The following is a 53,292-nucleotide window of genomic DNA, read 5'->3' as shown; positions in this document are numbered from 1 at the left end:
CCTGAGCGAGCAGCAGGACGGCGGCGACGGTGCCGACGATCCACCACAGCTCTCGACGCCGCGCCGCGGCGGACCTCTGCGTGCTCATGCCGCGACCGTACCGGTGATGCGGGGCCGCCGGAAGGGCTCTGCCTGGGGCGACGCGTCGCCGACTACCGGCCGCCGGCCTGCGCCACCGCCGCCGGCAGCGCGCTCGGGTCCTGCCAGTTGCCGTCCCAGCGGGTGCCGTCGATCGTCAGCGTGGGGGTGCCGAACCGGTTCGTCTGCGGGTTGGCCAGGGCCGAGCTGCCGGCGGCGGCCTGCGTCGCGGAGGTGACCCACTGCCCGAACGTGTCCACCGCGGTGCCGTCGGCGATGCCGTCCGCGACGTCCTGCGGCACGCCGGCGTTGGTCGCGATGTCGGCGAGGCGCTTGTCCGTCAGGCCCCTCGTGCCCTCCAGCGGCTGGTCGACGTAGAGCGCGTCGTGGAAGTCGACGAACGCCTCGGGCGCTCGGTCCGCGACCCAGGCGGCCGCCGCCGCGGCGCGCGTCGAGTAGTGGGTGCCCGAGGACGAGCGGTCGAGGATCGCCACCGGGTAGAAGACCACGGTGGCGTCGCCGTCGGCGATCATCGTGTCGACGGTCGCGCCGTTGGACTTCTCGAACTGCCCGCAGACGGGGCAGATGTAGTCGTAGTAGATGCCCAGCTCGGGCGCGCCCTGGGTGGTGGTGCCCGCGGCGCCGTCGGTGCCGACGGGGATGCCCCCGTCGGGCCGCGCGGTCGACGGCACGTCGGCGACGTCCGCCAGCGGCTGGTCGGCGAACTCGAAGCGGTCGGAGCTCGCGGTGCCCTGCCTGAGGACGACGACGAAGACGACGAGGAGCGCGACCACCGCCGCCCCGAGCAGGCCGAACGTGACGATGCGGTTGCGACGGTCGCGGGCGGCCTGCTTCTGCTTGAGGGCCAGCGCGTCGGCGCGAGCCGCGCGGCGCCGCTCCGCCTTCCCGCGGTCGTCCGTCGCCATCGTGATGCCCCCGTCGTGCGGTCCGCGCGCGGCCGGGTCCGCGCGCGGTCTGGCCATCGTCGGACGAACGGGGGAGGTGCACAAGCACCGGCGTCGGGGTGGGTCGGGAGGCTACGTCAGGCGCAGCGCCGCGACCCAGCTGCCGGCGAGCGTCTCCGCAGCCCCCACCGGCCGGTCGTCGAAGGCCGCCAGGAACCCGGCGTGGAGCGCGGCCCCGGCGAGGAGGTCACCGACGGCGCGGGCGTCGACCTCGGGCGGTACTCTGCCCAGGTCCTGCTCGGCCATGAGGTACGTCGTGATCGCGCGGCCCGGAGCGGACGGGCCGCCGCCGCGCGCCTCGACCTCCTCGCGCCAGACGGCGAGCACGTCGCGCTCACCGAACAGCGCAGCGGCGAGCGGGAAGCCCTCGCGGAAGAAGGTGACGAGCGCGGCGACAGTCCGGACGAGGTTCTCCTCGACGGTGCCCTCGCCCGGCCGTGCCGCGTCGAACGGCCGTGGCAGCCGCTCCTGCAGGACCGCGACGAAGATCTCCTGCTTGCCGGCGAAGTGCTTGTAGATGAGGGCCTCCGAGCAGCCCGCATGGCGCGCGATCTCCTTCGTCGTGGCCTTGACGATCCCCCGCTCGCGCATGATCTCCACGGCGGCGTCGAGGATGCGGTCTCGTGCGGCCAACCGAACCTCCCGCTTGACGAGTAAGTGTTCACTCACCCTAACATCGACCACGGTTAGTAAATGCTCACTTACCCCAGGAGGAACCATGTCTGCGCTCGAGATCGCCCGCATCGCTCTGCTCGTCGTCCACCTCGTGGGGTCGGCGGCGATCGTCGGGTCGTTCATCCTCCAGATGCCGTGGCGCGAGCGCTTCGACTTCTCGCCTCTCTTGGTGGGCTCGATCGTCCAGGTCGCCTCCGGCTGCGCCCTCGTGGCCGTGCGCCGGATCGGGGATATGCCGGTCCTCGAGGCGAAGATGGTGGTCAAGCTAGGCCTGGCACTGGTCGTGCTCGCTCTGGTGGTCGTGGCGCTCGTCCAGCAGCGACGCCTGCGTGCGGCGGGCGCGTCCGACTCCCGGCTGCGTCCCCTGCTCTACGTCGCCGGCTTCACGGCGATCGCCGACATCGCGGTCGCGGCAGCCTGGACCTGACCGCCACCGGCACGTCCGGCGACGCCGCCTCGCGGCGGCTCAGTCCGCGAGCCGCCGGGAGAGCACGAGGCGGGAGCGGGTCACCAGCCACGCGGCCGTGACGGCGAGCACGGGGAGCACCACCACCGTGGCACCGAGCCACGGCCACGGCACGGCGACGCTCCACGTCAGGTCGACGAGGTCGTAGCGGTGGCGCTCGTACAGCACGAACGCTGCCCCCAGGGCGATGCCCGAGACCGTCCCGATCACCGCCCCGACGACGGCGACGGTCCCGGCCTGGGCGGCCACGACCCGCTTGCGGGTGCCGGGCGCGGCGCCGACGGCGGCCAGCGTCGCCAGGTCGGGACGGGACTCGGTGGCTGCCAGCGCGGTGGCGATCCACGCGGCGGCCAGGGCGAGGAGCCCGGCCCCGCCGACGATCAGGAGCAGGGCGAACCACTCGTCGCCCCGTCCCGGCGCCTCGGCGACGCCGGCGCAGACCCGGCACGATCCCCAGTCGTCGGTGCCGAAGCGCTCGTCCAGCGCCGCCTGCAGCGTCTCGACCTGGGCCGTGCTGAGCGAGGTGGTGGGGGAGGCCAGCAGGCCGCCGACGGCGGTGGGGGCGTCGGCCGTGGCGACGAGCTCCTGCGGCACCAGGGGGAGCGCGAGGGCGGTGGGGCCGGCCGGGTCGCCCACCGCGACGGCGGGAAGGTCGAAGGTGCGCGCGGTGCCCACCTCGGCGCTCGCCTCTCGGTCCCACCGGCTCACGGTGAGATGGGCGCTGCCGTCGGGCCACAGGTCCGCGGGCGCGACGACGGCACGGCCGGCGTGCAGCGCGGCGCGGGCGGCGTCGGCGTCGGGGATGCCGAGCACGTCGACGAGCGAGCCGTCGTCCACGACGGGGCCGAAGACGGCGCCCGGCCCGCTCGAGAAGCCGGTGCTGACGCCTGCGGCCGGCTCGGTGAACACAGTGGTGGTGACGGGCCCCTCGGCCGGCGCGCGGAGCACGGTGATGGTGCGCAGGTCGCCGGCCGCCGGCGCGACCTCGGCCACGAGCGCACGGACCGCGTCGACCTGCGCTTGCTCGAGCGACGTCGGCGCGTCCGGGGCGCCGACGTCCGCGGGGGCGACGAGCAGGGTCCCCGGGGCGGCCATGACCGACTGCGAGCGGTAGTCGTGCAGCGCCTGCGACGCCGAGTACACCAGCCCGCCGCTGGCCCCCGCGCAGGCCACCAGCACGGCCGCGACCGCCGGCGCCGTGCGCGACCGGTGGCGGGCGGCGTCCCGCAGCGCGAACCGCCAGGCCAGCGGGAGCCGGCCGGCCACCCGCCCGAGCAGCGCGACGATGCCGCCGCCGGCGAGCACCAGGCCGAGCTCGCCCACGACCACGCCTCCGGCCAGGAGCAGCGGCCGCCCCGCCAGCCCCGCCGCGACGGCGCCGGCGAACCCGGCGACGGCGACGGCGGCTCCGGCGACCGCGGGCCACCGCCGGTGCGCCGTCTCGCCGCGGCGCCCCGCCAGCACGGCGACGACGTCGGCACGGGACGCGCCGCGGGCCGGGAGCCACGCGGCCGCCGTGGCCAGCAGCACGCCGACCACGAGGATGCCCAGCACCTGGAGCCACGGGACGGTGAGGAACCGCAGCCCGCGGAGGCTCTGGTCGAGCACCACGAGCAGCGCCCCCGCGCCCGCGACGCCGAGCAGCACGCCCAGCACCGAGGCGCCGACGCCGATCACCACACCGGTGCCCAGGACCATCGCGCGCAGCGACCGCGCGGTCCCGCCGTTGGCCGCCACGAGGGCGAGCGACCGGGCGGAGCGGCGCGCGCCGACGGCGAACGCCGGCCCGATCAGCAGCACCGCCTCCAGCAGGGCGACTGCCACCACGGCGCCGACCGGCCCCCAGGTGCGCACCAGCTCAGCGGGGTCGGTCTGCGGGGCGCCCCCGAAGAGCGGCACGGCCTCGTCCGGTGGCGGGTCGAGCAGCACGGCGCGGCTCACCACGGTCGCGCCGGCCTCGTTGAGGCGCAGCACGTCGTCCCAGGTGACCGGCGCATCGCCGGACACGAACCAGCCGACCGCCACCGCGGTCGGCGAGAACTCGGCGTCACCCACCGCCGCGGGCGGGCGCAGCGGCCCGTCCGCCGGGTACAGCAGGCCGGCGGCGCCCGGCTGGCTCCGGGCCAGGAGACCCGAGATCGTGACCTCGCCGAGGTCGCCCGCCTGGGTGTCGTCGCGGACGTCGCCGTCCGGCTCGACGGCGACGACGTCCCCAACCGCGACGCCGAGCTCGTCGGCGACCGCGGCGGACAGCGCCGCCTCGCCGGCCCGCGGCGTCCGCCCGGTGACGAGCGCGAACGCGGCCGCGACGTCGGGGTCGCCGAGGTCGGTCTGCAGCGCCGTCGTCGAGCGCTCCAGGCCGGGCCCGTGCACGACGACGGATCGCCGCAGCTCCCGGACGAGCGAGTCGCCCGCCGGCAGCGCGGCCCCGACGGCGGCCTCGGCGTCGGCGAACGGCACGGAGACCGGCTCGCCCGTCATCGTGCCCTGGTGGTCGGGACTCTGCTGGACGCCCGGCTGGGCATAGTCCGTCGCGGCCTGCAGCCGCGGCCCCAGCTCGGTCTCGACCCGCCGCTCGGGCGACTCCTGCACCGACCACAGGGCCGTCGTCGCGAACGTGCCCACGAGCACCGGCAGCGCCACCATCGTCGCCACCAGCGTGGTGCGGCCCTTGTGCCGGCGGGCGTCGCGGGCGCCGTGGCGCAGCGCCACCCGCCACCGCCCGCGCCAGCGGGCCAGCCGCCCGCTCACGCGCGCACCGCGCCGGACAGCAGGTGGTCCGGCCCGGGGTCGGCGCCCGTGGAGTCGACCACCAGGCCGTCGCGCAGGAACACGATCCGGTCGGCCCACGCGGCGTGCCGCGCGTCGTGCGTGACCAGCAGGCCCGCGGCACCGGCGTCGACCCGGGCGCGCAGCACCCGCATGACCGCCTCGCCGGTGACGGAGTCCAGCGCGCCGGTCGGCTCGTCCGCCAGCACGAGCCGGCGCGGCCCGACGAGCGCGCGGGCGATGGCCACCCGCTGCGCCTGGCCGCCGGACATGTCGTCGGGGAACCTGTCGGCGAGGTCGTCGGTGCCGACCTCGGCGAGCGCCGCCGTCGCCTGCGACCGGGCCCGCCGCGCGGACAGCCCGTCGAGCTCGAGCGGGAGCATGACGTTCTCCAGCGCCGTGAGCGCCGGGACCAGGTTGAGGTCCTGGAAGACGTAGCCCACGTGCCGGCGCCGCAGCCGCGCGCGGCCCTTGGCGTCGAGCGCGCCGACGTCGTCGCGCCCCACGTGCACCGTGCCCGCCGTCGGGGTGTCGAGCCCGCCGGCCAGGTGCAGCAGCGTCGACTTGCCGGAGCCGGACGGGCCCATGACGGCGACGAGCTCGCCCATCGCCACGTCCAGGTCGACGCCGCGCAGCGCGTGCACCTCGGCGGCGCCGTAGCCGTGCACCCGCGTCACCCGGCGCAGCCGGAGCATCGCCGGGCCGCTCACCGCGCGCCGCCCTCGCCGGTGCCCGCGGCACCGTGCCCGACTGCGGTCGGGTCGCCGGACGCCTGCGCCGCGCCGGCGGCCGGCCGGCGGGTGGTCGCCCGCGCCACCGCCGCGCGGGCGACGGCGGACTCCACGTGGTCGAGCCAGCGCACCTCGGCCTCGGCGGCGAAGATCAGCGAGTCCAGGACCAGGGACCAGGCCAGCTCGGGGCCCTCCGGGGCGGCGTCCCGCTTCAGCCGTGTGTAGTCGCGCAGCGCGCGCAGCGTCTCGGTGCGCTGCCGCTGCACCACGGCGACGACGTCGACGCCCGGGACCGTGACCGCGAGCGCCAGCTTGATGGCCAGCTCGTCGCGGGCGGGGGCGGTGCGCTCGACCGGCCGCGTCCACCACGCCGAGGCCTCCGCCGCCCCCGCCGCGGTGAGGCGGAAGCGCTCGGGGGCGTTGGCGTCGTCGTCGGGCACGGGCTCCACGAGCCCGTCGCGCTGCAGGCGCTGGAGCGTCGTGTACGCCTGGCCGATGTTGAGCGGCCACGTGCCGCCGGTGCGGGCCTCGAACTCCTGGCGGAGCTGGTAGCCGTGCATGGGGCGCTCGGTCAGGAGCGCGAGGATGCCCTGCCGGATCGACATCAGGTCCTCCGTAGTTACCGGGTAAGCGGCGGTGCCGTGCGCCGATAGTTACGGAGTAAGTGGGTCGCTGTCAACGCTCTCGCGGGTGCGTCATCATCGCGCCATGACGTCGCTGCTCCCGCCCGCCGAGGTCGCCGCCCTGGAGGCGGCGCCGTTCACGTACCCGGAGGTGGGGGCGACGGCGGACGGCGCGCCGCCCGGGTACCGCGCGCACGGCCGCAGTCGTCGGCTGCACGGTGTCGACCTGCGGGCGGCGGCCGACCGGCTGCTGACCTGGGGCGTCCACGAGGCCGCGGGCCTGACTGTCGCCGCGTCGGCGCGGCGGCTGGGCGCGGGCACCGTCGTCCGGCTGTCGCTGGGGGTCGGTCGCCTGCGCCTGCAGGCCCCGTGCCGGGTGGTGTACGTCGTCGACGAGCCCGGGCGGGCCGGCTTCGCGTACGGGACGCTGCCCGGCCACCCGGAGTCGGGCGAGCAGCGGTTCCTCCTGGAGCAGGCGGCCGACGGGACCCTGACGTTCAGCGTCACGTCGTTCTCCCGGCCGGCCGGCGCCCTGGCGCGCGCCGGCGGACCGGTCGCGCGCCGGGTGCAGGACGTCATGGCGTCCCGGTACGTCGCCGCGCTGGACGCCTGACGACCGGCCGGCTGGGGTCGACGCGGCCGCTACCTGGAGCTGATGCGCGCGGCGGCGCCCGCCTCCCGCTCGACGTCGGCGACCGCTGCCGGCCACGCCGCCGCGTCGAGGCCGAGCTGCGTGCGCAGGAAGGCGGTGGTGACCCGCTGGATGATCCGGACGCGGGCCGGGTCCGGGTCCGTGGTCTCGGCGACCTCGTGGCCGACGATGCCGCCGAGCGAGTGCTCGCCGCCGGGGAGGGTCAGCATGGCGGTGGCGCCGGGGCTCAGCGTGTAGGCGTCGGTGAACCAGTCCGGCCCCCGGGTGGACAGGGCGGACCGGTCGCTGCCTCCCGCGACGACCAGCGTCGGCGTCGTCAGGTGCGGGTAGGAGGGCCGCATGAAGGGCTGGTGCTCGGCCGCGAACGGGGTCAGGCTCTCGCCGGTGCCCGTGGCGGCGAGCAGCACGCCGGCGCGCACGCGGGGGTCGCGCAGGTCCTCGCCCGGGGTCCCGGCCTCGTCCAGGACGCGGGCGCCGAGCAGCATGCCCGCGGTCTGGGCGCCCCAGGAGTGCCCCGCGACCGCGACCGCGGCGGTGTCGACCCTTCCGGCCAGGCCGGGGACCGCGGCCACGAGGTCCTCGAGCCGGTCGATGATCGTGGTGAGGTCGGTGACCCGCTGACGCCAGACGGACGCGAAGCGCAGGTCGTCCGGCGCGAGGCCGACGGACCGGGAGTCGAGGTGGGTGGGCTGGACGACGACGAGGCCCTCGCCCGCCCAGTGGTCGGCGAGCGGCGCATAACCGTCCATGGACCACCCGTTCCCGTGGGAAAAGACCACGACCGGCAGGCGCTCGCCGGTGGTCGGCGCGGAGACCCGGACGTGCAGGCCGGGGTCCCGGCCCGCTGCGTCGAGGACGACGGGCTTGACGGAGACGATCGGGGTGCGTGGCACGGTGCTGGTGGTCATGGCAGGTCCCTCCTGAGGGCGCGCGCGGTTGGTGGCGCGGCCCGGCACCTGGCAGACTCGCTTACCGGAACCGCGTTCCGTCAGTTAAGCGGAACGGTGTTCCGCTTGCAAGTCGATCCTTGAGGAGGCGCCGTGCCCGCCGCGGACACACCCCCACCGGCTTATCGGCGGCGTGCGGACGCCGAGCGCAACGTCGCCGCGCTGCTCGAGGCCGCCGCCGCGTCCTTCGTCGAGCGCGGGGTGGACGCGCCCGTGCGGGACATCGCCGCTCGTGCGGGGGTCGGGGTCGGCACGATCTACCGCCACTTCCCGACCCGGGCGGACCTCGTCGTGGCGGTGTACCGGCACCAGGTCGACGAGCTCGCCGCACCGGCCGCGACCGACGCCGGGTCGCCGTCCGCCGCGCTGCGTGCGTGGGTGGACCGGTTCGTCGACTTCCTGGTGACCAAGCACGGCCTCGCGGCCGCCCTGCGCTCGGACGACCCCGCGTTCCTGGCGCTGCACGCCTCCTTCCTCGACCGGCTCGTGCCCGTGTGCGACGGGCTGCTCGAGGCCGCCGTCGCCGCGGGGGAGTGCCGGCCGCAGGTGACGGGCTACGAGCTCATGCGCGGCATCGGCAACCTGTGCATCGGCGCCGAGAGCGATCCCCGCTACGACGCGCGCCGCATGGTGGAGGTGCTGCTCGACGGGCTGCGCCCGTCGTCCTGACCCTCGGCGGCTCGCGGTCACGCGACGCAGCACACCGACCCGAGGACCATCGCGAGGAAGACCCCGAACGACACGAGCGGGGCGAGGGTGGCGATGACGATGGCTGTGACGCCGGCGCCGACCTGGCGCCGGGTGGCGGCCACGATGCCCAGCACGAGGCCGGCGAGGCCTGCGAGCGCGGCGATCCCCTGCAGCGCCAGCAGCACCGACACCGCGCCGGAGTACCAGGCCGGGGTGTCGGCCAGGACCGTGCCGTGCGCGCCCTCCACGGGGCCGACGGTCGCGCCGACGGAGGCGGACGCCGGGATCGAGACCACCGTGGCGCCCACAGCGAGGAGCACCGCGGTGAGGCCGAGCCGGTGGTCCGGCCGACCGTCGGTCGTGCGGGCGCGAGCGGGAGGTCCACCCGGCCCCGCGGGGGCGAGACCGGACTGGCGCTACATATGAACAGTAAGCACTGAATGGGAGGTGGCAGGTGCGCATCGTCGTGTCCAACCGCGCGGACGCCCCGCTGTACAGCCAGGTCGCCGAGCAGATCAAGGCGGCGGTCCTGGCCGGTGAGCTGCACGACGGGGACCCGCTGCCGTCGGTCCGGGCGCTGGCGCGCGACCTGCGGATCTCGGTCATCACGACCACCCGCGCCTACGCCGAGCTGGAGGCCGAGGGGTTCATCACGACCGTGCCGGGCAAGGGCGCGTTCGTGCTGCCCGTCGACTCCGAGCTCGTCCGTGAGCAGCTCCTCCGCAGGGTGGAGGCCGGGCTCGGGGCGGCGATCGACGCGGCCCGGGTCGCGCGGCTCGGGCGGGAGGACCTGGTCGGGATGCTCGACGTCCTCCTCGCCGAGGCCGCCGACGTCCCGGCGGCCCCGGGCGCCGCGGGGCACGCGGCGGGGCACGACGCGGGGCAGGAGTCGTGATGGAGGACCTCGCTCTCGCCCTGCGCGGCGTGACCGTCCGGCGCGGTGACTTCACCCTGGCCGACGTCTCGTTCAGCCTGCCGACCGGGTTCGTGCTCGGCCTGGTCGGGCCGAACGGCGCGGGCAAGACCACAGTCATCCGCACCCTGCTCGGGGCGCTGCGGCCCGAGTCCGGCCAGGTCGAGGTGCTCGGGCGGTCGCTGCCCGCACCCGACGACCTGCGGCAGGACGTCGGCGTCGTGCTGGACCGTCCCCACCTGGTGGAGGACTGGCGGCTCGACCAGGTCGAGCAGGCGCTGCGGCCGTTCTACCGGCGGTGGGACGGCGCCCGCTACGCCGACCTGCTGGCGACGTTCGGGCTGGACCGTCGCGCCACCGTCAAGACGTTGTCGCGCGGGATGGCGATGAAGCTGCAGATCGCGATCGCGCTGTCCCACGAGGCGCGGCTGCTGCTCCTGGACGAGCCGACCAGCGGTCTGGACCCCGTCGCCCGGGACGAGCTGATCGGCATCCTGGGCGACTACCTGGTCGACGAGCGTCGCAGCGTGCTGTTCTCGACGCACATCACGACCGACCTGGAGCGGATCGCCGACCACCTCACCCTGCTGCGCGACGGGCGCGTGGTGAGCACCGGGCCCAAGGACGACCTGCTGTCCGCGTACTGCCTGGTCAGGGGGAGTGCCGAGGAGCTGCCCGCGGACGGTCTGGTGCCGCTGCTGGGCGCGCGTCGGACGCCGGTGGGGGTCGAGGCCCTGGTCGCGGCGGACGACGTCCCGCTGCTCGGTCCGGGCGTGCTGGTCGAGCCGCCCACCCTGGACCAGGTGGTCGTCCACCTCGCCGCACCGACGGCGGCCCGGACGGCGGTGCACGCATGAGCGGGTTCGCCGCGGCGGTGCGGCTCGACGTGCTGACGGTCCGCCCCTACGGACGGCAGGTGCTGCTGCTGGGCCTCGCGGTCGCCTGCATCTCCGTCGTCGGCGGCCCGCCCGTCGCGGTGGTCGCCGCCGGCTCGGTCTTCGCCGCGCTGGTCGCCGCCTACCCGTTCGCGATCGGCGACAAGAACGAGCTGGACAGCCTGCGCTCCGTGCTGCCGGCCGCGCGCCGCACGTTCGTGCGGGCCCGCTACGCGGCGACCGTCGGTATGTACGCCGTCTGCCTCGCCGTGTGCACGGGCCTCGCCCTGGCGCCGGCGGCGGCCCGGGGCGAACCGGTCGACGCCGCCGAGCTCGGCATGGTGGCGGCGCTCGGCTATGCGCTGTTCGCGGTCCTGGCGGGGCTCCAGCTGCCGGTGTACTACGCCCTGGGCTACCCGCGTGGCCGCGTCGTCGCGTACGTCCCGCTCATCGTCCTGTCGGCGGCCGTCGCGGCCAGCACGTCTATGCTGGGCGACCTCGCGCCCGACCTGACCGCCTGGGTGACGGCGCGGCCGGGTGCGTCGGTGGCGCTCCTGCTGGTCGCCGGGACCGGCCTGCTGGTCGCCTCGTGCGTGACCGCCCGCCGGCTCGACGCCCGGCGGGCGGCCCGGGGCGGCTGACCGGCGCACACCGCCGCCGCACGCACCCTCGCCGCCCGCCAGATCCCACCGACAGAATCGGACCCCTTGGTGACGCCCTTCATCCGACCCGCGACCGCGGACGACCTCCCGGCCGCCGCACGCACCCTCGCCGCCGCCTTCGTCGACTACCCGTGGACACGATGGGCGGTGCCCGCCGACGAGCACGTCTCACGCCTCGAGCAGCTGCAGGCGCTGTACCTCGGCCACGCCTTGCGGCACGGCGTCGTGCTCGTCGACGCCGACGTGCGTGCGGTGGCAGCGTTCCTGCCGCCCGACGCGCCCGAGCCGGAGCCGGCGACGCAGGAACGGGTGGCGGAGCTCCACGGGGACCGGCTCCGCGCGCTGGCGGCGCTCGAGCTGCCCGCGCCCCCGGAGCGCTCCTGGAGCCTCGCGACGCTCGGCGTCCACCCGGACCACCGCGGCCGCGGCCTCGGTACGGCGGTCGCCGCGGCGGGGCTGGACATGATCGACAGCACCACCGGTGGAGCAGCCGTCTCGCTCGAGACGTCCGACGAGCGCAACGTGCGGCTCTACGAGCGCCTCGGGTTCACGGTGACGGGCCGTACCGCGATCGACGGCGGCCCGGACGTCTGCTCGATGACGCGCGTCGGCGGCACGCGCGGCTGAGGCCCGCGGCTACGCTCTCGCCGTGGCGCGCCGGGGCATCTACGTCGAGACGGTCGTCGACGTCGACGTCGACCGGCTGTGGGACGCCACCCAGGACCCGCGCCAGCACGTGCGGTGGGACGTCCGGTTCTCCGAGATCGTCCCCGAACCCGCCGGCGCGGACGGGGCGGCGCGGTTCACGTACGTGCGGCGATCGCCCCTGCACGACGTCCGCGGGACCGGGGTGAGCATCGGCGAGCGGCGGCGCGCGGACGGGACCCGGACGTCGGCGCTGCGCTTCGGGACGGACGACCGGCTCTCGCCGATCCGCTCCGGGCGCGGCTACTGGCGCTACGTGCCGGACGGGCCTGGCCGGACCCGCTTCATCACGGGCTACGACTACGACGTCGGGTGGGGGCCGCTCGACCTGGTGGTCCGCCCGCTGCTCGGGTGGGCCACCGCGTGGAGCTTCGACCGGCTGCGGACCTGGCTCGAGGGCGGTGGCGAGCCCGAGGCCTGGCCGCTGGTCAGCGTGCTGTGGGTGTGGCGTCGCGACCGGCCGCGGGCCTCCCGGACGCTCCGCGCGCCGGCCGGCGGCAGCCGCCGCCGCGACCACCTGCTCGACGCGCCGGCCACCCTGGCCGGCCTGCCCGACCCGGGAGACGGACGATGACCTCGCTGTTCGAGCAGGTGCTCGGCGCCGACTTCCAGCGGCTGCACCCGATGATGCGCCGCCGGTTCGGCGTCGGCCTCGACGCCGCCGAGGCGTGCGTGGGCCGCGGCGTGATGACCTCGATCCGGCGCGGTCCGTGGTGGACGGTCCCGTTCCTCCAGCTCGGGCGGCTGCGCAACATCCTCGTGCCCGACGTCGGCGAGGACGTCCCGTTCACGATCGAGAACTACCCGTACCGCGACGGCCTCGGGCGCGAGACCGTGACCTTCGTCCGGACGTACGCGACGCGGCCCGGGCGGACCGCCCGGTTCGACGCCACGATGGTGGTCGCAGGCGGGCGCGTGCTCGACTACCTGGGCACGCACCAGCACCTCGCCGTGGACCTCGACCTCGAGGTCGACGAGCGCGGCGGCCTGGTCGTGCGGTCCGGCGCGCAGCGGTTCTACGAGGGGCCGGTCGGGTTCCGGTTCCCGATGCTGTTCAGCGGGCGGGCCACGCTGCGCGAGCACTGGTCCGACGAGGACGAGTCGTTCCACGTCGACCTCGAGGTGCGCAACCGGGTGTTCGGGTTCCTGTTCGGCTACCGCGGGTCCTTCACCTGCGAGTGGGTGCCGGCGACCGACGCGCCGGACCGTCTCAAGCCGCGGCGCACCGAGGCCCGCACGTAGCCGCCCCCCGGGCGCGGCCCCGAGGGTGAAAATCCGCCGGCTCGCCTCGTCGCCGCTCGGGCCGCCACGGGGGCTCACCAGGCACGACGTCCGCACCTTCCCCGCAGCGCCCTGATTCCACCCAGGGCGCGTGAGCGTCCGCCGGATCGGCACTGTTGAAGGAACAATCATCTGGGTAGGGTCGGGCGCCGGGCGGGCCAGGGGGGCCGGCCCGGGCGGATCCCGGCGAGGGCAGCGAGGCGGCGACGCCACGCCCTCGCCCGGGGCGCCGTGGCGGTCGTCGGTCGGGAGGCGTGGCGTGGCCAGGGGGCGGTTCGATGCCGAGGAGCGGTGGCCGGAGCTGTTCGAGCAGCTGGACGTGCACCAGCGCTACGCGGTCGTGCAGTCGCTCGCTGCCGTGCGGCACGACGGCGGGGTGCCCAGCCGGGAGGACGTCGCGAACCTGATCGACCGCGCGCGGGGAGCGGCCGGCCGCAGCGCGAGCGACGCTCGAGGCGACGGCTAGACCGTCTCCGGCCGCTTCTCCCGGGCGAACCGCGCCGGCAGGTCCGGCCCGTCCCACACCTGGATCGCCCGCCAGATCGACGCCGCGATCGGCACGGCCAGGACGGCGCCGGTGAGGCCCGCCAGCACGGTGCCGGCGGTGAGGGCGACGAGGATCATCAGCGGGTGCAGGCGCAGGGCGCGCCCCATGACGATCGGCTGCAGGAAGTCGCCCTCCACCTGGTTCACGACGACGACGATCGCGACCACGATCAACGCCTCGACCGGGCCGACCGCCACGAGGGCGACCAGGGCGGCGAGGACGCCGGCGAGGGTGGCGCCGACCAGCGGGATGAACGCGAGCAGGAACACGAGCACCGACAGCGGGATCACCAGCGGCACCCCGACGATCGCGAGCCCGATGCCGATGCCGATCGCGTCCACCGCCGCGACGATCGCCGTGCCGCGCACGTACCCGCCGAGCGTGCGGACCGTCGCGTCGCCGATGCGCTTGCCGCGCTCGTAGCGGTGGCCCTCGAACGGGCGCAGGAGGAACTCCCACAGCTTCGGGCCGTCCTTGAGGAAGAAGAACAGCACCACGATCATGATGAAGAACCCGGCGACGAAGTCCGCCGTCGCCGACACCCCGGCGATGGCGCCCGAGCCCACGGCGCTGGACTGCAGCAGCCCGGTGACCGACTCCTGGAGCGACCGGACCTGCTCCTCGGTGACCTCGAACGGCAGCCCCTGCACGTACGACTGGAGCGCGTCGAAGCCGTCGACGGCCTGGGCGCTCAGCTCGTCCCACTGGTTCACGACGGCCCGGATCACCAGCCAGACGATCCCCGCCAGGACCGCGACCAGCGCCAGCAGCGCGATCCAGGTCGCGAGCAGGGCGGGCAGGCCCCGGCGCCGCAGCAGCGACACGAGCGGCGAGATCGCCGCCGCCAGGACCAGCGCGATGAGCACGGGGATGACGACGAGCGTCAGCCGCGTCACGGCGAGCACGAAGACGGCGAGCACCGCGAGCACGGCCAGCACCTGCACCGCGCGGGTCCCCACCCGCCCGAAGCCGTCGGCCCACAGCGCCGAGGCCGTGCGCCGGGGGCGCGGGGCGTCCGGGGCGCCCACCACGTCGGCGCTCATCACGTCGGCGCCCACGACGTCGGCGCCCGCTTCGTCGGCCCGCGCCGGCGGCTCGTCCTGCGGCCTGCGTCTCGGTCCCATCGCCTGTCCTCCCGTGCGGGGTCGGGGTCAGCCCCGACGGTACGGGGAGCCGGCGGCCCGCGCGCGGCATCCCCGCGCGGCGTTCGCCGAGGTGAGGCGCGCGCCGCACACCCCGGGAACCGACGGCACGTCGTCGGCGTTGGATGCAGGAGCCGGGCGATCCGGCGAAGATCGAAGCACGGAGCCGACGACGAGGGGCCCACGCGGGCCCCTCGACCTGTGGAAGGACCATGGACACCAGCAGTAGTACCAGGCCCAGGACGGGCGATCATCCTCGGAGCACGCGTGGCGGACGGGGGTGGACCTCGTGACCTGGGTGCTGTCGCTGCTCGTCGGCCTCGTGGTGATCCTCGCGATCACCGCCGCGACGGGGTACTTCGTCGCGCAGGAGTTCGCGTACATGGCCGTGGACCGCTCGCGCCTCGCGGCGCGGGCCGAGGCGGGGGACGCCTCCGCGCGCCGGGCGCTCGCGGTCACCAAGCGCACGTCGTTCATGCTCTCCGGCGCCCAGCTGGGCATCACGATCACCGGCCTGCTCGTCGGCTACGTCGCCGAGCCGCTGGTGGGCGAGGCGCTCGGCACCGCGCTGGGCGGCGTCGGCGTGCCGACCGGGGTCGGCGTCGCCGTCGGCACCGTCGCGGCGCTGCTGCTGTCCACCGTGGTGCAGATGCTGTTCGGCGAGCTGTTCCCGAAGAACCTCGCGATCGCCCGCCCGGAGCCGGTGGCGACCTGGCTGGCCCGGTCCACGCAGGTCTACCTCGGCGCGCTCGGCTGGCTCATCGCGGTGTTCGACGCCGCGTCCAACGCCCTGCTGCGCCTGCTGCGCATCGAGCCGGTGCACGACGTCGAGCACTCCGCCACCGCGCGCGACCTCGAGCACATCGTGGCCGACTCGCGCGCCAGCGGTGACCTGCCCGACGACCTGTCCGACCTGCTGGACCGGATCCTCGACTTCCCGCGCCAGGACGTGGAGCACGCGATGATCCCGCGCGCCCAGGTCGACACCGTGCGCGCTGACGACACCGTGGCGCAGGTGCGCGAGCTCATGGCCGCCGGCCACTCGCGCTACCCAGTGCTCGGCGCCGACGACGACGTCGTCGGCGTGGTGCACCTGGTCGACGTGCTGCGCCGCCCGGCCGCCGACCCCGAGCCGGTCGCCGCCGTCGCGCGCCCGGCGCTCGTGCTGCCCACCACCATGGCGCTGCCCGACGCGCTTGCCGAGCTGTCCGCCACGCGCAACCAGATGGCCTGCGTGCTCGACGAGTACGGCGGCTTCGTGGGCGTGCTCACCGCCGAGGACCTGGCCGAGGAGCTGGTCGGCGAGATCACCGACGAGCACGACGAGCCCGAGCCCGGCCCGCTCGCCCCGAGCGAGGACGGCGTGTGGGTGATGGACGGCGACGTGCACGTCGACGAGGTGGAGCGCGCCGTCGGGCGCGAGCTGCCCGAGGGCGACTACGAGACGATCGCCGGCCTGGCGATCGCCGCGCACGGCGCGTTCCTGGAGCCCGGCGACGCCGTCGAGGTGGCCCTGCCGGCCGACCCGGCCGACCTGGCGCTGCCCGAGCCGCCGCCCGCCCGGGCGCTGCGCGTCGAGGTGCTCGAGGTCGAGCGGCACGTGCCCGCGCAGGTGCGCGTGACGCTCCTCGAGCACGGCGCCGAGCAGGACGTCGAGCAGGGCGTGGAGCAGGGCGCCGACGCCGAGAACGGTGAGCAGGACGCGGAGGAGGCCCGATGAGCAACCCGTGGGTGGTCGCCGGTGCGACCGTCGTCATCATCGCGCTGAGCGCGTTCTTCGTCGCCGTCGAGTTCGCGCTGCTCGCGGCCAAGCGGCACCGCCTGGAGGACGCCGCGGCGTCCAGCCGCGCGGCCCGCGCCGCCCTGCGCAGCTCCGCCGAGCTGACCGTGCTCCTGGCCGGGTCGCAGCTCGGCATCACCGCCTGCACCCTGGCGCTCGGCGCGATCACCAAGCCGGCCGTGCACCACTGGCTGACCCCGGTGTTCGAGTCCTGGGGCGCCGCTGTGTGGCTCGCGGACGTCGCCGGGTTCGTCCTGGCGCTGATCATCGTGACGTTCCTGCACCTGGTGGTCGGCGAGATGGCGCCGAAGTCCTGGGCGATCGCGCACCCGGAGACGTCGGCGACCCTGCTGGCGCTGCCGATGCGGGCGTTCATGGCCGTCACCCGGCCGGTCCTGGTGGCGCTCAACGAGGCGGCGAACTGGTGCCTGCGCCGCGTCGGCGTCGAGCCGACCGGGCAGGTGGCCTCGGGCCGCAGCCCGGAGGACCTGCGCCACCTCGTGGAGCACTCGGCCAACGTGGGTGCGCTCGACCCCGCCTACTCCGAGCAGCTCTCGGGCGCGCTCGACCTGCGCCGGCTCACCGTCGCGGACCTGCTGCGCGAGGGGGCGGACCCGGTGTCCGTGGGCGGCGACGCGACGGCGGCCGACGTGCGCGCGGCTGCTGACCGCTCCGGGCACCTGCGCATCCTCGTGCGGCCCGCCGGCGCCCCGGCGCCGACCGGCGTCGTGCACGTGCGCGACACGCTGCTGCTCGACGACGCCGCCCCGGTCGCCGGCCTGGTCCGGGACGCGTTCGTGCTCACGGCGGACACGCCGCTGCACACCGCCCTGACGCGGATGCGCGAGACGAGCAACCACCTCGCGCTCGTGCACCAGCCGTCCGGCGCCGTCGGCGTCGTGACGCTGGCCGACGTCCTGGCGCGGATCTTCCCGCGCACGGTGGCGGAGCCGGTCGCCGCCGGCTGACGCGGCCCGGCCGCGCGAGCCGGACCCGGCCTCCTACGCCACGGAGGCCGGGTCCAGCGGTCCTCGTCAGGCGCCGACGCCGTCCGGTGCCGGCGTGCCCAGGCTGATCGCCGTGTCGACGACGTCGGTGAGGTCGTGCCGCCGCGCGAACGCCTCGCGCTGGCGCTGGGCGCCCGGGCCGTCCTGCAGGATCTCCGCGACGACGGCCTGCACCTGCGCGTCCTCGCCGTACTCGTCCAGCACGGGACGCAGCAGGTCGAGCAGCTCGGCCACCACGTGACCGGCCGGGGTGGGGCGGCCCGTCGACGGGCTGACCAGCTTCTCCTCCACGCCGAACCGGCTGGCCCGCCACGACCAGGCCCGCAGCTCGGTGACGCCCGCCGGGTGCGGCGGCACGCCGTCGCGGTGCTGCCGGCACGCCGTCTCCACCAGCGCGCGGATCATCGCCGCGATCACCCCGGCCTGCACCGGGTCGAGGACGACGTCGGCCACGCGCACCTCGATGGTGGGCCAGGGGACCGACAGGCGGGCGTCGTAGTAGAGCATGCCGTCGTCCAGCGCGACGCCGGAGCGCAGCACGGCCGCCATGCACCGGTCGTACGCCTCGGCGGAGCCGAAGATCTCGTAGGCGCCGGCGGTGGGCCACCGCGTCCAGGCCTGGTAGCGGTAGCTCGCGAACCCCGACTCGACCCCGTACCAGAACGGGGAGTTGGCGCTGAGGGCCAGGAGCACCGGCAGCCAGACCCGGATGCGGTCGAGCGCCGCGACGCCCTGCTCGCGGTCGTCGACCGCCACGTGCACGTGGAACCCGCAGGTCAGCTGCTCGGCGGCGAGGATCCCGACGTGCCGCTGGATGCGCCGGTAGCGCGCCTCCGGCACCAGGTGCGGCAGCCCTGCGGAGACGGACGTGCCGATGGCGACGGCGCGGCCGCCCACCGCGCGTGCGGCGGCGTCCGCGAGCGTCCGGCCGGTGCGGATGGCGGCGATCTGGTCGGCCAGCGAGGTCTGCGGGGGGCCGACCACCTCGATCTGCTCCTGCTGGAGCTCGAGGGTCAGCGCGTGCCCACCCGGCGCCGTCGCCACCTTCGGCCCGGGTCCGCCCGGCTGCGCCTCGCCCGCGCCGTCCGCGTCCAGCGGCGCGGCGGCGGGCGCCGGCTCCCCGGCGTCGGGCCGCTGCGCGCGCTGCACGGCGTCCTCGCTGGCCGCGAGCGGCTGCCGGCTGCGCGCGTCGACGAGCAGCAGCTCTTCCTCCACGCCGAACGTCCGGACCATCGCGGCTCCCTGCTCCCCGGGCTCCCTACCATCTTCGGCGACGCGCGGCCCGGCCGCAGGTGCGGGTGCCCTGGGCGACGAGCGCCTGCCCGCTCCGCCTGCGGGCGCGGGCCGCCGCCTCCTACGGTGGGCCGCATGGCGGGCGCGACGACGGTCTGGACGGTGGGGCACTCCACGCACCCCCTCGACGAGTTCGTCGCGCTGCTGCAGGCGCACGGGGTGCAGCGGGTGGTGGACGTGCGCACCGTGCCGAGGTCGCGGCGCAACCCGCAGTTCGCCGAGGACGTGCTCGGCCCCGCGCTGCGCGAGCGCGGCCTGGGCTACGAGCGGGTGCCGGCGCTGGGCGGCCTGCGGCACGCGCGCAAGGAGAGCGCCGAGGGGATCAACGGGGCGTGGCGCAACGCCTCGTTCCGCGGCTACGCCGACTACATGCAGACCCCGCAGTTCGCCGACGCGGTCGAGGCGCTCGCGGCCGAGGCTCGCGACGAGCGGCTAGCCGTGATGTGCGCCGAGGCGGTGCCGTGGCGCTGTCACCGCTCGCTGATCGGCGACGCGCTGCTGGTCCGCGGCGTCGAGGTCCTCGACATCATGTCGCCGACGTCGGCGAAACCGCACACGCTCACGTCGTTCGCCGCGGTGGACGGCACACGGGTCTGGTACCCCCCGGAGGACTGACCTCGGCAGACCCCTGGCGCCACAGGGCGGCGGCCTGCCAGGCTGCCCCCGGACCGGCATCGTCGACGGAGGGGGACCATCGTGCAGGTCACGCAGATCGGGACGGCGTTCGCGGTGAGCGACCCGACCGCCGCGGGGGACTGGTTCGCCCAGCGGCTCGGCTTCACCGTGCTCGTCGACCTCGGCTGGTACGTCAGTACGCAGCACCCCGACCGCGAGGAGTTGCGGGTCGACTTCGTGCGGCACGACCACGAGTCGTGGCCGGAGCCGCGGGTGCCGGTGCGCGGTGCGATGGTGGCGCTGGTGGTCGCCGACGTCGACGCCGAGCACGCGCGCCTGGCGGCCGGCGGCGTCGAGGTGCTCAAGCCGCTGGTGACGGAGCCGTGGGGGCAGCGCCGGTTCCAGGCCGCCGGGCCGGACGGGCTGGTCGTCGAGCTGGTGCAGCCCGTGGCGCCGGACCCGGAGTGGCTGGCCGCGCAGGGCCTGGGCGTCTGACCCTCAGCGCCAGGCGTCGTGCCGGGTGTCGCCCCCGGCGATCTGCGCGAGCGGCGTGCCGCACGCGTCGCCGCGCCACGCCTCGACGCCCTCCTTGACCGCCCAGGCGGCGATCACCAGCGCGGCCAGCGGGTCGGCCCACCACCAGCCGAGCGTGCTGTTCAGGACCAGGCCCACCAGCAGCACGCCGGACAGCCAGGCGCACAGCAGGGTCTGGTGCGAGTCGGCGACGGCGGACGCCGAGCCGAGCTCGCGGCCCGTGCGGCGCTCGAACCACGACAGGCCCGGCATGACGGCGAGGCTGACCGCGGCGAGCACGATGCCGACGGTCGAGCCGTCGGGCTCGGCGGCGCCCAGGAGGGTGCGGGCGGCCTCGACCGTCACGAAGGCGGCCAGCGCGAGGAAGGCGACGGCGATCAGCCGCATCGCCGTCCGCTCGCGGGCCTCGGGGTCGCGGCCGGCGAACTGCCACGCGACCGCCGCCGCCGAGAGCACCTCCACCACCGAGTCGAGGCCGAAGCCCACGAGCGCGGTCGACGACGCGGCCCGGCCCGCGCCGAGGGCGACGACGGCCTCGACGACGTTGTAGGCGATGGTCGCCCCGACCACCGCCCGCACGCGCCGCTGCAGCGTGCGGCGGCGCTCCGGCGTCGGCATGCCGGTCATGCGCAGGTGCAGTCGGGGCCGCAGCACGCCGGGTCGACGGCGAGCACGAGCCGCAGCAGGTCGCCCAGCGCGGGCGCCAGGTGCGTGTCGGCGAGCCGGTACCAGGTGCGCCGCCCGTCGCGGACGCCCTCGACGAGCCCGCAGCCGCGCAGGCACGCCAGCTGGTTCGACATGACCTGGCGGGAGACACCGAGCGCGTCGGCCAGGTCGGACGGGTACGCGGGCGCCTCGCGCAGCACCAGGAGGATGCGCGTGCGGGTCTCGTCGGACAGGGCGTGGCCCAGCCGGGCCAGGGCCGCGGTGTGCGTGAGGGTCACCGTCGGCGCGGGCGCCTCCGGCTGGACGACGGGCTGGGGTGCCATGGGGCCGACGGTACAGCGAATCGTGTATTCACGGAACCCTGTACCCCCTGCCCTGTCGGACGCCGGAGCGCCCGCCTAGCGTGGGTGCATGACCGCGTCCCCCGGTGCGTTCGACGTCCGGCCGGCGACCGCCGACCGGTTCGACGACATCGCGACGATGCTCGGTCCCCGGCGGCCGGGGGCGGTCGCCTGCTGGTGCCTGAGCCACCGGATCGACCCGAGGCTCAACCAGCAGCTCGGCCCCGAGGCGCGCCGCGACCACGTCCGGGAGCTCGCGGCGCGTCCGGTCGCGCCGGGCGTCCTCGCCTACCGCGGGGACGTCGTCGTCGGCTGGTCGGGCGTCGCGCCGCGCGCCGAGGTGCACTCGATCGCGCGCAGCAGCCGCATCCCGGCCCTCGACGACCTGCCGGCCTGGTCGATCTGGTGCGTCCGGACGCGCGCCGGGCACCGCGGCCAGGGCGTGGGCCGGGCGCTCGTCGCCGGCGCCGTCGACTTCGCCCGGCAGCACGGGGCGCCCGTCGTCGAGGCGTATCCGGTCGACAACGCCGGCCGGCGGGTCGACACGACGCTCGCGTTCGTGGGCACCCGGCGCCTGTTCGAGTCCGTGGGCTTCGCCAAGGTCGCCGACACCGCTGCCACCGCCGCGGGCATGCCGCGCATCGTCGTGCGCCGGGACCTGCGCTGACGCCGTCGCGCCCGCTGACGCGTCACCCCGGCACCGACACCCCGCTGGCGCCGTCGCCCCAGCCGTCGCCCCCGTCCGCCGTCCCGCCGTCCCGCCCCCGGCACCGGTCTGTTCGGTGATTCGTTGGCTGATCGGCGATCCGGATCGCCGATCAGCCAACGAATCACCGAACGGACGAGGAGTCGGCCCGCACCCCGCCGTCGCGCACCACCGCCGGCACCACCCGCACGAGCACGACCATCGCGACGAGCTCGACGAGCGTCTGCGTCACCACCGCGAGCGGCGCGAGGTCGAGCGCGGCCGGCAGGGCGAGGGCCAGGGGCAGCACCACCAGCGAGTTGCGGGTCGCGGCGGAGAACAGGACGGCGCGCCGGCCGGGCACGTCCAGTCGTGCCGCGCGTCCGACCAGCGCGCCGACGCCGACGGCGAGCACGGCGAACGCGACGTAGACGGGCACGACGCGCACCAGCTCGACGACGCGGGAGCCCACCGCCGCGACCTGCGAGCCGACCACCACCGCGAGCGTCGCCATCATCAGCGGCACCATGGCCCCCGCCGCCGCGCCCTCGACCGCACGGCCGGCCCGGTGCCGGCGCGCCAGCCCCTGCACCGCCGCGGCGCCGGCGAGCGGCAGGACGATCAGCAGCGCGAACGCCTCGACGAAGGGCCCGACGTCCACCACCGCGACCACGTCGGCCCCGGCGAACAGCCACAGGTAGACCGGCAGCAGGAGCACCTGCACCACCATCAGCAGGGGCGCGGCCGCGAGCAGCCGGGCGCGCGCCCCGCCGGCCAGGCCGGTGAACACGATGACGTAGTCGACGCACGGCGTCAGCAGCACCAGCAGCACGCCCAGCAGCAGGCCCGGGTCGTCGGCGACGAGCCGCGACAGCCCCAGCACGACCGCCGGCACCGCGACGAAGTTCGCCGCCAGCACCGCGGCCAGGAACCGGACGTCGCGGGACGCGCGCCCCACCTCGACCAGCGGCACCCCGAGGAACGTGGCGAACAGCAGCAGCGCGAGCACCGGGGTGATGGCGTGCTCGAGCGCCGGCGCGGCGCGCGGCGCCGCCAGCCCCGCCAGGGCGCCGAGGCCGATGGCGGCGAGGTACAGGGCGACCTGGTGGTCGTCCCACCAGCCGACGAGGCGCCTCATCGCGTCCCGTCGCCGCGGCCGGGTCCGACGATCGCCGGAGCCCGCGGCGCCGGAACCCGCGGCGCCGGTGCGTCCGTCGGGGCGTCCGTCGGTGCGACGCGCTGGAAGATGCGCACCACCGCACGGTAGACGGTGCGTCGCGCCCGGGGGACCCGCCTCGGGGGCCCGGGGAACGCTGTTACCCTCGCACAGACGTCCGCCCGCTCCTCAGCGGGCTCGCCGCCGGCCCGCCGGCGGCACCGGCCCACCCCGACAGCCGAGGGATCCGATGCGCACCGCACCCACCGATGACGGCCAGTCGGCCGTGGGCGGCATCGACTTCGGCGACGGCGCGTGGGCGATGTGGGGCGAGATCGACTGGTCGGTCCTGGTGCGCGTGGAGCGCGAGGCGCGCGAGCACCTGGCCGGCGTGGGCGAGGGGCTCACGATCGACGTCGCACGCGTGACCTTCCTGGACTCCGCGGGGCTGCGCCTGCTGGCGCGCGCCGCCGCGACCACCAGGGTGCGGCTGGCGGGGCTGACCGACGCCGTCCTGGAGCCGCTGGAGCTGGCGGGCCTCGACACGCTGTTCGAGGTCGACGCGCCCGCGTCCTGACCCGCCGCAGCGCGGCGCCCCGCCGCCCGCCGACGTCAGTCGATCGGGAACGTGACCCAGATGTGCTTGTGCTCCTCGGTGACGTACCACCCGACGTCGAGGGCCAGCGTGCGCGCCAGGTGCAGGCCGAGCCCGCCGGCGCCCGGGATGCGCTCGCCGGCGTACACGGGCACGGAGCCCCGGTCATGGTCGGCGACGTCCAGGAGCCAGGAGGTGTCGTCGGCCAGCAGCGTGACGATGGTCGGCGGCAGGCCGTGCTCGAGCGCGTTGGTCGCGAGCTCCGAGGCGACCAGGACCACCTTCTCCGGCGTCTGCGCCAGCCCGACGCCCTCGCCGTCGTTCGGGCGCAGGATCGGCGCGAGACCCGCGCGCATGCGCGTGAGCTCAGCGAAGGAGTCGAGGTTCCAGCGCTCGACGAGCCGGTAGCGCCCGGGCGGGCGGGTCCGCGGAAGACCGGCGTCGGTCTCCGGGGTCTCCAGGGGATCTGTCTGCGGTGTCACAGCGTGATCGTTCTCATGACGGTCGGAGGGTTGCCGTGCGTCAGAACGAGAGGAGCCGCCGACGCGCTGTGGCAAGGTCGTGTGGACGATCCCACGATAGCGGCGCCGCCGCATCCGGAGCGGCGCCGCGCCCGCGCGGCTCCTGCCAGGTCGCGGGCGCCGCGCCGGCCGAGCTCCGGCGGAGCGTGGCGGCCGAGTTTGGTGGCCCAGCGCGGCGGCCGAGCGTGGGGGCCGAGCCGGCGGGCGACCGCCGGCTCCGGGCGACCGGCCCAGCCGGACCGTGCATGATGTGCGACGAGACGGGCGCGGCCCCGTCAGCCTGAGGAGGGCACAGATGGTGAAGGACGGCACGCAGCTGCCGACGCGCGTGCCCCGGGACGTAGGCGCGCTGTCGACCCAGACCGCGCTGCAGGCCGCGCGCATCGGCACGTTCGAGTGGGACCTGCGCACCGGGATCCTGCACTGGGACCGGCGGCTGCTCGAGATGTTCGGGTACGACGACGGCACGTTCGACTACACCATCGAGGGCTTCAACCGGCGGCTGCACCCGGACGACCTGCCCCGGGTCACGGAGGCGCTGCAGCACGCGCGCGACACCTGCGGCGAGTACTTCGCGGAGTTCCGGGTGCAGCTGCCCGACGGCACCGCGCGCTGGGTCGCCGCGCGGGGCCACGCCGTCGCCGGCGCCGACGGCACCGCCACCCGGCTCATCGGGGCGGCCTACGACACGACCGCCACGCAGGACGGCGAGGCACGGGTCGAGCGGGTGCTCGAGGCCATGCCGTCCGCGTTCTTCTTCCTCGACCGGCAGTGGCGGTTCACCTACGTCAACGCCGAGGCCGAGCGCGTGCTGTCCAACCCCCGCTCGCGCCTGCTCGGCGGGGTGGTCTGGGACCTGTTCCCCGCCGCGATCGGGCTCGACTTCGAGCGCTACTACCGCCACTCGATGGACACCGGCGAGCCGGTGCGGTTCGAGGAGTACTACCCCGCCCCGCTGGACCGCTGGTACGAGGTCCGGGCGTGGCCCAGCCCGGACGGCCTCTCGGTGTACTTCCTGGAGATCACGGCCCGCAAGGAGGCCCAGGACCGGCTGGCCCGGGCCGCGGCACAGGCGCAGCTGGCTGCACGCGTGAGCGCCGAGCTCTCCGAGACCCTCGACGTCGAGCAGGTCGTGGCCCGCCTGACCCAGCTCGTGGTGCCCGCCCTGGCCGACTGGTGCGTCGTCAGCCTCGTGGAGGACGACGACGGCGCTGTGGGCGGCCGCCGCCAGCACGACGCGGCGTCGTGGCCCGTCGACGGGCGCCGCGTCCGCGACGCCGGCGCCTGGCACGTCGACCCGCAGGCCCGCCCGCTGGCCGAGCGGTACGCGCAGGTGCGCCTGTCCCAGCTCAAGGACGACTCGTTCCTGCGGCGCGCCCTGACCGGGCGCCGGGCCGTCGAGATCGAGGGGCCGGCCACGCCGGCCGTCCAGGCCGTGCTGCAGCCGGGCGAGGCGCGCGACCTGATCGCCCGCCTCGCCCCGGCGTCGGGCGCCGCGCTGCCGCTGCGGGCGCGCGGCCGCACCGTCGGCGCGCTGAGCCTGTTCCGCGGCGCCGGCCGCGCGCCCCTGACGGCGGAGGAGGTGGCCACCGCGGAGGACGTCGCCGGGCGCGCCGCCCTGGCCCTGGACAACGCCCACCTCTACCGCGACCAGCGGCACGTGGCCGAGGGCTTCCAGCGCTCCCTGCTGACCCCGCCCGTGCAGCCCGACCACGTCCAGATCGCGGTGCGCTACCACCCCGCCGCGCACGCCGCGCAGGTGGGCGGCGACTGGTACGACGCCTTCATGCAGCCCGACGGCGGCACCGTCGTCGTCATCGGCGACGTCGTCGGCCACGACCTGGCCGCCGCCGTCACCATGAGCCACGTGCGCTCGGCGCTGCGCAGCATCGCCGTGACCACCGGCGCCGGCCCGGCCGAGGTGCTGCAGCGGGTCGACCAGGCGCTGCGCACGCTCCAGGCCGACGCCGTCGCCACCGCCGTCGTCGCCCGCATCGAGCAGACCGAGGACGAGGAGCGTCGCGGCGTCACCCGGGTGCGCTGGTCGAGCGCGGGCCACCCGCCGCCCATGCTCGTCACCGCGGACGGCGAGGTGTCGCCGCTGACGGACGGGCGGCCCGACCCGCTGCTCGGCATCATGCCCGACGCCCCCCGCACCGAGGCCGTGGTCGAGATCGCCCGCGGGGCCACCGTCGTGTTCTACACGGACGGCCTCGTCGAGCGGCGCGACCAGCACCTGCGCGACGGCATCGAGCGGCTGCGGACCACGCTGGACGACCTCGCCGGGCTGGGGCTGGACGACCTGTGCGACGAGGTCGTGGCCCGGCTGCTGCCCGAGCGGCCCAGCGACGACGTCGCGCTCGTCGCCATCCGCCTGCACCCGCAGGACCGCCCGCGCCCGGCCGAGGCCGGTCCCGGCAGCGTGCCTGATGCCGTGGCACGTCTCGAGGTGACGGAGCGGCGCGCATGACCGTGGATGCCGGACGCCCGTCGCCGTCCGAGAGGCCGACGAGCCCCAGGGCGACTACCGTCTCTCGCGTGCCAGCCCGCGAGCCCGTCGACGTGACGCGCTCGCTGCCTGCTACCCGCTCGCTGCCCGCGACGCCCGCCTCCATCGCCGAGGCGCGCCACTGGGTCACCGAGCAGGCGCGCGCGGCCGGTGCGCCGGCGCGGACGGTCGACGCCGTGGTGCTCGCCACCAGCGAGATGGTGACCAACGCCGTGCGCCACGCGGCCGGGACCCGCACCGTCGTCGTGACGGTCCGCAGCCACGCCGGCGACCTGCGCCTGGAGGTGCACGACGCCAGCGCGTCGGTGCCGCAGCCGCGGTCGGGCCGCGCCGGGCTGCCCGGGGGACACGGCCTGCACATCATCGACGCCGTGTCCGGCACCTGGGGGTGGCGGCCGCAGCCCGACGGCGGCAAGGTCGTCTGGGCCACGTTCACCTGGTGACGGTGCGGCCCGGCTCCTCGGCGGCCTAGACCCTCGGCGACCTGGGCCCTCGGCGACCTGGGCCCTCGGCGTCCTAGGCCGGGGAGCCTCCGCCGAGCACGTGGTGCAGCGCCGCGAAGCCCGCCGTGCCGACGGCGGTGGCCACCGCCCCCCAGCCGAGCACGGCGGTCAGCCGGCGGCCGGGCCGGCCCAGCGCGACCGCGAGCACCGCGGCGACGACGGCGAACACGACGGCGTCGTCGACGTACCCGAGCACCGCCAGGTAGGTGACGAGCGCCTCGGCCAGCCAGCAGCCCACGAGCAGCCCCGCACCGAGCCCGCGCAGGCGGCCGGTCCCGGCCCGCCACTGCCGGCCGGCCCAGCCGAACACCGGCCCGCCGACCGCGCCGGCCACCCCCCAGAGCGTGATCGCGCCGACGCCGACGGGGAACCCGCGCAGGTCCGCCGTCACGTAGTAGCCGGCCACCTCCGCCGCGCACGCGAGCAGGCCCGCCAGCGCCGCGACCCCGCCGCGCCGCGCGAGCGCGCCCACCAGGAACGGCGCCACCAGCCACGGGCTGACCGCGTTGGTCAGGCCGGCGAACGCCGTGCCGCCCAGCAGCGTCTGGCCGAGCGAGGTGAGGGCACCCACGCCCAGGCCCGCGGCGACGGCGACGGCGAGGACGGCCGGTGCGGGGCGACCTCCGCGGTCGGATCCCGTCGGGGTTCGTCGCGCGACGGTCCGCAGACCGCGACGAACCCCGACGGGATCCGGAGCTGCGGGGGGAGGGGTGTGCGGCCCCGGTGCGGCGGGCCGGGCAGCTGGGTGGGGTGCTGGGTGGGGCGCGGAGGAGGTCACGGTGCCCATCCGACCGCAGCGGCGCGGCGGCGTCGTCAGGCCGTGGGGGGAGCGGCCCGCGGCCGGGCGTCCACCCGCGGGCGGACGGGCCGATCCGGGGGCGCCAAGAAACTATCCACTGTGTAGTTTTGGCGCTAGGCTGGCAGCGCTTTCATCGGATCCCGCCGGACTTCTGTGTCGAAACCGGCGGAAGTGAAGGACGTCAGACCAAAGGAGCTCGCCATGCCCGTCACCTCCGTGCAGCTGTACTCGCTGCGCGACGCCATCGCCGAGGACCTCGACGCCGCCGTCGCGCGCGTCCGGGAGATCGGCTACCAGCACGTGGAGCCGTACGCGTTCGTCGAGCGCGTGGCCGACTTCGAGCGCGCGCTGGCCGCGACCGGGCTCCAGGCCCCGTCCGGCCACGCCGCCGTCATCGACGCCCCCGACCCCGACGTCGTCTTCGACGCCGCGGCGCGCCTGGGGATCGGGATCGTCATCGACCCGTTCGTCCCCACGGACCGCTGGCAGACCGCCGACGACGCCAAGAAGATCGCCGACCGCGTCAACGAGCTCACCGCCCGGGCTGCCACGCACGGCCTGCGCTTCGGCTACCACAACCACCAGTGGGAGTTCACGAACAAGGTCGACGGCCGCTCGGTCTTCGAGCTCTTCGCCGAGCACCTCGCCCCCGAGGCGGTCCTGGAGGTCGACACGTTCTGGGCGACCGTCGGCGGCGCCGACGCTCCGGCCGTGCTGCGCTCCCTCGGCGACCGCGTCGTGGCGATCCACGTCAAGGACGGCGAGGTCTCGGGCGACATCGCCACCGTGCTGCCGTCGAGCGAGAGCGCGCTGGTGGTGCCGGACGCCCTGCGCGCCGCGTTCGAGAACCAGACCCCCGCGGGGCAGGGCGACGTCGACGTGCCGTCGATCCTCGCCGCCGCCCCGGACGCGATCCGCGTCGTGGAGTTCGACGCCTACAAGGGCGACGTCTTCGAGGGCATCGCGCAGTCCCTCGCCTGGCTGCAGGAGAACGACAAGTGAGCCGGCTGGGCACCCCGGTCGGGGTCGGCATCATCGGTGCCGGCAACATCTCGACCCAGTACCTCGAGAACCTGACCAAGTTCGCCGACGTCGAGGTCCGCATGGTCGCCGACCTGCTGCTCGACCGGGCCAGGGCGCAGGCCGAGGCCTACGGCGTGCCGGCGCACGGGACCGCCGAGCAGCTGCTCGCGCGCGACGACATCCAGATCGTCGTCAACCTGACCGTCCCGGCCGTGCACACCGAGATCGGTCAGCGCGCCGTCGCGGCCGGCAAGCACGTGTGGAGCGAGAAGCCGCTCGCCACCGACCGCGCGTCGGCCGTCGAGCTCCTCGAGGCCGCGGCGGCGCAGGGCGTGCGCGTGGCCTGCGCCCCGGACACCGTCCTCGGCGCGGGCATCCAGACGGCGCTGCGCGCCATCGCCCGCGGCGACATCGGCGAGCCGCTCACCGCGACGACGATGTTCCACGTGCCGGGCCCCGAGGCGTGGCACCCGGACCCCGACTTCCTGTACGCCACGGGTGCCGGCCCGCTGTTCGACATGGGCCCGTACTACGTCACGACCCTCGTGCACGCCCTCGGCGCCGCCGCCCGGGTGCAGGCCGTGTCGTCGAAGTCGCAGGACCGCCGCACGATCGGCTCCGGCCCGCGGGCGGGCGAGACGTTCCCGGTCGAGGTGCCGACGCACCACGCGGCGCTCATCGAGTTCCGCGGCGGGCAGTCGGCGCAGTCGACGTTCTCCTTCCAGCACGCGCTGCCGCGCGCCGGCTTCGTCGAGATCAACGGCACGCTCGGCACGATCTCGCTGCCGGACCCGAACACCTTCGAGGGCGACTCGACGCTCTGGCGCTACGGCCAGGGCGGGCCGACGACGATCCCGGCGACGGGCTCGACCTGGGGCCGCGGGACGGGCGTCGTCGAGCTGGCGCGCGCGATCCGCGAGGGGCGGCCGGAGCGGGCCTCCGGCGCCGTCGCGCTGCACGTCCTCGACGTGCTGCTCGCGATCCGGGACGCCGCGCAGTCCGGGAGCGCCGTCGAGGTGCCCTCGAGCATCGACGCGATCCCGCCGCTGCCGGAGGACTTCGACCCGGCCGCCGCGACGTCCGCCTGACGGACGACGGCGACCAGGGGCGGGACCGGTCACGGTCCCGCCCCTGGTCGCGTCAGTCGTCCGACGACGGCGCGGGCGCCGCGGGAGGCGCCGCGGGCGCCGACGCGGGCACGAGGCGCTCGAGCAGGCTCAGGACCCGTGCGCCGTCGACAGCCCCGGGGTCCAGCAGCCACTGCACCTGCAGGCCGTCCGACGCGGCGATGGCCAGCGAGGCCAGGTCGCGCGCGTCGATCTCGGGGTCGATCCGCCCGGCCTCCTGGTCCTCGCGCACGAGGTCGGCGAGCTTGGCGCGCACGCGGGCGAACCTGGCGCGCACGAACTCCCGCGTGACCGGGTGCCCCTCCTGGGCGGCGTCCGCCATGAGCACCGTGTAGAGCTGGACCAGCCCGGGCACCGACCGGTTGCGCTCGGCGCTGTCGCGCATGTCGCCCACGGCCGAGCCGGGCCGCCCGCCCGCGCCGCGCTGGCGCCCCTCGTGCTCGTCGTACACCGCGACCAGCAGCTCGTCCCGGGACGGGAAGTAGTGCCGCAGCGCGGCGTGCGAGATCCCCAGCGAGTCCGCCACCGACCGGAGCGACGACGCGTCGACGCCCTTCTCGGCGACCATGCGGATCACCTCGTCCAGGATCTGCGCCCTGCGAGCCGCGCCCTTCGCGTAGCCGCGCGCGCGCGGGCGGGGATCCTCCGCTGCCGTCACGGTGCCAACCTACCCAGCCGGGGCCCGGCCCCGGGCTCCGTCGGCCCTCACCGGGCGGCGCCGAGCCGGCCGCCGGCGGCCGCCGCGGCGAAGAGGCGGTAGGCCGACGACCCGACGGGCACGGTGACGGCGGTCGTCGCCGCGCCGGCCGTGATCTCGACGGACGCCGCGCCGTCGTAGGCGGGGTGCGGGGCGAGGCGGAGCCGCTCCGGCGTGCTCAGCGGGACCACGAGCCGCGACGCCGAGTGCACGGGCCTGGTGCCGCGGACGAGCCAGTCGTGCCGGCCGAAGACCTCCATCGTGTCGGCGTCGCCGGCCACGACCGCGCCGTGCAATGTCATGGGCGACAGGGCGTGCGACAGGCGCCGGGCGCCGAGCACGCCCGGACGCGACGGCGCGACGCGCTGCCGGCCGTGCCACGCCCACAGGCCCAGGTCCGGGCGCGGGCGCGACGCCTCGCGGAAGTCGCCGGCCAGCGCCGTGTCGTCGCGGCCGAGGGCGAGCGGCGCCGGCGGGTGGGCGCGGGCGGCGGCCAGCAGGGCCCAGCCGGTGGTGGTGGGCCCGGCCACGGCGGTCGCGACGCGCAGGTGGTCCACGAGCCGGTCGACGGTGGCCCGGGCGGAGGCGTTGTAGCGCACCGTGAGCGCCGCGCCGTCCGTCGTGCGCACGGTGAGCCTGCCGTCCAGGAGGTCGACCGTGTGGCGGACGGTCGCGACCTGGTGGAACGCCACGCCGCGGACGCCGTAGCCCGCGGCGCCCGCCGCGTGCCGTGCTCCTGGTCCGTCGCCGCCGCGGCTGAGGACCACCAGCCGAGCCGGCTCCACCACGAGCAGGTGGTCGTACAGGTCCATCTCCGGCGTCGCGTCCCGGCGCGCGATGTTCCGCGGCACCTTCAGCACCAGCTGCGCCGACGCGAAGTCGATCGGGTGGTCGCGGTACAGCCGCGGCACGTCGTCGCCGCCGCGCACCTCGTCGATCCACGGGCCGAAGCGGTCGTACTCGCGGGTGCGGGCGTCGGTGGCCGTCATCGTGGTCCCTCGGTGGGGGCGTCCCGGCTGCTGCGCGGGGTGCTCGTCCCACGGTATCGCCGGCGCGCGGCCGAGCCGCGGGTGGTCGGACGCCGGCGCCCGGGAGGATCGGGCCATGGAGGACCCTCGCGGCGGTGCTGCCCACCCGGTGCGCCGCTGACGGCGCACGAGCGTGCCCTGCTCGAGCGCCTCTGCGCCGGCGCGCGGCCCGGGGGCGCCGGAGGCCCGCGCGCAGCTGGCGACCGCGCGCTGGGGCGGCAAGGACCACGACGGCGACGCGTGCCTCCGCATCCCGCTGCACGGCGGCGGCCGGATCGCCACCCTCGACGTCGTCGACGGCGCCGAGGCGCTGGGCCGGCTCGAGCTGTGGGTCCGCGACGGGCGCCTGCACTCGGTCGACCACAGCACCTTCGCCGAGACGGCGGCCGCGGCGCTCCCCGAGGTGGACCGGCTCGCCGGGCCGTGACCGGCGCGGCTCACGCGCCGCCGTCGGCCTCCAGCCCGCGGCACAGCAGCCGCACCGTCTGCCGGACGCCCTCCCGCGGCGCCTCCCGCCAGTCGTCGGCCACGGGCGGCAGGCTCGTCGAGCGTGGGTAGCGCTCGGTGAGGTCGGGGACCAGCCGCCGCGTCGCCGCCGCCCGCTCGCGCCACGCCGCAGCCTCGCCGTCGGCCATGCCGCGGTACGCGGCGGCGGTCTGGGCCGACGCGCGCACCGTCGCGTACAGCGCGGTGACGACGGCGGCGCGGCGCGGCGGCGCGATGCCGTGGCGCTCCAGGACGGCGAGCAGGCGCTCCAGCCAGTCCTGCTCCTGCGGGCCGCCCGAGGCCTGCGCCCACGGCACCTCGGCGAGCCAGGGGTGGGCCACGTGCAGGTCGAACAGCCGCAGCGCCCACGCCTCGACGTCGTCGGCGAGCGCCGGCCCCGCGTCGTCCCAGGCCGGCATCACCGACGCGTGGTCCTGCATGAGCGCGACGAGCTGCTCCTTGGACCCCACGTAGGGGTACAGGCCCATCGCGCTGACGCCGACGCGCGCGGCGACCGCGCGCGTGGAGACGCCGGCGAGCCCCTCGGCGTCCGCCAGCGCGACGGCGGCGTCCAGCACGGCGTCCAGCGCGAGCTGCGGGCGCGGGCCGCGGCGCGGGGACGGGGGAGCGGCGCCGCGGTGGCGCCACAGCCGGCGCACGTGTGCCTCGGCGTCCGAGGCGGGGCTCTTGTCGGTGGTTCCCATAGTCCTTACAGTGTATAGCGTTTCGTCGCCGCAGAGGAGGACCCATGCCCACCGCCACGCTGCACGACGGCGCCGCCGTCGACGTCGCCGTGCTCGGCGACGGTCCCGCCGTCCTGCTGCCGGTCGGCACCGCCGTCGTCGAGGGCGCGGCGGCCGAGCAGGCCCGCGCCTGGGGCGCCGACCCGAACCCCGGCCGCACGCTGGCCACGGCGCTCGCGGACGCGGGCTTCCGGATCGTCGCTGCCGACTACGAGGGTCACCTCGCCGCCCACCCCAAGCCGCTCACGCTCACTGCCGACGCCGTGGCCACCGACCTGCTGGCCGTCGCCGACGCGGCCGGCGTCGACCGGTTCGCCTGCTACGGATACTCCTGGCTGGCGCTGGCGGCCTTGCAGCTCGCCCTGCGCACCGACCGCCTCACGGGGCTGGCGATGGGCGGCTTCCCGCCGCTCGGCGGCCCGTACGCGGCGATGCTCGAGGTCACCCGCGCCACCCATCGCATGGCCGTGGCCTACCGGCAGTCGCCGCCGCCCCGGCGGGAGGTGGCGCCCGGCGACTGGGACTCCGTCGAGGTCACGCTCAGCCCCGAGCAGACGCAGCAGTACGTCACGCTCTACGAGTCGCTGCGCGGGTTCGACGAGGCCGCCGCCCTCGACCGCGTCACCGTGCCGCGCCTGGCGTTCGTCGGCGAGCGGGACGACATCGACTACGGGCCGCGCTGGGGCGGCGTGCGCGTGGTCATCGCGGGCGCGGTGCGTGCCCACCGGGCCGAGCTCGAGGCGCGCGGCTGGCAGGTGGCGGTGGTACCGGGCGCCGACCACCTGCGCGCCATGCAGCCCGACGCCGTGCTGCCGGTGCTGCTGCCGTGGCTCCGGGCCGCGACGGCGACGAGCTGAGCCATGTTCGAGTACAAGGTGGTCGAGCTCCGCGAGACGCTCGTCGCGGCAAGCTCTCCGGCGACCGGCTGCGGGCTTTATCTACCGATCGGTAGGTAGAGTGGTGGCCGGCCCGACGGCGGGCCGCCCGGCGGCGCCACGAGCCGCCCGGGGCATCGCGCGACGAAGGGTGGCGACGTGGACGCAGTGCTGTTCGGAGCGGCGTACTACGACGAGTACATGCCGACCGACCGGATCGAGACCGACATGGCGATGATGCGCGACGCGCACCTCAACGTCATCCGGATCGCCGAGTCGACGTGGAGCACCCTGGAGCCGCAGCCCGGCGTCTTCGACTTCACGCACGTGGACCGCGCGCTCGACGCCGCGGAGACGTTCGGCCGCAAGGTCATCGTCGGCACGCCCACCTACGCGGTGCCCACCTGGCTGGTCGCCGCGCACCCGGACGTGCTGGCGGTCACCGACCGCACCGACGCCCCGCGCTACGGCGCCCGGCAGATCATGGACATCACGAACCCCGCCTACCGGTTCTACGGCGAGCGGGTGATCCGCCGGCTGCTGGAGCACACGGCCCACCGCGAGCACGTGATCGGCTTCCAGGTCGACAACGAGACCAAGTACTACGACGCCGCCTCGCGCTCGGTGCAGGCCGGGTTCGTCAAGTACCTCCAGCAGAAGTTCGACGGCGACCTGGCCGCGCTCAACCGCACGTTCGGCCTCGACTACTGGTCCAACCGGATCGACGCCTGGGAGGACTTCCCGGACGTGCGCGGCACCGTCAACGGCTCGCTCGCCGCGGAGTTCGACAAGTACCGCCGCACACTGGTCGAGGAGTACCTCGCCTGGCAGGCCGGCATCGTGCGCGAGTACGCCCGCGACGACCAGTTCGTCACCCAGAACTTCGACTTCGACTGGGCCCCGGGCTGGTCGTACGGCCTGCAGCCCGCCGTCGACCACTTCAGGGCCGCCCGCGCCGTCGACCTGGCCGGCACGGACATCTACCACCCCACGCAGTCGCGCCTGACGGGCAAGGAGATCGCCTTCGGCGGCGACATGACCCGCTCGATCAAGGGCGGCGCCAACTACCTGGTGCTCGAGACCCAGGCGCAGGGCCAGATGGGCTGGCTGCCCTACCCGGGCCAGCTGCGCCTGCAGGCGTACAGCCACCTGGCCAGCGGCGCGCTCGGCGTCATGTACTGGCACTGGCACTCCATCCACAACTCCTTCGAGACGTACTGGAAGGGCCTGCTCAGCCACGACCTCGAGTCGAACCCGACGTACGAGGAGGCCGGCGTCTTCGGCGCCGAGGTCGAGCGGCACGCCGCGTCGTTCACCGGGCTGCGCAAGGCCAACCGCGTCGCGGTGATGGTGAGCAACGAGGCGCTGACCGCGCTGAGGTGGTTCACGCTGGAGCGCGGCTTCGTCGAGGGCGCCTACGGCCCGTCGGTGGGCTACAACGACGTGCTGCGGTGGGTCTACGACGCGCTGTTCGAGCTCAACGTCGAGGTCGACTTCGTGCCCTTCGACGCGCAGGACCTCGCCCACTACGCCATGGTGCTCACCCCGGCGCTGTACGCGGCGCCGCAGGCCACGATCGACGCGCTGCGCGCCTACGTCGAGCAGGGCGGCCACCTGGTCTCCACGTTCCGCACCGCCGTCGCCGACGAGCACGTCACCGTCTGGCACGACCGCGCCCCGCACGGCCTCACCGACGTCTTCGGCGCCACCTACAACCAGTTCTCCACGCCCGACGGCGCGCGGCTGGCGTTCCGCGGCGCGCTCGCGGAGCTGGCCGGCGGGGAGGCGGCGCCGGAGGCGAAGGCGGTGCTCGAGCTGCTGACGCCCACCGACGGCGCCGAGGTGCTCGCCACCTACGACCACCCGGCGTGGTCGCGGTACGCCGCCGTCGTGCGCAACGCGTTCGGCGCCGGCACGGCGACCTACCTCGCCACGATGACCGACCCCGAGACGCTGCGCGGGGTGCTGGCGCGGCTGGTGCGGGACGCCGGGCTGTGGGAGTGGCCGCAGGAGCTGGCGACGACGGCGCCGCGCGTGGCCGTCCGCCGCGGCACCAACGGCCGCGGCAACCCGCTGACCTACCTGCTCAACTACTCCGGCGAGGCCGTGACCCTGGACGCCCCGGTGGCCGGCACGTCGGTGCTCACCGGCGACGCCGTCGAGCAGGGGCAGCCGCTCACGGTCGGCGCCTGGGACCTGGTGGTGCTCGAGGGCTGACGCCTGGGCGCCTGGGCGCGCGGCGGCCCGGCGGCCCCGGCGGCCCCGGCGGCCCGGCGGCTCGGACCGGCCGCCCTTAGCAACCGGCCGCCCAGGCGCTCGGCGGCCCTGGGCGACGCACGACGGCCCGTCCCGCAGCTGCGGGACGGGCCGTCGTCGTCCGTCCGAACCCGCGGCTGCCGGTGGGGCCGGCGGGCGAGCTCGGCAGTTTGTCGCGAGCTCGGCAGCTCGAGGTGCCGACCTCACGACGAAGTGCCGATCTCAGCGGGCAGGGGGCAGGACGGCGATCGGACGGGCCAGCGAGCCGGCCCCGCCCGTCGGGGTCAGCGACGCCGGCCGGCCCCGCCCGTCGGGGCCAGCGAGCCGGCCCCGTTCTTCGGGATCAGCGAGGCCGGCCGGACCTGCCCATGCCTCGGATGCCGGCGCCCCTCGGTCGTCTGTTCGGTGATTCGTTGACTGATCGGCGATCCGGATCACCGATCAGCCAACGAATCACCGAACAGAGTGGTGCGGCCCCCGCAGCCGTCGCACGACGACGCCGCCGGGCGGGCACGAGGCCCGACCGACGGCGTCGGAAGGAGCGCGGTCCGCCGGTGCGCGCTCGACCGGCACTCAGCGCGTGGCCGTCGCCCGGCGTCACGCGCTCGGCCGGCACTCAGCGCGTGGCCGTCGCGCGGCGTCACGCGCTCGGCGCGGCCGTCATGCGGTCACCGCGCTGCCGTCACGCGCTCGGCACGCTGTCACCGCGCCGGTCAGCGCCGGTCAGCGCCGGTCGGCACCGGTCAGTGCACCGACCTGATCCGCACGATGGCAAGCGCACCGAGCAGCGCGGCGACGATCGCGACCGGGAAGACCAGCGAGTAGCTGCCGGTGGCCACGACCAGCGACGAGGTGATGAGCGGGCCCACGGTCTGGCCGGCGGTGGTGGACAGGTTGAGGATGCCGAGGTCCTTGCCGGCCTCCTCCTGGTTCGGCAGCACGTCCACGTTGAGGGCCTGGTCCACCGAGGTGTAGATGCCGTAGCCGAGGCCGGCGATGCCGGCGAACAGGTACATGCCCAGGGTGGTGGGCATGATCCACGGCATCGCGATGCCGACGGCGAACATGACGCTGGACAGCACGACCGGCAGCTTGCGGCGGCCGATGACGTCGGAGACGGGGCCGGCGACGACGGCGCCGACGAGCGAGACGACCAGCAGGATGACCGACATCGTCGCGATGGTCGCGGCGGACTCCTCGGTCGTCTGGCCCAGGTGGTCCTGCACGATGTACAGCTGGTACGCCATGATCATCTGGTAGCTGACCAGCATGAACAGGCGGCCGCCGAAGGCCAGGTAGAAGTCCGGCGCGTTGCGCGGCGGGCGGAAGCTGGCCAGCACGTCCTTGAGGGTCGACGGCGCGGGCGGCAGGTCGCGGGCCGAGCGCTCGCGGGGCCAGATGACGAGGGCCAGCACGGCGGAGAACGCCATGAGCGCGCCGGCCAGGACGAACCCGGGCACCGAGGCGCCCGTGGCGCCGATGAACAGGGTGCCCACGAGCGAGCCGAGCGGGGCACCGGCGGACAGGCCGGCGCCGTAGAAGGCGGACATGGTGCCGCGCAGCTTGCCGGGCACGCGGTCGCTGAGCACCGCGACGGCCGGGGCGAGCATCATGTTGAGGCCCACCATGCACACGCAGTAGACGATCGTGATGAGCGTGGCGTCGGACAGCAGGCCGATGGCCAGCAGGGTCACGCCGCCGAGGATGCCGCCCGCGAGGATCCACGGCGCGCGGCGGCCGAAGCGGCTGCGCGTGCGGTCGGAGAAGTTGCCGAACACGAGGTTCGAGACCAGGGAGACGATCGCGGTCACGGCGCTGATCGAGCCGAGCAGCGTCTCGGGGGAGGCGACGCCGATGTCCTTGAGGCGCTGGGGCAGCAGCACGGCCGCGACGATCTGCAGGCCGATGATCCACAGCAGGCCGTAGGCGAAGAAGCCGACGCCGAAGCGGGTCGTCCGGGCGCGGTCGAAGCGCTGGCCGGTGTCGGGGGCGAGGTCGTCCGCGTTCGTGGCCGGCGTGACCGTGCTCGCAGGGTCTGCGGCGACGGGCACCGATGCGCCGGCCGGAGGGACCGCGTCGGTCTGCGTGTCCATGGGCACCTTCTTTGGTTCGCAGGGGAGCGGCTTCGCTCCAGGCCTCGCCGGACGGGCGTCGTCCGGCCGGACGAAAATATGACCACCCGGTAAGTAAGTCAACTACCGACCATATGTTCAGTAGGTAGCGCGGCCCGTGTAGAGTCATGCCTACCGCCCGGTAAGATTTGATAGTCACCGACGACGCTGAAGGAACCACCCGTGCGCAACCCGCTGATCCCCGGCTTCCACCCCGACCCGAGCGTGTGCCGGGTGGGCGGCGCGTACTACATCGCGACCTCGACGTTCGAGTACCTGCCGGGCATCCCGATCTACCGCTCCACGGACCTGGTCGACGTCGAGCTCGTCGGCCACGTCGCCGTGCGCGACGGCCAGCTCGGCGCCAAGGGCGTGCCCACCGGCGGCGGCACCTGGGCGCCCACGATCCGTCACCACGACGGGAGGTTCTGGCTCGTGGTGCCCGACATGCTGGGCACCGGCCGGGGCAACGTGCTGTTCACCGCTGAGGACCCGGCCGGCCCGTGGTCCGACGGCGTCGTCATGGACGTCGTGGGCATCGACCCCGACATCGCCTGGGACACCGACGGCACCTGCTACGTCACCATGTCCGGCCTCGGCATCGACGAGGAGGACGGGTCGATGGTCCACCGGGGCATCACCCAGGTGCGCTTCGACCCCGAGACCGGCGCCGCGCTGAGCGAGCCGCGCTCGCTGTGGTCCGGCACGGGCGGCATGTTCCCCGAGGCGCCGCACCTCTACCGCGTCGGCGAGTGGTGGTACCTGATGATCGCCGAGGGCGGCACCGAGCGCGGCCACGCGGCCACCGTCGCGCGCGGCCGCTCCCCGGAGGGCCCGTTCGAGGGCTCGCCGTACAACCCGCTGGTCACCGCCCGCGGCACGGACAACGCCGTGCAGAACGCCGGCCACGGCGACCTGGTGCAGCACGCCGACGGCTCGTGGTCGATGGTGCTGCTCGGCACCCGCCCGCGCTCGCAGACCCGCGCGTTCGCCCCGATGGGCCGCGAGACGTTCCAGACGCCCGTCACCTGGGACGCCGAGGGCTGGCCGCACGCCGAGCCGGTCGTGCTCGACGAGCGGCACGCCCCGGTGGAGCGCACGTTCGCCTTCCCGGCGCAGGGCCCGGCCACCCTCGACGGCTTCCCGGGCGAGGTCGTGGCCGTGCGCGCCTTCCCGCGCGAGGTCGCCGACCTCGAGGCGCGCCCCGGCTTCGCCCGGATCCGGGGCGCCGGCGTCGGCATGGAGGACGCCCACCCGGCGTTCCTCGGCGTCCGCCAGGTCACCGAGGGCGCGACGGTCACCGTCGACCTGGACGTCACCGACGGCGTCGGCGGCGTCTCGATGCGCTACGACGAGGGCTCGCACCTGGACGTCGAGGTCAGCGGCGAGACGGCCAGCATGACGATGACCGCCCGCGGCCTGGTGCAGACCTGGGTGCACCGGCGCACCGACGCCGGCGGCCGGGTGCGCGTGCGGATCGTCGCCGACCCGCCGGAGCAGGGCCGGGCCACGCTCGGCGCCTCGTGCGACCGCCTCACCGGCTGGGTGCACGACGGCGGGCGGTGGGTCGAGCTCGGCGGCGTCGACGGCGCGTTCCTGTCGTCGGACTTCACCGAGTCCTTCACCGGCCGCGTGGTGGGCCCGTACGCCCGCGAGGGCGTGGTCGACGTCGCCGCGATCGAGTACACGGGGCAGGACGTCCAGCGGTGACCGGCGTGCGCCGGGGCGCGGACGCCGCCCTCCTGGCGTCGGTGCTGCAGTACCTTGACGCCGTGGAGAGCGTGGACCCGGTGCCGCAGGAGTCGCAGGGCCTCGAGGCGGCCGCCTCGCGCGGCCCGCGGGGCGTCGCCGGGCCGACGGCGGCGCCGCGCCGGCGGGTGCGCCTGTCCCGCGAGGAGCGGCTCGGGCAGATCGTCGCGGTGGCCTCGCGGCTGATCAGCGAGCGCGGCTTCTCCTCGCTGTCGCTGCAGGACGTCGCCCGCGAGGTAGGCATCACGCAGGCGGGCCTGCTGCACTACGTGGGCACCAAGCAGGGGCTGCTGCAGCTGATCGTCCAGCAGGGCTACGACCAGCGGTTCGACCCGGACGACTTCGTCGCGACCGGCGACCCGGCCGCCGTCCACCCCGACGGCGTCTCCTTCCCCGCGTACCTGCGCTACCTCGTGGCGAACAACGCCCGCGACCCGCAGCTCGTGCGGCTGTACGTCGTGCTCGGCGCCGAGGCGATCGCGGAGGACCACCCGGCGCACGACTACTTCGACATGCGCCCCGAGGCGGTGTGGGAGCTGTACTCGCGCACCACGTGGCGGCTGCCGCCGGAGGTCGGCGGCTGGGACGGCATGCGGGACCTGGTGCAGATGGCGATCGCCGCGATGGACGGGCTGCAGCTGCGGCTGTTCCGCTCGCCGGCGATCGACCTGGTCGCCGCGTGGGCCACGTTCGAGCGGGTGCTGTTCCCCTCGCCGGTGTGGGACGACCACCGCTGACCTGCCGCCGGACCGCCGGTGAGGGCCGCCGCCGTCACATGGGGAGAACTCCCCGGCGGCGCGGCGCAGGTTCGCGGTCCGCTCCCGGGTGCGAGAGCATCGGGGCCATGCGCACCCGACTGACCCGTACGACGACCGCCCTGGCCACCACCGCCGTCCTCGCCCTGAGCCTCGCCGCCTGCGGCGGCTCCGGCGACGAGACCGACGCCGCCGCCGAGGAGACCACCGCGTCGGCCGACGCGACGCCCACCGAGGAGGAGACGGCAGCCGAGGAGACCCCCGCCGAGGAGACCCCCGCCGAGGAGGAGACGGCCGACGCCGGCGCCGGCGACGTCTGCGCCGCCTCGGAGACCCTGCAGGACATGTCCAGCATCGACACCAGCGACCCCGCCGCCGCCATCGCGGCCTTCGACGAGCTCACCACCGAGTTCGAGTCGGTCGAGCCGCCGGCGGAGATCGCCGACGACTGGAACACCGTCGCCACCTCGTTCCGCGAGTACACCGATACGATCCAGTCGGTGCTCGACGACCCGACCGCCGAGGACGCCGTCACCAAGGCCTCGGACGCCGCCCAGGCGCTCATGAGCGACGAGTTCATGGAGGCTGGCACGTCCATCAGCACCTACACCGCCACCAACTGCTGACGTCACCGACGCCGACGGCGCCCGTCCCCGACACCCGGGGGCGGGCGCCGTCGCGTCCCGCGGCGGTGCGCCGTCGTCCGTGACCCGGGTCAGGAGAGCTGGTTGACGCGGACGAGGTTGCCGGCCGGGTCGCGGAAGGCGCAGTCGCGCACGCCGTAGTCCTGGTCCATCGGCTCCTGGACGACCTCGACACCCGCGGCCTCGAGGCGCTCGAAGAGCTTGTCGAGGTCGTCGGTGCCCAGGGTGATGGCGCCATAGGCGCCCTTGGTGATGAGGTCGAGGATCGTGCGGCGCTCGTCGTCGGTGATGCCGGGGTCGACGGCCGGCGGGTGCAGCACGATCGACGTCGGCGACCCGGGCGGGCCGACGGTGATCCAGCGCATGTCGCCGTAGCCGACGTCCTGGCGGACCTCGAAGCCCAGGGCGTCGCGGTAGAAGCCGAGGGCGGCCTCGGCGTCGGTGTGGGGCAGGAACGCGTAGTGGATGGTGATGTTGTCCATGCCCGGCACGCTAGGACCGCTCAGCGCGCGGGTGCTTCTCGATTCCTGACCGGTCGGGTGACCTGCTTGGCCAGGCACGGGGGGATGCCCGCGGCGGCCTGGGAGTGGTCGCGGCGGTAGACGCTGGGCGGCACGCCCACCAGCTCGCTGAAGCGCGTGCTGAACGTGCCCAGCGACGAGAAGCCCACCTCGAAGCAGACGTCGGTGACGCTGAGGTCGCCGCGGCGCAGCAGCGTCATCGCCCGCTCGATGCGCCGGGTCATCAGGTAGGCGTACGGGGACTCGCCGTAGACGCGGCGGAACTCCCGGCTCAGGTGGCCGGACGACATGTGCGCGCCCTTGGCGAGCTCCTCCAGGTTGAGCGGCTGGGCGTACTCCCGGTCGATCCGGTCCCGCACGCGGCGGATCACGGTGATGTCCCGCAGGCGCTGCGCCTCGGCGCGCTCCATGGCCATGGCCCGCACCCTAGCGCCCCGGGTCCCTGCCGGTCCTCGACCGTTCCGGGTCCCTGGTGGTCCGAGACAGCCCCCGCTGTCTCGGACCACCAGGGACCCGGAACGGGAGGGTGGTCAGCGGTGCGACTCCTCGTCGATGCTCGTCACCGTCGTGAGCAGGAAGGCCGCGTCCTCGAGCGCGCGCACGGCGTGCCGGTGGTGGGCGAGCACCCGCAGCTCGCCGGCGCCGATCTCCTCGTCGCCCTCCATCCCGGTGATGACCACGCGGCCCCGCAGCACGTGGACGGAGGCCGCCGGCGGGGAGTTGTGCTCGCCGAGCTCGACGCCCGTCTTGATCGCGATGACGGTCTGGCGCAGCGGGCCGTCGTGCAGCACGATCTCGGTGCTGCGCCCGTTCTCCGCGGCCCGGGCGGCGGTCAGGTGCGCGTCGGCGAGCTGGTCGAGGTTCGTCATCGAGGCTGCTCCATGAGACGTCGGTGCTGGTAGCAGCGACGCTAGCGCCGCTCGCCGCGTCTCGCCCGGCGCCCGGCCCGTGCCCCGCGGCCGAGCGCTCACTCCGCCGCGCCGAGCAGCGCGTCCCCCAGCTCCGAGCGCAGGTAGAGCACCGAGCGCCCGTGCCGGGCGCTGCTCAGCAGCCCTGCGGCGCGCATCGCGCGCAGGTGCTGGTTCACGGCAGACACGGTGACGCCCAGGCGCCCGGCCAGCTCGGTGGACGACGTCGGCTCGGCGAGCGTGCTGAGCAGCCCGGCCCGGGTGGCGCCGAGCAGGTCGGCCAGCACGCCCGGCGCCCGCACCGGCTCGGCCTGCCACAGCGTCCCGGCGCCGCGCGCGCCGTACCAGATCGTCGGCGGCTCGGCGGGGGAGATGGGGGCGCTCGCGGCCCGCGTGAACAGCGTGGGCACCAGCGTCAGGCCCTCGCCCGTTGTCGGCCGGCGGAACCGCGCCGGGCTGCCGAGCCGCACGCGCACCACGCCGTCGTCGAGCCGGATGCGCTCGCTCAGCCCGGCGAACATCGCCCCGAGGCCGTAGGCGGAGGCCACCTGCCCGCGGTGCACGACGTCGGCCTGCAGCACCGTGCGCATCCGCGGCCACCACGGGGCGAAGCACGCGTCCCAGTAGGCCTGCAGCGCTGCGACGACGCGGGCGCGCACGGCGGCGAGGTCGCCGCGCAGCGGCGCCGGCAGGCCGTCGGGGTGCACGGCGCGCAGGTCGTCCCGCAGCCGGTCCAGCGGCACCCGCGCGGCGGCCTCGAGCTCGTCGTCGAGCCGGGTGAGCGGGCTGTGCGGTCGCGGGGTGAGGTAGTCCGGCGTCCACTGCCGCTCGTTGGTCAGCGCGGTGAGCAGCGCGACGTCGAGCCCGGCGCGCGCGGGCTCGGTGCGCCGCAGCCACGGCAGGTGCACGGGGTAGCGGCCCGGCTCGCGGAACGTGCGCAGGGACAGCGTCAGCTCGGTCAGGGGCGAGACGGCGAAGCGCACGTCCGCCACGTCCATCCCGGCCAGCTCGTACTCGACGAGGCCGCCGTGGTGCGGCCGGGAGGGCGTGTGCATGAAGCCGGACGCTACAGGAGTTCACCGACACGGCCGCCGCGGTGCGCAATGGGCCCGTGATCGAGACCTTCTGGCCCCGCGAGCGCGTGGCGCGCTCCCTCACCCTCAGCACCATGGCGTTCGCCCTGTCCAGCGGCGTCTTCTACACGGTGAGCACGCTGTACTTCACGCGCGTGGTGGGGCTGGCGCCGACGACGGTGGGCCTCGGCCTGGGCGTCGCCGGCGGCGCCGGGGTGCTCGCGGCGTACGGCGCCGGGCGACTGGCCGACCGGGTCGGCGCGCACCGCGTGCAGTGGGTGGCCACCGCGCTCAACGGGCTGGCGATGCTCGCCTACACGGCGGCGCACTCGGCGGCGGCGTTCGTCGTCGTCGCGTGCTTCGCGGTGGCGATGCGCTCGGCGAGCGGGTCGGCCAAGCAGGCCGTGCTGGCCCGCTGGTACGTGGGTCCCGAGCGGGTGGCGGTGCGCGCCCGCATGCGCGTGGTCACCAACGTCTGCATCGGCCTGGGCACGGTGGCGGCCGGCGCCGCCCTGCTCGTGGACACCGCCGTCGCGTACCAGGCCGCGATGCTCGCCGTCGCCGTCCTGCTGCTCGCCGCGGTGCTCCCGCTGGCCCGGCTGGGGCGCGTGCCCGGTCTCGCCGCGCGGATGCTCGAGCACCGGTCCGACGACGGCGCCGGCCGCTCGCGCGGACCGTCGCCGCTGCGCGACCGCACGTACGTCGCCAGCGTGGCGCTGAACTCGGTGCTCGCCATGCACTTCGGGCTGCAGACGGTCGGCGTGCCGCTGTGGATCGCCAGCACGGGCGCGCCGACGGTCATGGTGTCGCTGCTGCTGGTGCTCAACACCGCCGTCGTGGCGCTGCTGCAGGTGCGCGCCTCGCGCGGCACCGACGACGTGCGCCGCGCGGGGCTCACCGTGCGCCGGGCGTCGTGGCTGCTCGCCGGGGCGTGCCTGGCCTACGCGCTCGCCGGGTACGGCAGCGTGGCGACGGCGTGCGTGCTGCTGGTCGTCGCGGCGCTCGCGCACTCCCTCGGCGAGATCCTCGGTGAGGCCGGCGGGTGGGGCATGGCGTTCGAGCTGGCCGACCCGCGCAGCGCCGGGGCGTACCAGGGCCTGAGCCAGACCGGCTACGCCGTGGCCTCGATGGTGGCCCCGCCGCTGGTGACCGCCACCGCCATCGAGCACGGCACCGTGGGGTGGGTCGGGCTCGGCGTCGTGTTCCTCGCCGCGGGCGCCGGGGCCGCCGCGCTGGTGCGGCACGGGCGGCCCGGTGGCGGGCCGGGCGCGGTGACGACGGCCGCGCCGTCCGCGCCGTCGGCGACGGAGGCCGGGGACCCGGCCGGCGGCGGGCCCGGCCTGCCGACGAGGGTCGGCTGACCCCTCGCCGCGTCGCTCGCACCCGGTGGAGCGGGTGAGATCGGGCCAGGGCTGGGTGAGGCGCTGGGCGATATCTCGGGGAGGCCGCGTCCGCGGCCTCCCCGACCCTGTTCGATCATCGCGGGACACGTCTGCCCGGCGGCGACCGGCTGACGTCCGACCCGTCGACGGCGACCGTGGGCACGGTCCCGCCGGCCGACCCGGCGGGTCCGGCTCCGGCCGACCCGGCGGACCCGTCGGACCCGGCTCCGGCGCCGTCCGAGCCGGCGCAGGCCGGACCGGGCGGGCACCTGGCCCAGACCGGCGTGATGGTCGGCGGGATCGTGGGCGCGGCGGCCCTGCTGCTGCTCCTCGGCCTGCTCGCGGTGCGCGCCGCCCGGCGCCGCGCGGAGGGCTGACGCAGGGCTGACGCCCCGCTGACGCGCTGAGGCCCCGCCCCACGACTCGAGAAGAGGGTCGTGAGGCGGGGCCTCTCGCGTGCCCGGTGCCGCGGTCCGGCGCCGGTCGCCGGCCTCAGCCGGCCGGCCGCGTGATCCGCTCGACAGCCTCCGCCGCGGTCGCGGCGTCGTGCGGCTCGGTGTCCAGGGCGCGGTGCAGGGTGAGCCCCTCGATGAGCGCGTCGAGCATCCGTGCGGTCACCGGGTCGAAGTGCCGCTCGAGCGCGGCCCGGGAGCGGGCCATCCAGCGGTTCGTGAGGTCCCGGAACGCGGGCTCGCGCGCCGCGAGCGTGTACAGCTCGCTGGTCAGCACCAGGTCGCGGCGCGTGGTGAGCACGTCGCCGGTGATGAGCGCGACGACGGCGGCCTTGGCCTCCGCGGCGTCGCGCGCGGCGCCGAGCCGGCGCTCGAACTGGTCGGAGGCCGCGGTCGCGAACCGCGTGAACGCCTCGCGCAGCAGCTCGTCCATGCCCGCGAAGTGGTAGGTCATCGACCCCAGCGGCACGCCTGCGGCGGCGGCCACCTTGCGGTGCGAGGTGCCGGCCACGCCGTGGGCGACGACGACGTCGAGGCACGCGTCGATGATCCGGTCGCGCCGCTGCGGGTCGTGGCGCCGCGCGCGCGGCGCGTCGTCAGGCACCGGGGACCCCGCCGTCGTCGTCGGAGATCTCGCGGACCACGCGCGCCGGGCTGCCCACGGCGAGCACGTTCGCCGGCAGGTCGCGCACGACGACGGAGCCCGCGCCGACCACCGTGTTGTCGCCGATGGTGACGCCCGGGCAGACGATGACGCCCCCGCCGAGCCACACGTTGTCCCCGATGGTGATGGGCCGGGCGGCCTCGAGCTTGTCGCGCCGAGGCGTGGGGGCCACCGGGTGCGTGGGCGTCAGGAGCTGGACGTTCGGGCCGATCTGGCAGTCGGCGCCGATGCGGATCTCGGCGACGTCGAGCGCCGTGAGGTTGTAGTTGACGAACGTGCGCGGTCCGACGTGGAGGTTCTCCCCGTAGTCGACGAACAGCGGCGGCTTGACGAACGCGCCCTCGCCGAGCGTGCCGAGCAGCTCGGCGAGGACGGCGACGGCGGCGCCCTGGTCCTCGGCCGCCCGCGCGCGATACTCCTCCTGCAGCCGCACCGCGCGCTGCGCCAGGCGGGCGTTCTCCGGGTCGTCGGCGACGTAGAGGTCGCCGGCGAGCATGCGCTCCCGGTTCGTGCGCGGGTCGCCCGCGAAGTAGTCGGTGGTCATGGCGGCCAGCGTAGGCGGGATGTGTACGCTCGTACACCCGGGCGTGGCCGCGGTGGGATCGGTCAGGAATCGAGAAGAGCCGGCGCGGCTCCCGTCGCTAGCGTCGTCGTGCCACGTGAGACGCCCACGAGGCGGGACGACGAAGGGAGCGACAGGGATGACGACGACCGCGAGGTCCGCCACGCAGGACGCGACGGCAGGGGACGGGTTCTCCACGCGGGAGCGCGCGGCGATGAAGGAGCGGGCCGCCGAGCTCAGGGCCCAGGCGAAGCGGGGCCGCGGCGCCGACAAGGCGGCGCGCGACCAGGCCGACGTGCTGGCGAAGATCGCCGCCATGCCGGAGCCGGACCGTGCGCTCGCCGAGCGGGTGCACGCGATCGTCACCAGCGTGGCCCCTGACCTGGCGCCGAAGCTGTACTACGGGCAGCCCGCCTACGCCCGGAAGGGCAAGGTGGTGTGCTTCTTCCGCAGCGGGCAGGCGGACGGCGAGCGCTACTCCACGTTCGGGTTCAACGCCGAGGCGGCGCTCGACGACCCGAGCGGCCTGTGGGCGACGTCGTACGCCCTGACAGACGTCAGCGAGGAGGCCTGGGAGCGGCTCGCCGAGGTGGTGCGGCAGGCCGCGGGCTGACGCGGGCCTCCCCGACGGCGCCGCGGCGTCGTCGGGGCGCGCCGCGGAAAGCCGTGGCGCCCGGCGACCCTGGTCTGGTGGGCTGGCGCCATGAACGCCCCCACCGGCTACGGCGGCATGTTCGTGCCCGCCGACCAGGACCCGCGCCCCACCGACGAGGTGCACGGCGAGCTGGCGACCTACCGCCAGTACCTCACCGCCTACCGCATGACCCTCGAGCTCAAGTGCGACGGCCTGACGCCCGAGCAGCTCGCCACCCGCAGCGTGCCGCCGAGCGCCCTGAGCCTGCTGGGCCTGGTGCGCCACCTCGCCCGCGTCGAGCAGTTCTGGTTCCGGATCGCGCTGCAGGGGCTCGGGGAGGAGCGGCTGTACGACGACGGCGACTCCGGGTTCGCCGACGTGCGGCCCACCGACGCGGCGGTCGCGGACGCGTTCGGCGCCTGGCGCGAGCAGGTCGCGCTCGCCGACGCGTGGCTCGACGGGCTGGCCGAGGACCGCCTCGACGACGTCGTCGTCTTCCGCGACGGCGCGGAGACCTCCGCCGTGCGCGACATCCTGGTCCACATGGTCGAGGAGTACGCGCGGCACGTGGGGCACGCCGACCTGCTGCGCGAGTGCCTGGACGGCCGCGCCGGCCAGTAGCAGACCGATGGCCGACAGGTCGGCGGCGACGGCCCCGCGGACGACGACGGGCCGGGTACCGGAGCTCCGGTACCCGGCCCGTCGTAGCTGGGTCAGTAGGTCAGTTCGTCAGGTCGGTTCGTCGGTGGTGCGCTGCTCAGACGGGGCACGCCTGGCAGTCCGCGGGCGTCGGGTCGGCGTCCGTCGGCTGGTCGAGCCTGGGGAGGTCGCGGGTGAGGCGGGCGATGTCCTGACGGACCTGCCACCACACCTGCACGGGCTCCCACAGCCGGCTCCACCAGCCGCCGGCCGGGACGGGGTTCGTGGCGTCGAAGATGCTCATCGGCGTCGCTCCTTCCGGTCGGCGATCGTGCCACCAGCCACAACGCACGGACGGGGCGTCGTAGTCCCGGAAGTCGTGTGGATCTTCGGACGACCGGGTGATCACTCGGTGCCGGACCGGCCCTGTGCCTGCCGTTCGAGCTGCCCGCCCGGATGATCGCCGCCGACGACGACCCCGAGGTCGAGCTGGCCGCCGAGCGGGCCGTGCCGCCATCGTCGACCCGCCCGCGCGGTCGCCACCCGGGCGCGCAGCATCAACCCGGACCACCGCCTGGCCGGACTGGCCCCGTCTCGGCACGCCGCGATGGGGCAAAAGGCTTCGGAAGGCGCCTCCCGTGCGAGAGGCTGCTGCGGTGACGGTGACACACGAGGCTCGGCAACCCATCAGGTCGGCCGAGCTGGCGTCGGTGGTCATCGCCGTGCTTGCCGCACTGGTCGTCGTGATCAATCCCGTCTGGGGGATCTTCGCAGCCCTCGCAGCCACAGCGTTCGTGCTCCGGAACCTGCTGCTTCGCCGCGGCCGCCTGGGATGGATCATCGTTGCTCTCGCGCTGTCAGGACTCGCGCTCGTGGCCAGCCTGGCCTACGTGGTCTCCTCGGTGTCGATCAGCGAGGAGAGCTCGGTCGTCTCGACAGGCCGCTGAGCGCGGGGACTGGAACGCTCTCCTCGGGCCAGGACGCGGGGCACGTCTCACCACGCAGTGCGACGACGCCATCTCCGCAGTCCGCGCCTGTGCCTCCCGCCCGGGTGCCAGCCGGTCGAGGTAGGCGTGGCGCGCCGGCGACCAGCGGCCGGGGCGGTCGGGGTCGTTCGCTGCGGCTCGTCGTGCAGCCAGAGTCCGAGGCGCGCAGTGCGGGCATCGGCCGCGTGCTTCGAGGACCAGCGGCCGGCGGCCCTGCGGTATGCCGCGACGGCTCGCGCTCGTCGGTGAGCGTCTCGGCGGCAGCGTTGAGATCGCCTGGGCGTGCCAGGCGGGGGTCATCGCTGGCCTCCTCGGTGCTGCACTGCGGTGTCGGTGTCGGTGTCGGTGCCGGCTTCGATGATGGCCTGCAACGTGGACAGGTGGCGTGCGAAGGCCTCGCGGCCGGTGTCGCTGATCGCGACCCAGGTGCGGGTGCGCCGGCCTACCGGTTCCTTCCGTACCGACACCAGGCCGGCGTCTGACAAGACGGTGAGGGTCTGCGAGAGGGTGGAGTCGCTGACCTCCAGCAGATCGGCGAGGAACCGGAAGAACCTGCACATGGCGAGCACATACGGACGCGTGCGCTGGACGTCGTCCGGGCGGTGCATGCGGGCCTGTGTCGCTCAGGCCTTGTGCCCGTGCCGGCGTGTGCACCATATTCAGTGAATGGTGAATCTACCCGGGGAACTCGACACTTCTGGATGCGTCCTGCGCTACGCCGACGACGGCGGCCCGGGACCCTCGGTGCTTCTCCTGCACGGAGCGGGCGCGGACCACGTGATGTTTCAGGTGCAGCGTCGCACCCTGGCACAGGCGGGGTTCCGCACCGTCGTGGTGGACCTGCGTGGGCATGGTGCCTCGCGGCCCAACACGGTCCCCGTCTCGGCGGAGCTCCTCGTCAGCGACATCGAGGCGCTGGTGAGGCACTGCGGGCTGGATCGTCCGGCGCTCGTGGGGCACTCGCTCGGTGGCAACCTGGCCCAGCGGCTCGTGCAGCGGGCGCCGGAGCGTTACTCCGCCCTGGCGGTGCTCGACGCCACGTGGAACGCCGGTCCGTTGTCGGTGGCGGAACGGTGGGCTCTGGCCTGTGCGGCGCCTGTGCTGCGTCTGGTGCCCGCCTCACGCCTGCCGCGGATGATGGCCGACGCCTCCGCGGTGACCGCGGCAGCACGCTCCGACCTGGTGCGCGCGTTCTCGACGCTGTCCAAGGCGGAGTTCCTCGCCGTGTGGCAGGCGACGACACAGCTCGTCGTGCCCGACCCGGAATATCGCACGCCGGTTCCTCTGCTGCTGCTGCGTGGCGAGAAGGACCGGACTGGCAACATCGCCCGCGCGATGCCGCGCTGGGCCGCCACGGAAGGCGTCTCCGAGACCGTCGTGCCCGGCGCCGGCCATGTCGTCACCCAGGATGCTCCCGACGCCGTCGCTCAGGCGCTCGGCGACTTCCTGGCCCGGGTGGTCGACCGTGCCGGATGAGGCGTACGCGCGCTTCACCGAGAACCTGGCCGAGCTGTTGGCCACGTGGCATCTCCCCCGCGCCACGGGCAAGGTGTACGCCGTCCTGCTGCTCGCCGAGGAGGCGACGACGCTCGAGGCGCTGCGCGAGGCGACCGGGCTGAGCGCGGGCCAGGTCAGCACCTCGGTCCGTGAGCTGACCAGCTGGGGGCTGGCGCGTACCTGGACCGGTCGAGGCACACGCCGCCTGTACGTCCAGGCCGAATCGGGGCTCGAGACGCTGCTCGAGGCCTCGCACCGCCGTGCCCGGCTCTTCATCGACGCGCTGCGCGCGGGCGAGGAGCTGGTCGCTCCCGCCTCGGCCGCCAGCGACCGGCTGAACGACATCGTCGCGCTGTTCGACGGCTACGTCGCTGCGGGGGAACAGATCCTCGCCGGACGTCGACCACGGGCCGTTCGCAGCGACCACGGCACGAAGCAGGAGCGATGACGACGACGCTGACAGCCGCAGCATGTGTGTGTGTGTGGGGGGGGCCGTGGAGGAGCGCCGACGTCGGCGAGCAGCTCACGATCGCCGTGAGCGCCACGCCGTCCCCCGAGCTGGTGGGACCGGCAGTCGACGTCATGCCCGAGCGGCAGGTATCCGGCGCCGAGACGACCGTCGTGCATGAGTGCGAGCGGGAGGGCGGCGCGAGCTCCGGCACCCTGGTAGCCCGTCCAGGAGGCGGCGTCCGCAACGGTCGGTTCTCGAGCGGCTTCGGCGGACTGCCCGCCGGCGGCCGTCGTGGGCCGAGTGGCTCGCTCGTCCCAACCCTGGACCGACGTGTGCTCAGGGGCGCAGGCCCCGCATGGCCGTGGTCAGGACGCTGTCGACGTAGTCGTCGGTGAGGGGGCCGGTGCGCTGCAGCCAGCGATTGAGCACAGGGCCCCAGACGAGGTCCACGGCGACGTCCAGGTCGAGGCCTTCTGCGAGCTGGCCGGCGCGCTGGGCGGTGCGCAGCCGCCGCTTCTTCGCGTCCCGGAGCGGGCCGTCGAGCCGCTCGTGGTAGGTGCGGGCGAGGTCGGGGTCCTGGGCGATCTCGACGGCCAGTGCGCGCATCGGCGCGTCCATCCGCGGATCGTTCAGCTCGGCGACGGTCGCGCGGAGCACGGTCGTCAGGTCGCGGTGGAGGTCGCCGGTGTCGGGCAGCTCCGGCGCCCCGCCCTCCGCCGTCTCGCTCAGCTGCAGGAAGGCGTCGAACAGGATGCTCGCCTTCGAGGGCCACCAGCGGTAGATCGTCTGCTTGCCGACGCCGGCACGGGCCGCGATGGCCTCGATGCTGACGTGGGAGTACTTCACCTCCTGCACCAGGTCGAGCGCGGCCGTCAGCACGGCTCGACGCGACCTCTCGCTGCGGCGTGCGGGATCAGGGCTCGGCATCCACCCAGCCTACCCGGGCGAGACGAGACGTTGCGTATTGCTTTCCTGCCTCGTGTGCCCTACGGTCGCATCAACGAGACGGACCGTCTCGTCTAACCGATAGGAGCAGCAACGATGCGCCACTCTTCATCCGCCCCTCGTACGTGGTTCATCACGGGCGCCAGCCGGGGACTGGGCCACGCGGTGGCCCTCGCAGCCCTCGAGCGCGGCGACCGCGTGGTCGTGGCGGCACGGACGGCGACCGTCGAGGCGTTCGACGTGCAGCACCGCGATCGGGTCCTGGCGCTGAGCGTGGACGTGACCGACCGGAGCGCGGTCGACGCGGCGGTGGAAGCCGCCGTCGCCCGCTTCGGTCGCCTGGATGTCGTGGTGAACAACGCGGGCACCATGTCCATGGGCATGGTCGAGGAGTTCACCGAGGAGCAGGCCCGCACCCAGCTCGAGGTCAACTTCTTCGGTGCGCTGTGGGTGAGTCAGGCCGTGCTGCCGCACCTGCGCCGCCAGGGGAAGGGCCACATCCTGCAGATCTCGAGCATCGCCGCGCTCGGCGGGTTCCCCAGCACCGGCCTGTACAGCGCGAGCAAGTTCGCGCTCGAGGGCATGAGCGAGGCCCTCGCGCGGGAGGCCGCGGCCTTCGGGGTGGCCGTCACCATCGTCCAGCCGGGCGGCTACTGGACGGACCTCTACGCGAGCATGGTCTCCACGACGCCCCTCGAGGCTTACGGCTCCCTGCGCGCGGAGCTCGAGCGCCAGTGGGCAGACGGATCGGTGGACAGCGACCCACGGCTCGCTGCTGAGGCGATGCTCACCCTCGTCGACAGCGACGAACCGCCGCTGCGCCTGGCGCTGGGGAGCCTGACGTACGACCTGGCCCACGAGGTGTCCCGGCAACGGCTCGAGACGTGGTCGGCGTGGGAACGGGTCAGCCGTGCCGCCGAGCGTGCCGTGCCGCTGCCTGAGCCGGCCTCCTGACCGAGCCATCGCGGTTCGTACGCACCCCCTGCCGAGGCAAGGCGGGGCCGTGCTGTCAGCGAGCGATCGAGGAGGAGGCGCCCGGAAGCGGTCGTTTCTGAACAGGCGCCACCACCGTTGGGCGCGAAGAACCTGTCCGCATCGAGCCGGCCGCAGTGCGCGGCCGCACGGTGCGACTCGCTCGCGGACGACGAGGACGTGGTCGCGACTCAGGAGGTAGCCATCGTGAGCCTTCTGGATCGAGGCGCGCACGGACTCATCCATCCGCGCGTCCTGTTCATCGCTGGCGGAGCCCCGAGACTGGCTGTGGCAGGCCATAGACGGCCCCACGGTGATCCACCGTGGGGCCGTCGCGATGGACGCTGTCTGCGCAGATCGGAGCGCTACGACGAGCGACGCGGAAAG

At 75.2% G+C, this 53,292-nt stretch carries 62 protein-coding genes (1 of these 62 running past the window's edge); 34 read left to right on the top strand and 28 right to left on the bottom strand.

Annotation, left to right across the window (positions count from 1 at the left end):
- From GSF02_RS04175 to GSF02_RS04165, 3 genes are all read right to left on the bottom strand, one after another.
- A protein-coding gene (locus GSF02_RS04175) for a hypothetical protein (protein WP_159793029.1) crosses the window boundary here: on the bottom strand, nt 1-88 show its 5' portion. Its footprint begins 50 nt before the window's first position; only the first 88 of its 138 coding nucleotides appear in the window; it begins with the start codon at nt 86-88; the stop codon falls past the left edge of the window.
- Between the two features lie 64 nt (nt 89-152).
- Nucleotides 153-1,061 (bottom strand): DsbA family protein, encoded by a 909-nt coding sequence (locus tag GSF02_RS04170; RefSeq protein WP_235915349.1) that lies wholly within the window; start codon nt 1,059-1,061, stop codon nt 153-155.
- Nucleotides 1,062-1,115: 54 nt separating this feature from the next.
- Nucleotides 1,116-1,676: a TetR/AcrR family transcriptional regulator gene (locus GSF02_RS04165; RefSeq protein ID WP_159793027.1), complete on the bottom strand. Its 561-nt coding sequence runs from the start codon at nt 1,674-1,676 to the stop codon at nt 1,116-1,118.
- A gap of 85 nt (nt 1,677-1,761) precedes the next feature.
- Here GSF02_RS04165 and GSF02_RS04160 point away from each other — a divergent pair, with 85 nt between their 5' ends.
- Entirely contained in the window at nt 1,762-2,145 is a 384-nt protein-coding gene (locus GSF02_RS04160) for a hypothetical protein (protein WP_159793025.1), read from the top strand.
- A gap of 39 nt (nt 2,146-2,184) precedes the next feature.
- On the opposite strand, the gene GSF02_RS04155 is transcribed toward GSF02_RS04160, so the two are convergent.
- Genes GSF02_RS04155 through GSF02_RS04145 form a run of 3 tightly spaced genes read right to left on the bottom strand, consistent with a single transcriptional unit; the run spans nt 2,185 to nt 6,289 of the window.
- Nucleotides 2,185-4,935, bottom strand: coding sequence for an ABC transporter permease (locus GSF02_RS04155; protein ID WP_159793023.1), 2,751 nt, complete (start codon nt 4,933-4,935; stop codon nt 2,185-2,187).
- Nucleotides 4,932-5,648, bottom strand: coding sequence for an ABC transporter ATP-binding protein (locus GSF02_RS04150; RefSeq protein WP_159793021.1), 717 nt, complete (start codon nt 5,646-5,648; stop codon nt 4,932-4,934). The genes GSF02_RS04155 and GSF02_RS04150 overlap by 4 nt, the downstream gene beginning before the upstream one ends.
- Before the next feature lie 11 nt (nt 5,649-5,659).
- Nucleotides 5,660-6,289 carry a PadR family transcriptional regulator gene (locus tag GSF02_RS04145; RefSeq protein WP_159793019.1) on the bottom strand — a complete coding sequence of 210 codons (630 nt, stop codon included), beginning with the start codon at nt 6,287-6,289 and terminating at the stop codon, nt 5,660-5,662.
- A gap of 103 nt (nt 6,290-6,392) precedes the next feature.
- On the opposite strand from GSF02_RS04145, the gene GSF02_RS04140 reads away from it, so the two are divergent.
- A complete protein-coding gene (locus tag GSF02_RS04140) occupies nt 6,393-6,920 on the top strand; it encodes a DUF1990 family protein (protein WP_159793017.1) in 528 nt (175 codons plus the stop codon).
- 29 nt (nt 6,921-6,949) lie between these two features.
- Here the strand turns inward: GSF02_RS04140 and GSF02_RS04135 are convergent, their stop codons facing one another.
- Nucleotides 6,950-7,867, bottom strand: a complete 918-nt coding sequence (locus GSF02_RS04135) for an alpha/beta hydrolase family protein (RefSeq protein ID WP_159793015.1) — start codon at nt 7,865-7,867, stop codon at nt 6,950-6,952.
- A gap of 132 nt (nt 7,868-7,999) precedes the next feature.
- Here GSF02_RS04135 and GSF02_RS04130 point away from each other — a divergent pair, with 132 nt between their 5' ends.
- Entirely contained in the window at nt 8,000-8,575 is a 576-nt protein-coding gene (locus GSF02_RS04130; RefSeq protein WP_159793013.1) for a TetR/AcrR family transcriptional regulator, read from the top strand.
- A gap of 17 nt (nt 8,576-8,592) precedes the next feature.
- Here GSF02_RS04130 and GSF02_RS04125 read toward each other — a convergent pair whose 3' ends face one another.
- Entirely contained in the window at nt 8,593-8,916 is a 324-nt protein-coding gene (locus GSF02_RS04125; RefSeq protein ID WP_159793011.1) for a hypothetical protein, read from the bottom strand.
- Between the two features lie 134 nt (nt 8,917-9,050).
- On the opposite strand from GSF02_RS04125, the gene GSF02_RS04120 reads away from it, so the two are divergent.
- The 7 genes from GSF02_RS04120 (at nt 9,051) to GSF02_RS04090 (ending at nt 13,498) form a co-directional block, all read left to right on the top strand.
- Complete coding sequence (locus tag GSF02_RS04120; protein WP_159793009.1) at nt 9,051-9,491, top strand: GntR family transcriptional regulator; 441 nt, start codon at nt 9,051-9,053, stop codon at nt 9,489-9,491.
- Nucleotides 9,491-10,366, top strand: a complete 876-nt coding sequence (locus GSF02_RS04115) for an ABC transporter ATP-binding protein (protein WP_159793007.1) — start codon at nt 9,491-9,493, stop codon at nt 10,364-10,366. Before GSF02_RS04120 ends, GSF02_RS04115 begins: the two co-directional genes overlap by 1 nt.
- Complete coding sequence (locus GSF02_RS04110; RefSeq protein ID WP_159793005.1) at nt 10,363-11,025, top strand: ABC-2 transporter permease; 663 nt, start codon at nt 10,363-10,365, stop codon at nt 11,023-11,025. Before GSF02_RS04115 ends, GSF02_RS04110 begins: the two co-directional genes overlap by 4 nt.
- 69 nt (nt 11,026-11,094) lie before the next feature.
- Nucleotides 11,095-11,673, top strand: coding sequence for a GNAT family N-acetyltransferase (locus GSF02_RS04105; RefSeq protein ID WP_159793003.1), 579 nt, complete (start codon nt 11,095-11,097; stop codon nt 11,671-11,673).
- Nucleotides 11,674-11,695: 22 nt separating this feature from the next.
- Nucleotides 11,696-12,325, top strand: coding sequence for an SRPBCC family protein (locus GSF02_RS04100; RefSeq protein WP_235915348.1), 630 nt, complete (start codon nt 11,696-11,698; stop codon nt 12,323-12,325).
- Complete coding sequence (locus GSF02_RS04095; RefSeq protein ID WP_159793001.1) at nt 12,322-12,993, top strand: DUF4166 domain-containing protein; 672 nt, start codon at nt 12,322-12,324, stop codon at nt 12,991-12,993. Before GSF02_RS04100 ends, GSF02_RS04095 begins: the two co-directional genes overlap by 4 nt.
- 298 nt (nt 12,994-13,291) lie before the next feature.
- Nucleotides 13,292-13,498: a hypothetical protein gene (locus GSF02_RS04090; RefSeq protein WP_159792999.1), complete on the top strand. Its 207-nt coding sequence runs from the start codon at nt 13,292-13,294 to the stop codon at nt 13,496-13,498.
- Here the strand turns inward: GSF02_RS04090 and GSF02_RS04085 are convergent.
- Entirely contained in the window at nt 13,495-14,622 is a 1,128-nt protein-coding gene (locus GSF02_RS04085; protein ID WP_159793147.1) for an AI-2E family transporter, read from the bottom strand. The genes GSF02_RS04090 and GSF02_RS04085 overlap by 4 nt on opposite strands.
- A gap of 388 nt (nt 14,623-15,010) precedes the next feature.
- On the opposite strand from GSF02_RS04085, the gene GSF02_RS04080 reads away from it, so the two are divergent.
- Both GSF02_RS04080 and GSF02_RS04075 read left to right on the top strand, forming a co-directional pair.
- Nucleotides 15,011-16,441 (top strand): hemolysin family protein, encoded by a 1,431-nt coding sequence (locus GSF02_RS04080; protein ID WP_159793145.1) that lies wholly within the window; start codon nt 15,011-15,013, stop codon nt 16,439-16,441.
- On the top strand, nt 16,438-17,469 hold the full coding sequence (locus tag GSF02_RS04075; RefSeq protein ID WP_159792997.1) for a CNNM domain-containing protein: 1,032 nt from the start codon (nt 16,438-16,440) through the stop codon (nt 17,467-17,469). The genes GSF02_RS04080 and GSF02_RS04075 overlap by 4 nt, the downstream gene beginning before the upstream one ends.
- A 66-nt stretch (nt 17,470-17,535) precedes the next feature.
- Here GSF02_RS04075 and GSF02_RS04070 read toward each other — a convergent pair whose 3' ends face one another.
- Entirely contained in the window at nt 17,536-18,741 is a 1,206-nt protein-coding gene (locus GSF02_RS04070; protein WP_159792995.1) for a glutamate--cysteine ligase, read from the bottom strand.
- Nucleotides 18,742-18,876: 135 nt separating this feature from the next.
- Here GSF02_RS04070 and GSF02_RS04065 point away from each other — a divergent pair, with 135 nt between their 5' ends.
- Together GSF02_RS04065 and GSF02_RS04060 are read left to right on the top strand one after the other, a co-directional pair.
- Nucleotides 18,877-19,416: a DUF488 domain-containing protein gene (locus GSF02_RS04065; protein ID WP_159792993.1), complete on the top strand. Its 540-nt coding sequence runs from the start codon at nt 18,877-18,879 to the stop codon at nt 19,414-19,416.
- 81 nt (nt 19,417-19,497) lie between these two features.
- Nucleotides 19,498-19,911, top strand: a complete 414-nt coding sequence (locus GSF02_RS04060; protein WP_159792991.1) for a VOC family protein — start codon at nt 19,498-19,500, stop codon at nt 19,909-19,911.
- 3 nt (nt 19,912-19,914) lie between these two features.
- On the opposite strand, the gene GSF02_RS04055 is transcribed toward GSF02_RS04060, so the two are convergent.
- Nucleotides 19,915-20,577, bottom strand: coding sequence for a cation transporter (locus GSF02_RS04055; RefSeq protein WP_159793142.1), 663 nt, complete (start codon nt 20,575-20,577; stop codon nt 19,915-19,917).
- Nucleotides 20,574-20,939, bottom strand: a complete 366-nt coding sequence (locus tag GSF02_RS04050; RefSeq protein WP_159792989.1) for an ArsR/SmtB family transcription factor — start codon at nt 20,937-20,939, stop codon at nt 20,574-20,576. Before GSF02_RS04050 ends, GSF02_RS04055 begins: the two co-directional genes overlap by 4 nt.
- Before the next feature lie 88 nt (nt 20,940-21,027).
- Here GSF02_RS04050 and GSF02_RS04045 point away from each other — a divergent pair, with 88 nt between their 5' ends.
- Entirely contained in the window at nt 21,028-21,624 is a 597-nt protein-coding gene (locus GSF02_RS04045; RefSeq protein WP_159792987.1) for a GNAT family N-acetyltransferase, read from the top strand.
- Nucleotides 21,625-21,787: 163 nt separating this feature from the next.
- Here the strand turns inward: GSF02_RS04045 and GSF02_RS04040 are convergent, their stop codons facing one another.
- Nucleotides 21,788-22,780, bottom strand: a complete 993-nt coding sequence (locus tag GSF02_RS04040) for a bile acid:sodium symporter (RefSeq protein ID WP_159792985.1) — start codon at nt 22,778-22,780, stop codon at nt 21,788-21,790.
- Between the two features lie 268 nt (nt 22,781-23,048).
- On the opposite strand from GSF02_RS04040, the gene GSF02_RS04035 reads away from it, so the two are divergent.
- The gene (locus GSF02_RS04035) at nt 23,049-23,375 is read left to right on the top strand and encodes an STAS domain-containing protein (protein ID WP_159792983.1); all 327 of its coding nucleotides are present in this window, start codon (nt 23,049-23,051) and stop codon (nt 23,373-23,375) included.
- 35 nt (nt 23,376-23,410) lie between these two features.
- Here GSF02_RS04035 and GSF02_RS04030 read toward each other — a convergent pair whose 3' ends face one another.
- On the bottom strand, nt 23,411-23,875 hold the full coding sequence (locus tag GSF02_RS04030; RefSeq protein WP_201308782.1) for an ATP-binding protein: 465 nt from the start codon (nt 23,873-23,875) through the stop codon (nt 23,411-23,413).
- 334 nt (nt 23,876-24,209) lie between these two features.
- Here GSF02_RS04030 and GSF02_RS04025 point away from each other — a divergent pair, with 334 nt between their 5' ends.
- Both GSF02_RS04025 and GSF02_RS04020 read left to right on the top strand, forming a co-directional pair.
- The gene (locus GSF02_RS04025; protein ID WP_159792981.1) at nt 24,210-26,384 is read left to right on the top strand and encodes a SpoIIE family protein phosphatase; all 2,175 of its coding nucleotides are present in this window, start codon (nt 24,210-24,212) and stop codon (nt 26,382-26,384) included.
- A 68-nt stretch (nt 26,385-26,452) separates the two neighbouring features.
- A complete protein-coding gene (locus GSF02_RS04020; RefSeq protein ID WP_159792979.1) occupies nt 26,453-26,866 on the top strand; it encodes an ATP-binding protein in 414 nt (137 codons plus the stop codon).
- A gap of 73 nt (nt 26,867-26,939) precedes the next feature.
- On the opposite strand, the gene GSF02_RS04015 is transcribed toward GSF02_RS04020, so the two are convergent.
- Nucleotides 26,940-27,713, bottom strand: coding sequence for a DUF6518 family protein (locus tag GSF02_RS04015; RefSeq protein WP_268892840.1), 774 nt, complete (start codon nt 27,711-27,713; stop codon nt 26,940-26,942).
- A 213-nt stretch (nt 27,714-27,926) separates the two neighbouring features.
- Here GSF02_RS04015 and GSF02_RS04010 point away from each other — a divergent pair, with 213 nt between their 5' ends.
- Both GSF02_RS04010 and GSF02_RS04005 read left to right on the top strand, forming a co-directional pair.
- On the top strand, nt 27,927-28,727 hold the full coding sequence (locus GSF02_RS04010) for a sugar phosphate isomerase/epimerase family protein (RefSeq protein WP_159792975.1): 801 nt from the start codon (nt 27,927-27,929) through the stop codon (nt 28,725-28,727).
- Entirely contained in the window at nt 28,724-29,836 is a 1,113-nt protein-coding gene (locus GSF02_RS04005) for a Gfo/Idh/MocA family protein (RefSeq protein ID WP_159792973.1), read from the top strand. The genes GSF02_RS04010 and GSF02_RS04005 overlap by 4 nt, the downstream gene beginning before the upstream one ends.
- A 52-nt stretch (nt 29,837-29,888) precedes the next feature.
- On the opposite strand, the gene GSF02_RS04000 is transcribed toward GSF02_RS04005, so the two are convergent.
- Together GSF02_RS04000 and GSF02_RS03995 are read right to left on the bottom strand one after the other, a co-directional pair.
- Nucleotides 29,889-30,533 (bottom strand): TetR/AcrR family transcriptional regulator, encoded by a 645-nt coding sequence (locus GSF02_RS04000; protein ID WP_235915346.1) that lies wholly within the window; start codon nt 30,531-30,533, stop codon nt 29,889-29,891.
- Between the two features lie 47 nt (nt 30,534-30,580).
- On the bottom strand, nt 30,581-31,561 hold the full coding sequence (locus GSF02_RS03995) for a hypothetical protein (RefSeq protein ID WP_159792971.1): 981 nt from the start codon (nt 31,559-31,561) through the stop codon (nt 30,581-30,583).
- Nucleotides 31,562-31,733: 172 nt separating this feature from the next.
- On the opposite strand from GSF02_RS03995, the gene GSF02_RS03990 reads away from it, so the two are divergent.
- The gene (locus GSF02_RS03990; protein WP_159792969.1) at nt 31,734-32,027 is read left to right on the top strand and encodes a hypothetical protein; all 294 of its coding nucleotides are present in this window, start codon (nt 31,734-31,736) and stop codon (nt 32,025-32,027) included.
- Nucleotides 32,028-32,037: 10 nt separating this feature from the next.
- Here GSF02_RS03990 and GSF02_RS03985 read toward each other — a convergent pair whose 3' ends face one another.
- Nucleotides 32,038-32,790, bottom strand: coding sequence for a TetR/AcrR family transcriptional regulator (locus GSF02_RS03985; RefSeq protein ID WP_159792967.1), 753 nt, complete (start codon nt 32,788-32,790; stop codon nt 32,038-32,040).
- A gap of 44 nt (nt 32,791-32,834) precedes the next feature.
- Between GSF02_RS03985 and GSF02_RS03980 the strand changes: the two genes are divergently transcribed.
- Nucleotides 32,835-33,686 carry an alpha/beta fold hydrolase gene (locus tag GSF02_RS03980; RefSeq protein WP_159792965.1) on the top strand — a complete coding sequence of 284 codons (852 nt, stop codon included), beginning with the start codon at nt 32,835-32,837 and terminating at the stop codon, nt 33,684-33,686.
- Nucleotides 33,687-33,863: 177 nt separating this feature from the next.
- The gene (locus tag GSF02_RS03975) at nt 33,864-35,921 is read left to right on the top strand and encodes a beta-galactosidase (RefSeq protein ID WP_235915345.1); all 2,058 of its coding nucleotides are present in this window, start codon (nt 33,864-33,866) and stop codon (nt 35,919-35,921) included.
- A gap of 782 nt (nt 35,922-36,703) precedes the next feature.
- Here GSF02_RS03975 and GSF02_RS03970 read toward each other — a convergent pair.
- Nucleotides 36,704-38,053 (bottom strand): MFS transporter, encoded by a 1,350-nt coding sequence (locus tag GSF02_RS03970; RefSeq protein WP_159792963.1) that lies wholly within the window; start codon nt 38,051-38,053, stop codon nt 36,704-36,706.
- Nucleotides 38,054-38,254: 201 nt separating this feature from the next.
- Between GSF02_RS03970 and GSF02_RS03965 the strand changes: the two genes are divergently transcribed.
- The 3 genes from GSF02_RS03965 to GSF02_RS03955 all read left to right on the top strand — a co-directional run bounded on the left by GSF02_RS03965 (nt 38,255) and on the right by GSF02_RS03955 (nt 41,201).
- Entirely contained in the window at nt 38,255-39,781 is a 1,527-nt protein-coding gene (locus tag GSF02_RS03965; RefSeq protein ID WP_159792961.1) for a glycoside hydrolase family 43 protein, read from the top strand.
- Complete coding sequence (locus GSF02_RS03960; RefSeq protein ID WP_235915344.1) at nt 39,778-40,557, top strand: TetR/AcrR family transcriptional regulator; 780 nt, start codon at nt 39,778-39,780, stop codon at nt 40,555-40,557. The genes GSF02_RS03965 and GSF02_RS03960 overlap by 4 nt, the downstream gene beginning before the upstream one ends.
- A gap of 107 nt (nt 40,558-40,664) precedes the next feature.
- Nucleotides 40,665-41,201, top strand: a complete 537-nt coding sequence (locus tag GSF02_RS03955) for a hypothetical protein (protein WP_159792959.1) — start codon at nt 40,665-40,667, stop codon at nt 41,199-41,201.
- 89 nt (nt 41,202-41,290) lie between these two features.
- Here the strand turns inward: GSF02_RS03955 and GSF02_RS03950 are convergent, their stop codons facing one another.
- The 4 genes from GSF02_RS03950 to GSF02_RS03935 form a co-directional block, all read right to left on the bottom strand.
- On the bottom strand, nt 41,291-41,701 hold the full coding sequence (locus GSF02_RS03950; RefSeq protein ID WP_159792957.1) for a VOC family protein: 411 nt from the start codon (nt 41,699-41,701) through the stop codon (nt 41,291-41,293).
- Nucleotides 41,702-41,721: 20 nt separating this feature from the next.
- A complete protein-coding gene (locus GSF02_RS03945; protein ID WP_159792955.1) occupies nt 41,722-42,156 on the bottom strand; it encodes a helix-turn-helix transcriptional regulator in 435 nt (144 codons plus the stop codon).
- Between the two features lie 114 nt (nt 42,157-42,270).
- Entirely contained in the window at nt 42,271-42,609 is a 339-nt protein-coding gene (locus tag GSF02_RS03940) for a cupin domain-containing protein (protein ID WP_159792953.1), read from the bottom strand.
- Nucleotides 42,610-42,707: 98 nt separating this feature from the next.
- Nucleotides 42,708-43,703 carry an ArsR/SmtB family transcription factor gene (locus GSF02_RS03935; RefSeq protein ID WP_159792951.1) on the bottom strand — a complete coding sequence of 332 codons (996 nt, stop codon included), beginning with the start codon at nt 43,701-43,703 and terminating at the stop codon, nt 42,708-42,710.
- Nucleotides 43,704-43,759: 56 nt separating this feature from the next.
- Between GSF02_RS03935 and GSF02_RS03930 the strand changes: the two genes are divergently transcribed.
- Together GSF02_RS03930 and GSF02_RS03925 are read left to right on the top strand one after the other, a co-directional pair.
- Nucleotides 43,760-45,082: an MFS transporter gene (locus GSF02_RS03930; protein WP_201308781.1), complete on the top strand. Its 1,323-nt coding sequence runs from the start codon at nt 43,760-43,762 to the stop codon at nt 45,080-45,082.
- A gap of 176 nt (nt 45,083-45,258) precedes the next feature.
- Entirely contained in the window at nt 45,259-45,480 is a 222-nt protein-coding gene (locus GSF02_RS03925; RefSeq protein ID WP_159792949.1) for a hypothetical protein, read from the top strand.
- A gap of 115 nt (nt 45,481-45,595) precedes the next feature.
- Here the strand turns inward: GSF02_RS03925 and GSF02_RS03920 are convergent, their stop codons facing one another.
- Together GSF02_RS03920 and GSF02_RS03915 are read right to left on the bottom strand one after the other, a co-directional pair.
- The gene (locus GSF02_RS03920; protein WP_159792947.1) at nt 45,596-46,159 is read right to left on the bottom strand and encodes a TetR/AcrR family transcriptional regulator; all 564 of its coding nucleotides are present in this window, start codon (nt 46,157-46,159) and stop codon (nt 45,596-45,598) included.
- Nucleotides 46,152-46,763: a sugar O-acetyltransferase gene (locus GSF02_RS03915; protein WP_159792945.1), complete on the bottom strand. Its 612-nt coding sequence runs from the start codon at nt 46,761-46,763 to the stop codon at nt 46,152-46,154. The genes GSF02_RS03920 and GSF02_RS03915 overlap by 8 nt, the downstream gene beginning before the upstream one ends.
- A 157-nt stretch (nt 46,764-46,920) precedes the next feature.
- Between GSF02_RS03915 and GSF02_RS03910 the strand changes: the two genes are divergently transcribed.
- Nucleotides 46,921-47,394, top strand: a complete 474-nt coding sequence (locus tag GSF02_RS03910; protein WP_159792943.1) for a DUF1801 domain-containing protein — start codon at nt 46,921-46,923, stop codon at nt 47,392-47,394.
- Between the two features lie 90 nt (nt 47,395-47,484).
- Nucleotides 47,485-48,036: a DinB family protein gene (locus GSF02_RS03905; protein WP_235915343.1), complete on the top strand. Its 552-nt coding sequence runs from the start codon at nt 47,485-47,487 to the stop codon at nt 48,034-48,036.
- A gap of 136 nt (nt 48,037-48,172) precedes the next feature.
- Here the strand turns inward: GSF02_RS03905 and GSF02_RS03900 are convergent, their stop codons facing one another.
- Nucleotides 48,173-48,358 carry a hypothetical protein gene (locus GSF02_RS03900; protein WP_159792941.1) on the bottom strand — a complete coding sequence of 62 codons (186 nt, stop codon included), beginning with the start codon at nt 48,356-48,358 and terminating at the stop codon, nt 48,173-48,175.
- 406 nt (nt 48,359-48,764) lie between these two features.
- Here GSF02_RS03900 and GSF02_RS03895 point away from each other — a divergent pair, with 406 nt between their 5' ends.
- Nucleotides 48,765-49,001, top strand: a complete 237-nt coding sequence (locus GSF02_RS03895; RefSeq protein WP_159792939.1) for a hypothetical protein — start codon at nt 48,765-48,767, stop codon at nt 48,999-49,001.
- 335 nt (nt 49,002-49,336) lie between these two features.
- Here the strand turns inward: GSF02_RS03895 and GSF02_RS03890 are convergent, their stop codons facing one another.
- On the bottom strand, nt 49,337-49,648 hold the full coding sequence (locus GSF02_RS03890) for a transcriptional regulator (RefSeq protein ID WP_159792937.1): 312 nt from the start codon (nt 49,646-49,648) through the stop codon (nt 49,337-49,339).
- A gap of 58 nt (nt 49,649-49,706) precedes the next feature.
- Between GSF02_RS03890 and GSF02_RS03885 the strand changes: the two genes are divergently transcribed.
- Both GSF02_RS03885 and GSF02_RS03880 read left to right on the top strand, forming a co-directional pair.
- A complete protein-coding gene (locus GSF02_RS03885) occupies nt 49,707-50,516 on the top strand; it encodes an alpha/beta fold hydrolase (protein ID WP_159792935.1) in 810 nt (269 codons plus the stop codon).
- The gene (locus GSF02_RS03880; RefSeq protein ID WP_159792933.1) at nt 50,506-50,985 is read left to right on the top strand and encodes a GbsR/MarR family transcriptional regulator; all 480 of its coding nucleotides are present in this window, start codon (nt 50,506-50,508) and stop codon (nt 50,983-50,985) included. The genes GSF02_RS03885 and GSF02_RS03880 overlap by 11 nt, the downstream gene beginning before the upstream one ends.
- Before the next feature lie 339 nt (nt 50,986-51,324).
- On the opposite strand, the gene GSF02_RS03875 is transcribed toward GSF02_RS03880, so the two are convergent.
- Nucleotides 51,325-51,867, bottom strand: a complete 543-nt coding sequence (locus GSF02_RS03875; RefSeq protein ID WP_235915342.1) for a TetR/AcrR family transcriptional regulator — start codon at nt 51,865-51,867, stop codon at nt 51,325-51,327.
- A 162-nt stretch (nt 51,868-52,029) separates the two neighbouring features.
- Here GSF02_RS03875 and GSF02_RS03870 point away from each other — a divergent pair, with 162 nt between their 5' ends.
- On the top strand, nt 52,030-52,887 hold the full coding sequence (locus GSF02_RS03870) for an SDR family NAD(P)-dependent oxidoreductase (RefSeq protein ID WP_159792929.1): 858 nt from the start codon (nt 52,030-52,032) through the stop codon (nt 52,885-52,887).
- Nucleotides 52,888-53,292: the final 405 nt, after the last annotated feature.

It is taken from the genome of Puerhibacterium puerhi, from assembly GCF_009846865.1.
In the GTDB taxonomy this organism is placed as follows: Bacteria; Actinomycetota; Actinomycetes; order Actinomycetales; family Cellulomonadaceae; genus Puerhibacterium; species Puerhibacterium puerhi.
Note: the sequence above shows the minus strand (reverse complement) of the source record. Positions and strands in the feature narration are given on the sequence as shown.

What these genes read in the sequence shown, in the direction of transcription:
- GSF02_RS04145 (WP_159793019.1), bottom strand. Translation starts at nt 6,289, where the DNA reads ATGTCGATCCGGCAGGGCATCCTCGCGCTCCTGACCGAGCGCCCCATG.
- GSF02_RS04135 (WP_159793015.1), bottom strand. Translation starts at nt 7,867, where the DNA reads ATGACCACCAGCACCGTGCCACGCACCCCGATCGTCTCCGTCAAGCCC.
- GSF02_RS04050 (WP_159792989.1), bottom strand. Translation starts at nt 20,939, where the DNA reads ATGGCACCCCAGCCCGTCGTCCAGCCGGAGGCGCCCGCGCCGACGGTG.
- GSF02_RS04065 (WP_159792993.1), top strand. Translation starts at nt 18,877, where the DNA reads ATGGCGGGCGCGACGACGGTCTGGACGGTGGGGCACTCCACGCACCCC.
- GSF02_RS03915 (WP_159792945.1), bottom strand. Translation starts at nt 46,763, where the DNA reads ATGACCACCGACTACTTCGCGGGCGACCCGCGCACGAACCGGGAGCGC.
- GSF02_RS03945 (WP_159792955.1), bottom strand. Translation starts at nt 42,156, where the DNA reads ATGGCCATGGAGCGCGCCGAGGCGCAGCGCCTGCGGGACATCACCGTG.
- GSF02_RS03940 (WP_159792953.1), bottom strand. Translation starts at nt 42,609, where the DNA reads ATGACGAACCTCGACCAGCTCGCCGACGCGCACCTGACCGCCGCCCGG.
- GSF02_RS04115 (WP_159793007.1), top strand. Translation starts at nt 9,491, where the DNA reads ATGGAGGACCTCGCTCTCGCCCTGCGCGGCGTGACCGTCCGGCGCGGT.
- GSF02_RS04150 (WP_159793021.1), bottom strand. Translation starts at nt 5,648, where the DNA reads ATGCTCCGGCTGCGCCGGGTGACGCGGGTGCACGGCTACGGCGCCGCC.
- GSF02_RS03885 (WP_159792935.1), top strand. Translation starts at nt 49,707, where the DNA reads ATGGTGAATCTACCCGGGGAACTCGACACTTCTGGATGCGTCCTGCGC.
- GSF02_RS04110 (WP_159793005.1), top strand. Translation starts at nt 10,363, where the DNA reads ATGAGCGGGTTCGCCGCGGCGGTGCGGCTCGACGTGCTGACGGTCCGC.
- GSF02_RS04095 (WP_159793001.1), top strand. Translation starts at nt 12,322, where the DNA reads ATGACCTCGCTGTTCGAGCAGGTGCTCGGCGCCGACTTCCAGCGGCTG.
- GSF02_RS04010 (WP_159792975.1), top strand. Translation starts at nt 27,927, where the DNA reads ATGCCCGTCACCTCCGTGCAGCTGTACTCGCTGCGCGACGCCATCGCC.
- GSF02_RS03995 (WP_159792971.1), bottom strand. Translation starts at nt 31,561, where the DNA reads ATGACGGCCACCGACGCCCGCACCCGCGAGTACGACCGCTTCGGCCCG.
- GSF02_RS03985 (WP_159792967.1), bottom strand. Translation starts at nt 32,790, where the DNA reads ATGGGAACCACCGACAAGAGCCCCGCCTCGGACGCCGAGGCACACGTG.
- GSF02_RS03935 (WP_159792951.1), bottom strand. Translation starts at nt 43,703, where the DNA reads ATGCACACGCCCTCCCGGCCGCACCACGGCGGCCTCGTCGAGTACGAG.
- GSF02_RS04040 (WP_159792985.1), bottom strand. Translation starts at nt 22,780, where the DNA reads ATGAGGCGCCTCGTCGGCTGGTGGGACGACCACCAGGTCGCCCTGTAC.
- GSF02_RS04035 (WP_159792983.1), top strand. Translation starts at nt 23,049, where the DNA reads ATGCGCACCGCACCCACCGATGACGGCCAGTCGGCCGTGGGCGGCATC.
- GSF02_RS03890 (WP_159792937.1), bottom strand. Translation starts at nt 49,648, where the DNA reads ATGCACCGCCCGGACGACGTCCAGCGCACGCGTCCGTATGTGCTCGCC.
- GSF02_RS03980 (WP_159792965.1), top strand. Translation starts at nt 32,835, where the DNA reads ATGCCCACCGCCACGCTGCACGACGGCGCCGCCGTCGACGTCGCCGTG.
- GSF02_RS04045 (WP_159792987.1), top strand. Translation starts at nt 21,028, where the DNA reads ATGACCGCGTCCCCCGGTGCGTTCGACGTCCGGCCGGCGACCGCCGAC.
- GSF02_RS04055 (WP_159793142.1), bottom strand. Translation starts at nt 20,577, where the DNA reads ATGACCGGCATGCCGACGCCGGAGCGCCGCCGCACGCTGCAGCGGCGC.
- GSF02_RS04170 (WP_235915349.1), bottom strand. Translation starts at nt 1,061, where the DNA reads ATGGCCAGACCGCGCGCGGACCCGGCCGCGCGCGGACCGCACGACGGG.
- GSF02_RS04075 (WP_159792997.1), top strand. Translation starts at nt 16,438, where the DNA reads ATGAGCAACCCGTGGGTGGTCGCCGGTGCGACCGTCGTCATCATCGCG.
- GSF02_RS04015 (WP_268892840.1), bottom strand. Translation starts at nt 27,713, where the DNA reads ATGGGCACCGTGACCTCCTCCGCGCCCCACCCAGCACCCCACCCAGCT.
- GSF02_RS04085 (WP_159793147.1), bottom strand. Translation starts at nt 14,622, where the DNA reads ATGAGCGCCGACGTGGTGGGCGCCCCGGACGCCCCGCGCCCCCGGCGC.
- GSF02_RS03950 (WP_159792957.1), bottom strand. Translation starts at nt 41,701, where the DNA reads ATGGACAACATCACCATCCACTACGCGTTCCTGCCCCACACCGACGCC.
- GSF02_RS04140 (WP_159793017.1), top strand. Translation starts at nt 6,393, where the DNA reads ATGACGTCGCTGCTCCCGCCCGCCGAGGTCGCCGCCCTGGAGGCGGCG.
- GSF02_RS03900 (WP_159792941.1), bottom strand. Translation starts at nt 48,358, where the DNA reads ATGAGCATCTTCGACGCCACGAACCCCGTCCCGGCCGGCGGCTGGTGG.
- GSF02_RS03970 (WP_159792963.1), bottom strand. Translation starts at nt 38,053, where the DNA reads ATGGACACGCAGACCGACGCGGTCCCTCCGGCCGGCGCATCGGTGCCC.
- GSF02_RS03870 (WP_159792929.1), top strand. Translation starts at nt 52,030, where the DNA reads ATGCGCCACTCTTCATCCGCCCCTCGTACGTGGTTCATCACGGGCGCC.
- GSF02_RS03905 (WP_235915343.1), top strand. Translation starts at nt 47,485, where the DNA reads ATGAACGCCCCCACCGGCTACGGCGGCATGTTCGTGCCCGCCGACCAG.
- GSF02_RS03910 (WP_159792943.1), top strand. Translation starts at nt 46,921, where the DNA reads ATGACGACGACCGCGAGGTCCGCCACGCAGGACGCGACGGCAGGGGAC.
- GSF02_RS04070 (WP_159792995.1), bottom strand. Translation starts at nt 18,741, where the DNA reads ATGGTCCGGACGTTCGGCGTGGAGGAAGAGCTGCTGCTCGTCGACGCG.
- GSF02_RS03955 (WP_159792959.1), top strand. Translation starts at nt 40,665, where the DNA reads ATGCGCACCCGACTGACCCGTACGACGACCGCCCTGGCCACCACCGCC.
- GSF02_RS04160 (WP_159793025.1), top strand. Translation starts at nt 1,762, where the DNA reads ATGTCTGCGCTCGAGATCGCCCGCATCGCTCTGCTCGTCGTCCACCTC.
- GSF02_RS04025 (WP_159792981.1), top strand. Translation starts at nt 24,210, where the DNA reads ATGGTGAAGGACGGCACGCAGCTGCCGACGCGCGTGCCCCGGGACGTA.